Consider the following 55803-nt stretch of genomic DNA (forward strand, 5'->3'; position numbering starts at 1 on the left):
AGCAGATGATGATGCAGTTGTCGTTCTTGTCGCGAACGACTTCCATCTCGTACTCTTTCCAGCCCAGCAGCGACTCTTCGATCAGCAGCTCGTTGGTCGGCGAAGCCTCGAGGCCGCGCTTGCAGATCTGTTCGAATTCTTCTTCGTTGTAGGCGATGCCGCCGCCGCTGCCGCCCATGGTGAACGACGGACGGATGATGGTCGGGAAGCCCAGCTCGCGCTGCACGCTCCACGCTTCTTCCATCGAGTGGGCCACGCCCGAACGCGCCGAGCCCAGGCCGATCTTGGTCATCGCGTCCTTGAACTTCGAACGGTCTTCGGCCTTGTCGATGGCTTCCGGGGTCGCGCCGATCAGCTCGACCTTGTACTTGTCGAGCACGCCGTGGCGGTGCAGGTCGAGCGCGCAGTTCAGCGCGGTCTGGCCGCCCATGGTCGGCAGGATCGCGTCGGGACGCTCTTTCTCGATGATGCGCTCGACGACCTTCCAGGTGATCGGCTCGATATAGGTCACGTCCGCCGTTTCCGGGTCGGTCATGATGGTGGCCGGGTTCGAGTTGACCAGGATGACCTTGTAGCCTTCTTCGCGCAAGGCCTTGCAGGCCTGGGCGCCGGAGTAGTCGAATTCGACTGCCTGGCCGATGACGATCGGGCCGGCGCCGATGATCAGGATGCTTTTGATATCACTACGTTTTGGCATATTATTTTTTCTCCGCTGCTTGCATCAGGCCGATGAAGCGGTCAAACAGGTAGGCGACGTCGGTCGGGCCGGGCGAGGCTTCCGGGTGGCCCTGGAAGCAGAAGGCCGGCTTGTCCGTGCGGGCGAAGCCCTGCAGCGAGCCGTCGAACAGCGAGACGTGGGTCACGCGGCAGTTGTCCGGCAGGGTTTCCGGATCGACCGCGAAGCCGTGGTTCTGCGAGGTGATCAAGACCTTCTTGCTGTCCAGGTCCTGCACCGGGTGGTTGGCGCCATGGTGGCCGAACTTCATCTTCATGGTCTTGGCGCCGGACGCCAGCGCCATGATCTGGTGGCCGAGGCAGATGCCGAAGGTCGGGATGCCCTTCTCGATCAGCTCGCGCGATGCGTTGATCGCGTAGTCGCACGGTTCCGGGTCGCCCGGGCCGTTGGCCAGGAAGATGCCGTCCGGATTCAGGGCCAGGGCGTCGGCGGCGGTCGATTGCGCCGGCAGCACGGTGACCTTGCAACCGCGTTCGGCCAGCATGCGCAGGATGTTGCGCTTGACGCCGTAGTCGAAGGCGACCACGTGGTATTGCGGGTCGGTTTGCTTGCCGAAGCCCTCGCCCAGCTTCCATTCGGTCTCGGTGAACTCGTAGGGTTCGGTCACCGACACAACCTTGGCCAGGTCCATGCCGGCCAGGCCCGGGAACGAGCGCGCCAGTTCCAGCGCCTGGGCTGGCGACGGCTCGACGCCTTGCGCGGCGGTCAGGATCGCGCCGGCCTGGGCGCCTTTTTCGCGCAGGATGCGGGTGAGCTTGCGGGTATCGATGCCGGCGATGGCAACCACGTTCTCTTGCTTGAGGTAGTCGCCCAGCGATTGGGTCGAACGGAAGTTCGAGGCCAGCAGCGGCAGGTCGCGGATGATCAGGCCGGCGGCGTGCACCTTGCCCGCTTCGACGTCGGCGCTGTTCACGCCGTAGTTGCCGATGTGCGGATAGGTCAGGGTGACGATCTGGCGCGAATAGCTCGGGTCGGTCAGGATTTCCTGGTAGCCGGTGATCGCGGTGTTGAACACCACTTCGCCGGTCGTATGACCGACGGCACCAATGGAATATCCTTTGAAGATGGTCCCGTCAGCAAGTGCCAGGATGGCTGGAACGGAGGGGCCAGAAAAAAATGGCGGCAAGGGCAACTCCCGAAAAAGTTGCCGTAGCTTCGCCACGTCAGACCGACATCCAACTGTCCTGGGCGCGGTGAAGCCGCCCGGTGTTGGAGGTCATGTTGAATGAGGGATGGTGGGTATGCGCTACGGCTAAGTTTGAATTAGATAAACTTCCGAATTATAGCGCGAACTCTGATGTTCGGCAATGCGGCGCTGCCACATAACTGCCACCAAATTGTCGGAAGATGACACGTCGTGCCATCTTCCCTGCCCTGCTGAAACTTATGTTGCGGGTGCAATATCGCGCCCGCAACTCGGGCTTAAGCAGCCATCAGGCGGCGTTCAGCGCAGCAATACCGGCCCGGGCGATCTGCACGTCCTGCTCCGACTTGACGCCCGAGACGCCAACCGCGCCGATCACATGGCCGTCGACGATCACCGGCACGCCGCCTTCGAGCATGCCTTCCAGCTTCGGCGCGCTCAGGAAGGACACGCGGCCGTTGTTGACCACGTCTTCATAGATCTTCGACTCACGCCGGCCGAGGGCGGCGGTATTGGCCTTGGCCGGGGCGATATACGAGGACACGGGCGGCGCGCCGTCCAGGCGCTGCTGCCACAGCAGGTGGCCGCCGTCGTCGACGATCGCGATCGACACGGCCCAGCCGTTTTGCACGGCTTCGGCTTCGGCGGCGGCGCCGATCTTCTTCACGTCGGCCAGGGTCAGGTAGGGTTTGGTGTTCATGGTTTTCCTTGTGGTGCAGGTTGCGGTACTTGTTGTTTAAGCTTCAGCTTGGCCTTGATCTGCGGCATGACCGCGGCGGCGGCCTGCTCGCCGGCCAGGATGGCCAGATTGCGTCCGCCGAAATCGCTCGATCCCATATTGCCGAGCGCCGGCGTGATCACGATGTCGGCGTCCTTCAATTCGAAATGGTTCAGGCGCTGGCCCATGATGCTGAAGGTCTGCATCAGGACGTCGAGCGAGCTGGCCGTGGCCGCGCCTTCGGTCGCGCTCGAAATATTGACGGCGATAATGAAATCGGCGCCCATCTCACGCACGAAGCGCACCGGCACCGGCGCCACCAGGCCGCCGTCGACGTATTCCTTGTTGCCGATCTTCACCGGCTGGAACACGCTCGGCACGGCGGACGACGCGCGCACCGCCATGCCGGTATTGCCGCGGTTGAACAGGATCGGCTGGCCGGTTTTCAAATCCGTGGCGACGGCGCCGAAGCGCAATTTCAGCTTTTCCATCGGCACATTGCCGATCGCCTTGTTCACATAATTCTGCAGCGCCTCGCCCTTGAGCAGGCCGCTGGATTTACTCAGCCACGGCATTGCCCAGTCCGAGATGGTCGCCTCGTCCATCGTCAGCGCCGTCTTTTGCAGGGCGAAGCCGTTCAGGCCCGATGCATACAGCGAGCCGACCACCGAACCGGCGCTGGTGCCGACCACGATCTCCGGATAGATGCCCTGGGCCTCGAGGGCCTTGATCACGCCGATATGGGCGAAGCCGCGCGCGGCGCCGCCGCCAAGGGCCAGGCCGATGCGGATTTTCTTGGGAGGAAGCGGCGCCGCCTGGGGCGCGACCGCGGGCGTGGCGACGGGAGCCGGGGTCGGGGTGCTGCCGCAGGCCGCCAGCAGCAGCGCGGCGCAGGCCACGAGGGAAGAACGACGAGAAACCATGGAATGTGGGAGAAAGAACGAGGCGACGATTGTACCTCGGCTCGTTCTCCCCAGCACAGCCAACCCACCCGGCGCGGGTAGGCGACGCGTCTTACAGGCTGCCGCGCAGGCTCACCGACACATTGCGTGGATCGCCGTAGTACCAGGCCAGCCCGGTCGGACCGAAGCGCTTGTAGTAGACCTTGTCGAACAGATTGTTCACGTTGGCCTGCACCGACAGCGTGTCGGTGAAGCGCCAGCCGAGCATCGCATTGGCGATGGCATAGCCGCCCTGGGTCGCGGTCAGGCCGCTGCCGCGCACATACGAATCGCTCTGCATGTTCACGCCGCCGCCGACGGTCCAGCCCGGGCCGGAGCGGTTCGGGCTATAGCTGGTGAACAGGCGCAGCTGGTGTTTCGGATCGATGCTGCGCAGCGGCTGGCCGGTGTTGGCGGCGGCATCCCGCAGGTATTTGGTGCGGGTATTGGTATAGCCCGCCATCAGCTGCCAGCCAGGCAAGAGCTCGCCCGACACTTCGGCCTCCAGGCCTTCGCTGCGTTGCTTGCCGCCGGCGATGCGGCAATAGCCAGTGGTGAAGTACGGCAGGCAGGGATCGATCGACGAGGTGTCTTCGATTGCGCGGCCGACGTTCTCGATCTGGAACAGGCCCAGCGAGGCGTTCAGGCGACCGCCGAAGAACTCGCCTTTCAGGCCGACCTCGATGTCCTCGCCGGTGATCGGCTCGAGCAGGTTGCCGTCGGCGCCGCGCACGTTCTGCGGCGTGAAGATCTCGGTATAGCTGGTGTAGGCGCTGATCTCGTTCGACAGGTCATAGACCAGGCCGACATACGGCGTGGCTTCGCGCGTCACCTTGTAGCCGCTGCCGTTGGCGCGGTTCTCGGTTTCCCACCAGCTCAGGCGCGCGCCCAGCGAAAGGGTCAGCGGGTCGGCCAGCGAGAAACGCGCGGTGGCGAAGGCGCCGTTATTGGTCGTCACCGTCGGCGGATTGCCGCCGGCCGGCATCGTCGTCACCTCGCGCTCCGGATAGCTCGAGTACGGATCGAAGGTGCGAATGTCGACCGTCTGCTTGAACAGGCTGCCCACGCCATAGGTCGCGATCGTCCGGTCGTACACACGCTCGGCGCCCAGCACCAGCGCATGCTTGCGGCCGAACAGCGTGAACGGGCCGTCGGCGACGATGCTCAGCGCCTGCTGGCGGCTGTCGTCGCCGGTGTACTGCGACGTCGTGATGTCCATCAAATACGGATTGGTGGTGCTGGTGCGCGCGATGTACGACTGCTTGAAGCCGTTGGGCTTGATGCGCAGGCCGAGATAGCCGGCACTCGCACGCACGCTCCAGCCATTGTCGAAGCGGTGCTCGATGCCGACCTGGGCCTGGTCGTTGTAGCGGTTCCAGCGGCTCCAGCCGGCGCTCAGGAAGGTGTCGTCCGGCATGTTCAACGACGATCCGTCGAAGTTGGCCGGGATGCCGCCCCAGGCGCCGGTGGCGTCGAGGTCGGTGTGCTGCAGCCAGGCGGTGACCGTGGTGCGCGGCGTCAGGTCAGCCTGGACCACGCCATACAGCACTTCACGGTCTTCTTCGCGCGCCTTCTGGAAGAAGTCCTTCTTGTCCTTGACCGCCACCACCCGGCCGCGCACCGTGCCGCTGTCGTTGAGCGGGGTCGACACGTCCACTTCGACGCGGCGGCGATCCCACGAGCCGACCGTCAGTCCGGCCGTGGCCTGGAACCCGGACGTCGGCAGCTTGCGCACCATATTGACGGTGGCCGACGGGTTGCCCGAACCGCGCAGCATGCCCGACGCGCCGCGCAGCAGTTCGACCCGGTCCAGGACGGCGGTGTCGGGCTGGATGAAGGCCGAGCCGGACTGCTTGTAGCTCAGGCCATCGATCTGCATCGCATCGATGCCGAAGCCGCGCGAGTTGTAGCCGAGGCGCTCGCTGTCGGTGTACTCGACCGTGATGCCGGCGGTACTGGTCAGCACGTCGGTCAGGTCGAGCAGGTTGCGCTCTTCCATCAGCTGGCGGGTGATGACGGTGACCGGCTGCGGCGTGTCGCGGATGTCCTGCTCGCCCTTGAACAGGGTCGAGGAACGGGTGGTGAACGATTTGCTCTTCTCGGTGGTGGCGTCGTGCTTGCCGGTGACGTTGACGGTGGGGATCGCGTCCGCCGCGATCTCGTCCGGCGCCTCGGGGGCCGCCGCCAGCGCGGCCAGCGGTGATAGCAGGGCTGCGGTTGCGCACAGTGCAGTGGCCTGACGCACCAGGCGGGCGACGGGCGTTGGATGGGATACAACGGATGGCACTGGGCGCAACATGATCACTCCTTGAAAGTGTTTTGATAATGAGAATGATTCGCATTATAATTCGTGTTCAATAATTGACGCAATGCACATATTCGACGGCCCTACCAAAAGAGGCATGCTTTATTCGGAGAGTGCATGGGCGTCATCGAATTAAATAAACCTTTAAAGAGAATGACGACCATGAAGACACTGCTGCTCTCCTCGCTCCTCGCCCTCGCCGCCATCGCACCTGGCGCCCAGGCGCACCACGTCTGGCTGGAGCAAGACGGCAAGACGGTGACGCTGCAGTTCGGCGAGTTCGGCCTGAACCAGCGCGAGACCACGCCCGGCCTGCTCGATAAATTCGTCGCGCCGCGCGCGACGCTGCTCAAGGCTTCCGGCGAAACCGGGCTCAAGCTCGAGAAGACCGCCAGGGGCTACGTGGTCGAAGGCGCCAGCCTGGCGGCGGGAGACGCCATCGTGGCGGAGGACAATGCCTATCCGGGCTGGGAAACGACCAAGGATGGCAAGACCAGCCAGCACATCTGGATCCCGGCGGCGCGCCTGGCGACCAGCTTCGCCGCCCAGCAGCCGAAGCTGGCGCTGGACATCGTCCCGACCGGCACGCCCGGCGAATTCAGGGTGTACTACCAGGGCCAGCCGCTGCCGAAGGCGAAGGTGGCGATCACCGTGCCGAGCGGCTGGTCGAAGGAAGCGCTGGCCGACGCCGACGGCGCGGTGAAGTTCGCGCTGCCGTGGAAAGGCATGTATGTGCTGGAGACGGCCCATACCGACAAGAGTGGCGGCGAGCGCGCCGGCGTGCAGTACGCCAGCGCCAGCCATACCTCGTCGCTGACGGTCATCCAGCCGCGAGGCATCGCTCCCCTGCCTGCGGGCCCTGCGCTGGCGCCGGGCGCGGAACACTGATCGCCATCCATTCGCATAGAAAGGCCCGAGCCTCATGACTACCCTCACCTGGCGCTACCGCGGCGGCGTGGCCGCGCGCGCGGTCGCGGCGATCGCCGGCGGCTATGTGCTGACCGCGATCGCCAGCGCCCTGATCGCCATCGCGCTGCCGCTGCCGCGCGCCGACGCCGTCACCCTCGCCACCCTGCTCTCCTTCGTGGTCTATACCTGCGTGATCCTGTGGGTGTTCGCCACCGGCAGCGCGCTGCGCGCCTGGGTCGGGGTGGTCGCAACCAGCAGCGTATTGGGCGCTGTGTTGTGGATTGCCGGGAGGGCGTCATGAAAGAAGGCTTGCGCCAATCGATGGCCTGGGTGCACACCTGGTCGGGCCTGTTGGTGTGCTGGCTGCTGCTGCTGGTGTTCATGGGCGGCACCGCGGCCTATTACAAGCACGAGATCACGTTCTGGATGAAGCCCGAGCTGCACAAGGCGGCCGATGCGCCCTCGCGGGTGACGCCGGCCGAATCGGCCACGCTCGCGGTGCGCGAGCTGCAGCAGCGCGCGCCGAAGGCGAATGCCTGGTTCCTCGACCTGCCGCACGAGCGCAATCCGCTGATCTATGCCAGCTGGACCAACCCGCCCAAAAAGGGCATGACGCGCGAGGAGCGGCGCGCGGCGTTCCGCACCCAGAACTTCACGCTCGATCCGATGACCGGCGAGAACACCGCGGCGCCGCGCGACACCCGCGGCGGCGAGTTCCTGTACCGCCTGCACTTCGACCTGTACTATATGTCCGCCATCTGGGGCCGCTGGATCGTCGGCGTCGCCGCCATGTTCATGCTGGTGGCGATCGTCAGCGGCGTGATCACCCATAAGCGCATCTTCAAGGACTTCTTCACCTTCCGTCCCAAGAAAGGCCAGCGCTCGTGGCTCGATGCGCACAACGCCACCGCGGTGCTGGCGCTGCCGTTCCACCTGATGATCACGTACACCGGCCTGGTCACGCTGATGTTCATGTACATGCCCTCGCCCACCAAGGCGCTGTACGGCGCCGAGCAGAGCGCCATGTTCGCGGACGTGTTCCCGAACGCCGAACGGGTGAAGCCGGCGAAGGAATTCGCGCCGCTGGCCGACATCGCGCCGATGCTGCTGCAGGCCGAGCGCGCCTGGGGCCAGGCGCCGACGCGGATCGTGGTGAGCAATCCGAACGACGCCAACGCCCGGGTCGCGCTGCATCGTCCTTCGGGCCAGCAGTTGTCGAACATCGAGCCGACCATGACCTTCGACGGCGTGAGCGGCGCGCTGCTGAACGAGACCGCGCCGATGAGCACCACGCTCGACACGCGCGCCGCGATCTATGGCCTGCACGTGGCCCACTTCGCCGACCCGCTGCTGCGCGCGCTGTTCTTCGTGTGCGGGCTGGCCGGCACCGCGATGGTCGCCACCGGCGCCTTGCTGTGGGGCGTGAAGGAGCGCCAGAAATACGCCAAGGCGCTGGCCAAGGGCGGCCGGGTCGGCTACGGGGTGCGCCTGGTCGACGCCCTGAACATCGGCGCCATCGCCGGCTTGCCGATCGCCTTCGCCGTCTACTTCTGGGCCAACCGCCTGCTGCCGGTCGAGATGGCGCAGCGCACGAACCTCGAGGCCAATTGCTTCTTCATCGCCTGGGGCCTGGCCGTGCTGCTGGCCCAGATCCGCCCGACGCGCGCGATGTGGCGCTTCCAGCTGACGCTGGGCGCGCTGCTGCTGGCTGGGATTCCGGTGCTGAATGCGCTCACGACCGACACCCACCTGGGGGTGACCCTGTTCGGCGGTCCGGCCCTGCGCGCGGTGGCCGGGTTCGACCTGGTCGTGATGCTGCTGGGCCTGCTGCTCGGCTGGGCCGCCTGGTGGCTGGGCCGCAAGGCGAAGAAGCAGGCTGCCGCGCGGCAGCCGGCCAACCCGGCGCAACCGACGCCACTGGAGACCGCATGAGCGCATTGATCCTGAGCGGCGCCGCCCTCGCCTTCAGCGGCTTCGCCGCGACCAGCATCACGATGGACCGCCACTACGCCGACATCCACGGCCGCGGCAAGGAAGCCTCCGCCACCACCCGCCTGCGCCTGCGCACGCTGGGCTGGATCGGCTTGCTGCTGTCGTTCATGGCCTGCATCGGCGCCAGCGGCTGGCACATCGGCCCGGTGCTGTGGTGCGGCATCCTGTCGCTCGCCGCCTGGACCGTCACCCTGCTCCTGCAATACCACCCGCGCCGGGTGATGCAGAGCGCCTGGATCGGCCTCCCCGCCGCCCTGCTGGCCGCCACCCTCCTCCTGCGCAATTAGGGTCAGAGTCGAATTATTGAGCAATTTCCTATCTTCGCTCACCACGCTTCTCTGGCCATAATTTACCGGCGACAGCTTTCTGAAAAGATAATGAGGGTCAGAGTCGAATTGTTTGACAACTTTTAAAGTTGCTCGATAATTCGACTCTGACCCTCATGCGTTTTGCAACAAAAACGGGCTTCTCAACTGTTTCAAAGCAAGTTTTTCGGTCAGCTTTTCCGGGAGTACCTTTATCACAGCTGAGCAATTTCTCGACGGCGAGTAAATACCCGAAAATTAATTAGGGTCAGAGTCGAATTATTGAGCAATTTCTCAGAATTGCCGTTAATTCGACTCTGACCCTAATTGTCCTGCGAGCAAAATGCATCAAGGCTCGTGAAGCGGAAACAGAGAGCCTCGGTATGTCACAAAGTTGTCAAACAATTCGACGCTGACCCTCATTGAGAGGGGTCAGGCGGGTAGCGAGGTGTTGGGGAGCGAAGCGGAGAAGGTGCTGCCCTTGCCCGGTTGCGAGGTGATCGTCAGCTTGCCGCCGTGGCGCAGCAGGACATGCTTGACGATCGCCAGGCCGAGGCCCGTGCCCTGCGTCTCGCGCGAACGGCTCTTGTCGACGCGGTAGAAGCGCTCGGTCAGGCGCGGGATGTGTTCGGGGTCGATGCCGATGCCGCAGTCGGTCACCGCGAACGATAAAGCGTCGGCGCCGCGGGTCCAGGCCAGGCGGATCGTGCCGCCGTTTGGCGAGTAGCGCACCGCGTTCGAGGCCAGGTTGGCGAAGGCGCTGCGCAGTTCTTCCATGCTGCCCATCACGTCGGGGCCGTCGACCGACACCTCGATCTGATGCCGGCCGCCCGACAGCGCGCGCGCCTCCAGGGCAATCGAGTCGATCATCGTGCGCACGTCCACCCGCTCGCGCTTCATCGGATACTCGTCCGATTCCAGCCGCGACAAGGTCAGCATGTCCTGGATCAGGCGCTGCATGCGGTGCGCCTGCTCCGTCATCAGGTTCAGGTGCGCCATCCGCGTGGCGACGTCGATGCCCGGATCGGACAGCGCGATCTCGAGGAAGCCCACGATCACCGTCAGCGGCGTGCGCAGCTCGTGCGAGGCGTTGGCGATGAAGTCGCGCCGCATCGCCTCGATGCGCTCGGTGTCGGTGGCGTCGTGCGTCACCAGGATCTGGCGCCGGTTCTCGAACGGGATGATGCGGCATTCCAGCTTGCGGCCACGGAACGACAGCGTCAGCGGCTGCTCGTAGCGCCCCAGCACGATATAGTCGATGAAGTCCGGATGGCGCACCAGGTTGGTCACGCGCAGCCCCTTGTCGCGCTCCATCGTCAGGCCCAGGTGCTTCTCGACCGCCGGGTTGCACCACTCCAGGAACAGCACGTCGTCCATGATGGCCACGCCTTCCGGCAGCAGGTGCATCGCCTGGCGGAAGCGCGCCAGCCATTCGGTCAGTTCGGCCTGGTGGCGCTCGTCGTCGCGCCGCAGGCGATACAGGCGGGCGAAGGCATCGGTCCAGGCGCCCCAGCCGTCCGGCAGGCGCGTGCTGTGCGGCTCGTCGAGCCACTCGCCCAGCTTGTACAGGTAAGACAGTTGCGTGAACACGGCGACCGCCATGCCGGCCAGCGCCAGCGACAGCCCGGCTATGGGGCCGAACCACCACCACACCAGGCCGGCCACGGCGAACAACAGGCCCGTGCGCAGCAGCGCCGGCACCCAGAACAGCAGCTTGGGATTCATCGCGTCCTTCGACACCGCGTTATTTCTCGGACAGCATGTAGCCGACGCTGCGCACGGTGCGGATCAAGCCATCGGCGCTTTTCAATGCCTTCCTCAGGCGCAGCACGTGCACGTCGACCGTGCGCTCCTCGATCACCGCGTGGTCGCCCCACACCTTGTCGAGCAGCTGGGCGCGCGAAAACACCCGCTCCCGATGCGCCATCAGGTACTTCAGGAGCTTGTACTCCGCGTTGCCGATGTCGATCTGCTGGCCCTCGACCGTCACCGTGCAGCTGTTCGGATCGAGCGTCACCGCGCCGGCGCGCAGCGGCGCTTCGGCCAGGTGCGGGCTTTTGCGGCGCAGCAGCGCGCGCGAGCGCGCCAGCAGTTCGCGCGGCGAGAACGGCTTGGTGATGTAGTCGTCGGCGCCGTTGTTCAGGCCCGCCAGCTTGTCCTCTTCCATGCTTTTTGCCGTCAGCATGATCACCGGCAGGTCCTGGAAGTCGCGGTCGGCGCGCAGGCGCGACAGCAAACGCAGGCCGCTCTGGTCGGGCAGCATCCAGTCCAGCAGCAGCAGGTCGGGCTTGCCCCGGCTGATGCTTTCCCAGGCGCCGGCGGTGGTGTCGGCGGTGCGAATGTCCCACCCTGCCTCGCGCAGCGAATAGGTCACCAGTTCGACGATCGCCGGCTCGTCTTCGACCACCAGGACGGAGGTATTGTCCGCCATGCTCAGGCCGCCGACTGGTCGTCGAGGATCACCTTGCTGTGGCGGATGTCGCGGCCTTCGACCACGTAGATCACGTATTCCGCGATGTTCTTGGCGTGGTCGCCGATGCGCTCGATCGCCTTCGCCACCCACAGCGTATCCAGCGCCGACGAGATCGTGCGCGGGTCTTCCATCATGTAGGTGACCATGGTGCGCAGGATGGTGCGGAACTCGTGGTCGACCACCTCGTCGCCGGCGATGATCTGCAAGGCCTGCTTGCCGTCCAGGCGCGCGAACGCGTCCAGCGAATCGTGCAGCAGCTCCGAGGTCGCCTTGGCGATGGTGCGGATCATGTCGTAGTGGGCGAAGCCGGCCGTGCCGCGCTCGTGCAGGCTCTTGGCGGTGCGCGCGATCTTGGTCGCCTCGTCGCCGATGCGCTCCAGGTCGGTGATGACCTTGATGGTGGCCATCACGGTGCGCAGGTCGTTGGCGGTCGGCTGGCGCTTGACGATCAGGTGGCTGCAGGCATCGTCGAGCGAGACTTCGAGCTGGTTGACGGCCTGGTCTTCGGCCATCACGCGCTCGGCGCGCGGGATGTCGCCGATGCGGAAGCACTCGAGCGCGTCCTCGAACTGGGTTTCCACCATGCCGCCCATCAGCAAGACCTGGGAACGGATGCCCTCGAGTTCCTGGTCGTACTGCTTGGATGAATGCTCGCCTGTCATAACTTCTCCGTCAAATATTCTTGTGAAGCCGGCCCTGGCCGGCAAAATGAACAACCGGGTAGGATCAGCCGAAGCGGCCGGTAATATAGTCTTGCGTTTCCTTGCGCGCCGGATTCATGAAGATCTGGTCGGTCTCGCCGAATTCGACCAGCTCGCCAAGATACATGTAGGCAGTGTAATCCGAGCAACGCGCGGCTTGTTGCATATTATGGGTCACGATGGTGATCGTGTAATCCTGCTTCAGCTCGCTGATCAGTTCCTCGATCTTGGCGGTCGAGATCGGGTCCAGCGCCGAGGTCGGTTCGTCGAGCAGCAGCACGTCCGGCTTGACCGCCACGCCGCGCGCGATGCACAGGCGCTGCTGCTGGCCGCCCGACAGCGACAGTCCGCTCTTGTTCAATTTGTCCTTGGCTTCTTCCCACAGCGCCGCCTTTTTCAGCGCCCACTCCACGCGCTCGTCCATCTCGCCCTTCGACAGGTTTTCGTACAGGCGCACGCCGAAGGCGATGTTGTCGTAGATCGACATCGGGAACGGCGTCGGCTTCTGGAACACCATGCCGACCTTGGCGCGCAGCATGTTGACGTCGACACCTGGCTCCAGGATATTGCGGCCGCGGTACATGATCGAGCCTTCGGCGCGCTGGCCCGGGTACAGGTCGTACATGCGGTTCAGGGTGCGCAGCAGGGTCGACTTGCCGCAGCCCGACGGGCCGATGAAGGCCGTCACCTGCTTGGCGTGGATGTCGAGCGAGACATCCTTGAGGCTCTGCGTCTTACCGTAAAAAAAGTTCAGGCCTTCGATTTCGATCGTCTTGGCTTTTGCAGCGGCCGGGGTCGGAGTCGTATTGAGCATGGCTTGGTTCATCACTTTGTCTTTTATCAGGTCGATTAACGCGGAGTTTTTTGGCTGAACAGGGTCCGCGACAGGATGTTCAGCAACAGCACGGTAGCAGTCACCAGCAGTGCGCCGGCCCAGGCCAGCGAGCGCCAGTCGTCATACGGGCTCATGGCATAGGTGTAGATCACGACCGGCAGGTTGGCCAGCGGCGCGTTCATGTCGGCGCTGAAGAACTGGTTGTTCAGGGCGGTGAACAGCAGCGGCGCGGTTTCGCCGGTGACGCGGGCAATCGCCAGCAGTACGCCGGTCACGACGCCGGCCTTCACGGCGCGGAGGCGCACCGTGATCGCCACCTTCCAGTGCGGCGCGCCGAGGGCGTAGGCGGCTTCCAGCAGGCTGGCCGGCACCAGGCGCAGCATATTGTCGGTGGTGCGCACGACCACCGGAATCGCGATCAGCGACAGCGCGATCGAGCCGGCGTAGCCCGAGAAGTGCTGCACATTGGCGACGTACAGGGCGTAGACGAACAGGCCGATCACGATCGACGGGGCCGACAGCATGATGTCGGTCACGAAGCGGGTGATTTGCGCGAACTTGTTGTTCTCGCCGTACTCTGCCAGGTAGATACCGGCCAGGATGCCGATCGGGGTGCTCACCAGGGCCGACAGGCCGACCATCATCACGCTGCCGACGATGGCGTTGCGCAAGCCGCCGCCGGGGGTGCCCGGGGCCGGGGTATCGGCCGTGAACAGGGTGGCGCTCAGGCCGCCGAAGCCGTTGTACAGCAGGGTGAACAGGATCCAGGCCAGGAAGGCCAGGCCGATGCCCATGGCGCACACCGACAGCGTGATGCCGATGCGGTGCGCCAGCAGGCGCTTGCGGTAGACGGGGTTCTTGATCGCGGTATTCATATTATTTGGTGCCTTCGCTACGGGACATACCGAGCAACATCAGTTTTGCCGCCGACAGCACGACGAAGGTGATGCCGAACAGGATCAGGGCCAGGGCAAACAGCGACGACGAGTGCAGCGCCGTGGCCGCTTCGGCGAATTCATTCGCCAGGGTCGACGAAATCGAGTTACCGGGCGAGAACAGCGATGCCGACAGCGAGTGCGCATTGCCGATCACGAAGGTGACGGCCATCGTCTCGCCCAGGGCGCGGCCCAGGCCCAGCATCACGCCGCCCACCACGCCGGTGCGGGTATAAGGCAGCACCACCTTGCGCACCACTTCCCACTTGGTGCAGCCCAGGCCATATGCCGATTCCTTCAGCACGGTCGGCACGATCTCGAACACGTCGCGCATCACCGAGGCGATGAACGGGATGATCATGATCGCCAGGATCAGGCCGGCGGTCATGATGCCGATGCCCATCGTCGGGCCCTGGAAGATCACGCCGATCACCGGCAGCTGGCCGATGGTTTCCTTGAGGGCAGGCTGGACGTACTCGGCGAACAGCGGCGCGAACACGAACAGGCCCCACATGCCGTAGATGATCGACGGCACGCCGGCCAGCAGTTCGACCGCCGTGCCCAGCGGGCGGCGCAGCCAGGCCGGGCAGATCTCGGTCAGGAACAGGGCGATGCCGAAGCTGATCGGGAATGCCACCGCCAGCGCGATGATCGAGGTGGCCAGCGTGCCCCAGATCGCGATCATGGCGCCGTACTGGTCGTTGACCGGATCCCACTCCACCCGGGTGATGAAGCCGAGGCCGAATTCCTTGAAGGCCGGCGCCGCGCCGATGGCCAGCGAGATGATGATGCCGATCAGTACCGCCAGTACCGAAGCGGCGAACAGCCAGGTGATCTTGTGGAAGAAGAAGTCCTGCATGCGCTGGTTGCGCATGGTGCTGCGCAGCGCAGCATGCTGGAGGGCGTCGGCTTCGGCCGCTGCTTTCTCGGGCAGCTCGTTCATGGTCGCGGATGGGTGGGCGCTCATATCGTCGTTAATAGCTTTTTTGTCAATATTGCTGGCGAACGGAAGGGCTGGAACGCGCCAGCCCACCTGGTTTCAAGCAATGCGGATTACCAGAGCGCCTTGCCGGTGGTGTCCTTCAGGTTGGCGCGCCAGGCGTCCTGCACCAGCTTGGTGACTTCGGCCGGCATCGGCACGTAGTCCAGTTCGGCGGCCGACGGGGCGCCGTTCTTGTAGGCCCAGTCGAAGAACTTCAACACTTGCTGGCCCTTGGCGGCCGGCTGGTTCTTGTGCACCAGGATGTACGAGGCGCCGGTGACCGGCCAGGCGCCCTTGCCGGCCTGGTTGGTCAGGATCACGGCGAAGCCCGGGGTGCCTTTCCAGTTGGCGCCGGCGGCGGCGGCCTTGAAGGCGTCGTCCGACGGTTGCAGCCAGGCGCCGTCCGCGCCCTGCAGCTGGGTGTGCGCCATCTTGTTCTTCTTGGCATAGGCCCACTCGACGTAGCCGATGCCGCCCTTGATGCGCTGCACGTTGGCGGCCACGCCCTCGTTGCCCTTGCCGCCCACGCCGACCGCCCACTTGACGGTGGTGCCGGCGCCGATGGTCGATTTCCAGGCCGGGCTGACCTTGCTCAGGTAGTCGGTCCACAGGAACGAGGTGCCCGAGCTGTCGGCGCGGCGCACCACGGTGATGTCGCTGGCGGGGAGCTTGACGCCCGGGTTCAGCGCGGCGATCTGCGGCGCGTTCCACTTGGTGATCTTGCCCATGTAGATGTCGGCGATGACGGCGCCGCTCAGCTTCAGCTGGCCCGGAGCGATGCCGTCCAGGTTCACGATCGGCACCACGCCGCCCATCACGGCCGGGAACTGGAACAGGCCCGCGGCGTTCAGCTCGTTCGCCGCCAGCGGCATGTCGGATGCGCCGAAGTCGACGGTCTTGGCCTTGATCTGCTTGATGCCGGCGCCCGAACCGACCGACTGGTAGTTCAGGCCGACGCCGGAAGCCGCCTTGTACAGCTCGGCCCACTTGGCATAGATCGGGTATGGGAAGGTCGCGCCGGCGCCGGTGATGTTGGCGTTCTGGGCGCTGGCGGAGAATGCCGTTGCGGCCAGGGCGATCGAGACGAAGAAGTGCTTCATGCGCATATCGGATCCTTTGGAAGTGACACCACGGGACGATCCCGCTGACGATGCTGCGCAGTCTAACGGGCGAATATGACAGGTTCATGACATATTTGGCGAATGTGACATGAACATGACACGCGCGCAAGGATGTCATCCCTGGGCACAGCGCGGCGCGCGGATGGACATCGGCGTCAGCCGAATAATGTCATGTTCCGCACCATGGAGCTTGTAAATACACTATTGCCTGCTATCCTGAAAGGGTAGTCATGACATGGAGGGGATGCCGAGAGGCGTTTGGTTGTAATGTTAGATCTGATGGTGATGGGGATTCTGAGCGGATTGGCCGCCCTCGTGGCGTTCGAGATCTACCAGGAGATCCGCGGCAGTTCCAGCGATTTGCACGACCGCTATCACGAATAGCGAATGGCCCGCTCAGTGGGCCAATACAGCAGGCGGCGAGGCCGATGGCGCTCGCCGCTTGTCGTATACCAGGCGCTGTCATCGGCCTGGCGCTGCCGCCACCGTTACCGCATGAAGCGCGCCAGCGCCGTCACCGCGGCCAGGTCGGGCTGCAGGAACTGGAAACCGACCTTGAACTCGCCGTTGCTGAAGATGCAGTACGACACCTTGGCCCGGGTATTGATGGTGACGAAGCTGCCCTCGACCAGCAGGTCGAAGGCCAGCTGGCCGGCCTGCCCGACCGCCAGCGGATCGGCGATGCTGATGCTCACGCCGCTGGCGCCGACGTCGGTGGTCTTGCCGCCGATGGGCGGCTGGCCGTCCATGGCGAGCATGGCCTTGGTGCGGTACACCTTGCGTGGAGATTTCCTTTGGTCTTGATACACGTGTTTACCCGAATACAGTGAACAAGACACAATTATAGAATCTTCCAGGAAATCCGACAGGCCATAACGCCGCCGCGTTGACCGTCAGTCGATCTCGCGCAACTTGCTGAACGCCTCCTCGATGCGCTCGACGGCGATGATGTTCATGCCCTCGATCTTGGCCTTCGGCGCATTCGCTTTCGGGATCAGCGCCAGCGAGAAGCCCAGCTTGGCCGCTTCGCGCAAGCGCTCCTGGCCGCGCGGCGCCGGCCGGATCTCGCCGGCCAGGCCGACCTCGCCGAACACCACCAGCCCGCGCGGCAGCGGCTTGTTGCGCATCGACGAGTTGATCGCCAGCAGCACGGCCAGGTCGGCCGCCGGTTCGGTGATCTTGACGCCGCCGACCGCATTGATGAACACGTCCTGGTCGAAGGCCGCGATGCCGGCGTGGCGGTGCAGGACCGCCAGCAGCATCGCCAGGCGGTTCTGTTCCAGGCCGACCGACAGCCGGCGCGCGTTGGGCAGGTGGCTGGTGTCGACCAGCGCCTGGATCTCTACCAGCAGTGGTCTCGTGCCCTCCTGCGTCACCATCACGCAGGAGCCCGGCACCTGGCTGTCGTGCTGCGACAGGAACAGGGCGGACGGATTCGAGACGCCCTTCAAGCCCTTCTCGGTCATCGCGAACACGCCCAGCTCGTTCACCGCGCCGAAGCGGTTCTTGATCGCCCGCACCAGGCGGTAGCTCGATTGGGTGTCGCCCTCGAAGTACAGCACGGTGTCGACGATGTGTTCCAGCACGCGCGGGCCGGCCAGCGCGCCTTCCTTGGTGACGTGGCCGACCAGGATCATGGTCACGCCGGTCTGCTTGGCCACCCGCGTGAGCTGGGCCGCGCATTCGCGCACCTGGGCCACCGAGCCGGGGGCCGAGGTGAGCGCATCCGAATACATGGTCTGGATCGAGTCGATCACCACCACGTCGGGCTTGAGGTCGGCGATGGTGCCGAGGATTTTCTCGAGCTGGATCTCGGCCTGCAGCTTGAGTTCCTTGGCGTCCACCGCCAGGCGGCGCGCGCGCAGCGCGATCTGGGCGCCGGATTCCTCGCCGCTGACGTAGAGCGTGCTGCGGACCAGCGACAGGCTCGACAACGCCTGCAGCAGCAGGGTCGACTTGCCGATGCCGGGATCGCCGCCGATCAGGACCACGCCGCCGGCCACCAGGCCGCCGCCCAGCACGCGGTCGAATTCCTCGATGCCGGTGCCGAAGCGCGGCACGTCGATCGCCTCGATGTCGGCCAGCGACAGCACCGGCGCGGTCTGCGCCAGGCTGCGGTGCGGGGTCTGCGACATGCGGTTGACGCCGGGCGTGTCGACGACCGTCTCGACCATCGTGTTCCAGGCCTTGCAGTCGGCGCACTGGCCGGTCCAGCGGCTGGCGATCGCGCCGCACTCGCTGCAGGTGTAATTGGTTTTTGCTTTTGCCATCGTATCGATATGGGGTTGGTCGGGCCGCTGTTCAACCGTCGGTGCCGAGACGGCCTTCGGTCACGCGCACGCGCGGCGCCAGCGCGCACATCAGCTCGTAGCCGATGGTGCCGGCGGCCTGGGCCACGTCATCGATCGGCAACCCGTCGCCCCACAGGGTGACCTTGCTGCCGATGCGGGCGTTGGGGACAGGTGTGAGATCGACGGTCATCATGTCCATCGAGACCCGGCCGACCAGGGTCGTGCGCACGCCGTCGACGATCACCGGCGTGCCGTGCGGCGCGCTGCGCGGATAGCCGTCGGCATAGCCGCAGGCCACCACGCCGATCGTCATCGGGCCCTCGGCCTCGAAGCGGCTGCCGTAGCCGACCGTGTCGCCCGGCCCGATGTGCTGGATGCCGATCACTTCCGAGCGCAGGGTCATGGTGGGACGCAGGCCGAAATCCTGGGCGCTGCGGCCGCCCGGTGTGCCGCCGTACAGCATGATGCCGGGCCGGACCCAGTCGTTCGACAGCTGGTCGGCCAGTTCGGCCTGGTGCAGCACGCCGCCCGAGTTCGACAGGCTGCGCTCGCCGGCCAGGTCGGCGGCCCCCAGCTGGAACCGCCGCACCTGCTCGGCGATCGTCAGGCGCGGATGTTCGAGTTCGTCGGCATTGGCGAAATGGGTCATGTGGGTGATCGAACGCACGTCGCGGATCGCGCGCAGGCGCTGCCAGGCGGCGGCGTACTCGGCGGGCGGAAATCCCAGGCGGTTCATCCCGGTGTTCATCTTGAGGTAAACGTCGATCGGGCGGTACAGCTGGGTGTACTCGAGCAGCTTGACCTGCTCGATGCTGTGCACGGCGGTGGCGATATTGTGCTCGGCCAGCATGGGCACGTCGGCCGCTTCGAAGAATCCCTCTAATAAAAGAATCGGCTTGATCCAGCCGAGTTCGCGCAGGCGGATCGCGCTTTCCAGCTCGACCAGCGCCAGGCCGTCGGCGGTGGCGAAGCCGCGCAGCGCCCGTTCCAGGCCGTGGCCGTAGGCATCGGCCTTGACGACGGCCCAGATCTTCGCCAGCGGCGCGCAGCTGCGCGCCCGGGCCAGATTGTGTTGCATGGAATCGAGGTGGATGGTGGCGAAGAGCGGACGCGGCATGGCAATCTTTTAAGGAAAACGGAGGGAATCCGGTATAAAACGTCAAGTGCCTATTTTACCGGAGCGGGCCGCGCGCCGCCGCCGTGGCCGCGTTTCCGGTTTCGCCGGTCTATGCATTCATGGTATAAAGCAACCCGGACCAGATTTGTGAATTCTCGAATGAACCGTGGTTTCTATACCATCATGGCGGCGCAGTTCTTCTCGTCGCTGGCGGATAACGCGCTCCTGTTTGTCGCGATCAGCCTGCTCGTCGCAATGGACGCCCCGGCATCGCTGACTCCGTTGCTGAAGCTGTCATTCGTGCTGTTCTACGTCCTGCTCGCCGCTTTCGTGGGCGCCTTCGCCGATTCGCTGCCCAAGGGGCGCGTGATGTTCATCGCGAACATCATCAAGGTCGTCGGCTGCGCCCTGATGTTCTTCACCGTCCATCCCCTGCTCGCCTATGCCGTGGTCGGCTTCGGCGCGGCCGTGTACTCGCCCGCCAAGTACGGCATCCTGACCGAGCTGCTGCCGCCCGAAAAACTCGTGCCCGCCAATGGCTGGATCGAGGGACTGACGGTGATGTCGATCATCCTCGGCACCGTCCTCGGCGGCACGCTGGTGAGCGAGCGCGGCACGGCCTTCCTGCTGTCGTTCGACGCCTTCGCCGGCCTGGGCATCACGAGCGGCGCCGAAGCGGCGATGGCGGTGGTGGTCGGCATCTATATCCTGGCCGCCCTGTTCAACCTGCGCATTCCGGACACCGGCGCCCGCTACGAGCACCAGGAACGCAATCCGGCCAAGCTGATCGCCGATTTCGCGAACTGCTCGGCCACCCTGTGGCGCGACAAGCTGGGCCAGATTTCGCTGGCGGTGACGACCTTGTTCTGGGGCGCCGGCGCGACGCTGCAATTCATCGTGCTGAAATGGGCCGAGCGCTCGCTCGGCATGCCGCTGGACAAGGCGACCAACCTGATCGGCGTGGTCGCGATCGGCGTGGCGCTGGGCGCGGCGATGGCGGCGCGCATGATCCCGCTGCGCAAGTCGCTGACCGTGATCCCGATGGGCATCATCATGGGCCTGGTCGTGACCAGCATGGTGTTCGTGACCTCGGTGACGGTGGCCTACCCGCTGCTGGCCCTGATCGGCTTCCTGTCGGGCTTCTTCGTGGTGCCGATGAACGCGCTACTGCAGCACCGCGGCCACGTCCTGATGAGCGCGGGCCACTCGATCGCGGTGCAGAACTTCAACGAAAACCTGTCGATCCTGGTGATGCTGGCCGCCTACGCGATCATGATCACGCTGAACCTGGACCTGAACATCATCATCGTCATCTTCGGCCTGTCGGTCGCCGGCATCATGCTCCTGATCCAGCGCCGCCACACCCTCAACCAGCGCGAACACGATTCGCTCGGACTGATCGGCGAAGGCAAGCACTGACCCCAAGGCTCAATCAGGGTCAGTGTCGAATTGTTTGACAACGTTTCGCGCCAGCCATTGCTCGGCGCGCGAAGAAGGCGTCTGATTACCATACGCACTTGCTCGGGCAGCGCACTCTGTCCCCGATTGCTCGCTGGCGTGGGGAATTGCTCAATAAATCGACTCTGACCCTAATTATTTTGCAACGCAATTTGGGGCAGACAGGCAGCTCCTCTTCAGCGCATTCCTCTGCTGTTCGGCAGTCTCCGCATTCTTTGCCATACCTCCACTTAAACAGATCCAAATGGCAAAAAAATAATCAGGGTCAGAGTCGATTTATTGGGCAATTCCTCAAAGTTGCCAAACAATTCGACTCCGACCCTCATTGTTTACTGTCGAGTTTGACACCTGAAAAGGAGCGACTCGGGGGCGAATTACTGGGGATTTTGGAAAGTTGTCAAACAATTCGACACTGACCCTCATGGAGAGGGGTGGAGCGATTTCAGCAGGCGCACTTGGGCGGCGCGGGTGCGCCAGTCGTTGGGGACGATGAAGCCGCGTTCGGCTTCTTCGATGAGATCGCCCTGGCGGCGCAAGATCGCTACCAGTACCGGCGCGCTGGATGTGTCGAAGGCTTGCGCCAGCGTGGCGCCGAGTTGGGGGCGGGTCAGGAGCCGGTCGGACGACCGCGCAGGTGCTTGCGCCAGATACGGCGCAAGCCACTCCAGCTTGGGCAGGATCAGGAACTCCTCGCCGGGGATGGCGTCCAGTTCCTCGAGCGCGCACCAGAAGCCGCGGCAGTGGCCGGCCGTGATGCCCTGCATTGCCGGCCAGCTGCCGGACGGGTAGAACAGCCAGCCCTTGATCAGGGCTTGCGCCTGGGTCACGGGAAGCGGCAGCAGCGCCTGCGCCGCCGGGTGATCGCCCAGTGCGAGCTGGCGCTCGAATACCTTGCGCATCTTGCGGCCCAGGCTGTCGGCCAGGTTGGGGCCCACGAGGGCGTCGAATTCATTAGAAGCGCCGCCATCGAGCAGGTAGAACTTGGTGGCGAACTCGATATGCGTCAGCGCATCCGGCCCGCGCTCGAGCAGGAAGTCGAACTCGCCCACCGTGTCGTTGCGGGCGGCGCGCACCTGCAGGCCGTGGCGCACCAGGCGGCCCTGCTCGGCGAAATAGAAGGCCATCAGCTTTTCGGCGTACAGCCCGAGGCGGGTGTAGGTCTTGTCGCCCAGCGCCGCCTCCAGCCTGGACGGATCCCGGTCGAGTTGCGCCAGCCAGTCGGCCACGCCAGGTGTCACCGGACCGAGCGTGGCGATGCGGCCAAGCCACTCGGGCGCAGCGACGTCCAGCAGGTCGGGTGAATCGAGCAGCCAGGCCAGCGCGCGCACCGGGGCCCGCCGCAGGTGGCCCCAGCGGCGGTGGAAGGTTGCCTGGTAGGTGCTAGTCGCGTGGTCCAAGGGAGCGTGCCCGGCACAGGTCGGCCCAGGCCAGCGCCTTGTTTTCGCCGCGCAGCAGCAGTTCGCCAGGATACAGGGTCGCCACCAGCGGCGCCTCGCCCAGGCGATGGACCTCGCCGCGGGCGCCGGCCAGCGGCTCCTGCAGCGCGCGGCCCAGCAGGCCGTTGGTCGCGACCTGGCCCAGGGTCAGCACGGTCGTGGCCCCGGTGAGCGCCAGTTCGCGTTCGACGAAGGGACGGCAGGCGGCAATCTCGGGGGGGGTCGGCGCGCGGTCGCCGCCTTTCGCGTTCAGCGGCCGGCACTTGACCAGCGGCGTGACGTAGGCATCGCGCTCGCGCGACAGCCCGACCGCGTGCAGCATATTGTCGAGCAGCTTGCCGGGCTCGCCCGTGAGCGGCTGGCCGGCCTCTTCGTCGAGCGCGCTCGGGGTGCCGGCGGCGATCAGCCAGCGCGCCTGGCGCGGACCGGCGCCGTGCACCGGCTTGCGGCCTGCGCCGCAGGCGCAATCCTTGCAGGCGGCGATCGCCTGGCGCAGCCCGGCCCAATCCATCGTGGCGACATCGGGCGCCGCCGGCTCGGGCGCGGCGCTGTCGTCCCAGGCCGATTCATCCACCACCGACGGCGGATTGCGGTAAGGCGGCGCGGACAGCGGCGTATGCTCGCGCGCGGCCGGCGCTGGCGTTGGCGCGGGCGCTGGCGCAGGAATTGACGCAGATACGGGCGCCGGCGCGGGCTCCGCGGCTTCCGGCGCCGCCTCGACGACGGCCGCCTCGGCCACCGGATCCGCCGCGGCCGCCGGCGCATTGCGCGGCTGCCACAGCGGGCCGATGCCCATCTCGGCCAGGAACAGCGCGTCGCGCTGGCTCACGTTCTTCATAATTCCAGCCTCATCACGATCGCGTCCTCGCGGCCCGCCGCGCCGGCCGGATAATAGCCCTTGCGGCGGCCGATCTCGACATAGCCATGCCGCCGATAGACTTCCAGCGCCCGTTCGTTCGACGGCCGCACCTCGAGCAGGATCGATGCCATGCCGTGACCGAGCGCGCGCGCCGCGATCTGGTAGAGCAGGCGCCGGCCCAGGCCCTGGCGCTGGCGCTTGCCGGCCACCGCGACGTCGAGCAGGTGCGCCTCGTCGAGCGCGTACATCAACAGATAATACCCGGCCAGCTCGCCGTCGGCTTCTCCGCCGACCTCGCGCACGGTCCAGCAATCGTAACCGCTGGCCACGGCGTCGACGAAGTTACCGCGGCTCCAGGGATAGGGAAAGACACTGCATTCCAGCGCCCACACCTCGTCCACGTCGGCCGCCGTCATCGGGGCCAGGCTCAAGCCGGTATCCTGCAACTGCGTCATGCGCCGGCCTTGGCCTGGTTGATCGCCTGGCGCTCGGCGCTGGTGTAGGCGACCTTGTTGCGCAGGTAGAGCGGCTGGGCCTGGGCCGCGGGCACGCCCTGCCCGGCCGCCAGCGCGCCGCGCGCCAGCAGCGCCAGCTCGCGCGCATGCGGCATGATGTCGGTCAGCGCGTCTTGCGCGAACGGCTGGCCGGCGAAGGCGTCGGCATACTCGGCGAAGCCGTTGCCGCAGGCCCGCAGGCCTTCTGCCGCAAGCGGCGCCACGTCCTGCGGCGCCGACAGCGCCGGCGCTGCCACCTCGCCCCACTTGCCGCCGTCGAAGCGGTACTGGGCCCAGTACACCTCGCCCATGCGCGCGTCGAGCACCGCCAGCACCTCGTCGGCGCCGGTGGCGGCGCGGCAGGCCTCGGCCATCGCTTCCAGGGTCACCAGCGGCAGCACCGGCAGTCTGGCGCCATACGCCAGGCCCTGGGCCACGCCGCAGGCGGTGCGCACGCCGGTGAAGGAACCGGGGCCGGCGCCGAAGGCGATGGCGTCGCAGTCGGCCAGGGCGATGCCGGCCTCGTTCAAGAGTTCCTGCACCATGGGCAGGACCGATTGCGAGTGGCTGCGCACGCCGGGCGTCGAACGTTCAATGACTTTTTCCCCGACCAGAAGCGCGCAGGACGCCAGCTCGGCCGAGGTTTCGATAGCAAGGATGTTAGGCATTCCGCTATTTTACCTTCTCGGCCCGAGGGCTTCCATGGCGCGACGGCAGATCGCCGCCGCAATGCGCCACCGCAGTGCGCCACCGCAGTGCAACATCGTCCGCAACTCGCTGTACAATGCCGCACATGCAGAGCCTGACCCTCGACTCCACCACCCGCGACGCCGTCGCCGCCGCCGTCCATGGCGATGGCTGGACCGTCGCCTGCCTGTGCGCCGCCTGGTGCGGCACCTGCGCGACCTACCGCGCCACCTTCGACGAGCTGGCGCTGCGCCATCCCGACAAGCAGTTCGTCTGGATCGACATCGAAGACCAGGCCGACCTGGTGGGCGACCTCGACGTCGACAACTTTCCGACCCTGCTGCTGCAGCGCGGCGACACCGTCGCTTTCTTCGGCACCATGGTGCCGGACGGCGGCGTGGCCGACCGGCTGATCCAGGCCCAGGCCGAGCAGAACGACGACGAGCTGGCGCGCCTGGCGCAGTCGAGCGCAGAGCGCCGCGACTGGCAAGAGGAATGCAATCTACGCGTGCTGCTCGGCGCGCCGGACTGATCCCGCTCCCAACCCGTCAACCGTCACAGCCGTCCCTGCGCCAGCAGTTCGCGCGTGCGCCCCAGCGTCGACAGCAAGGCGCTGCGGTAGCCGTTCTCGCCATCCATCCAGGCCTGCTCGGCCTGTTCTTCCGCGCCGCCCGGCGCCTTGCCGCGCAGGCCCAGGTAGCAGTAGAAGCGCAGCTGCAGCGCGCCGTCGGCATCCTCGAACAGCTCGTTGACGATGACGCCTTCGCGCGGGCCCGAGGCCTGGAAGAAGGACACCTTGTGTTCCGGTTCGAAGCCGATGATCTCGCGCAGGTCCTGGCCGGCGATCGTGGCCTCGCGCACGATGTGCGTCGCGCTCTCTTCCACCACGTCGCAGCGGGTGCACAGGCCAGGGGGCAGGAACAGGCGCGCGTCGCGCGCCTTGCGCACCAGGCCGGCCCAGGCCTGGACGCGGGTCAACGGGGTGGCGCCTTGCGGGTTCACGGGGACGGTGGCGGTCGAATAGATCATGGGGTTCTCCTTGATGAGATTGTGTCGGCTGACACTTCACATGCTACGCATCCCACAGGCGGCCCGAAAGCCGTTATATTTGAACACTCTGTCTCACCGGTGGAACACATGGACCTGCTTGCGCTTGCCGATTTCAATCTCGTCGCTCGCCATGGCGGCTTCGGCCGCGCCGCCCGCGCCAGTGGCCGGCCGAAGGCGACGCTGTCGCGCCGGGTGGCCGAACTCGAGGCCAGCCTCGGCCTGCGCCTGCTCGAACGGGGCGCGCGTACGCTGAAGCTGACCCAGGAAGGGCTGGCGCTGCACGAGCGCACCCGCGTCTTGCTGGCCGAGATCGACGAGACGGCCGAGGCGATCGCCTCGGGCGCCGACCGCCCGCGCGGCCGCCTGCGCATCAGCGCGCCGCTGCTGTTCTCGCAGCTCGCGATGGGCAGGCTGGCCGCCGGCTTCGCCCTGCGGCATCCCGCCGTCAAGCTCGAGATCACGGCCGAAGACCGCAGCGTCGACATGGTCGAGGAAGGCTATGACCTGGCGATCCGGGTCGATCCGGATCCGGACGAACGGCTCGTCGGGCGCATCTTCCTGCGCGACCGGCTGGTGGTCGTGGCCGCCCCTTCCGTGGCGCGCCCGAGCGAAGGAAAAGCGGCGCCGGCCGTCGTGCGCGGCGTGGGCGACGCTTCCTGGAAGCTGAGAACCGAGACCGGCGCCGGCACGAGCAGCATCGCGATCGATCCCGTCCTGTCCCTGTCGTCGCTCATCATGGTGCGCGATGCGGTGCGCGCCGGGGTCGGCGCCGGGCGCCTGCCGCTGTCGCTGGTCAGCCGCGACCTGGCCGCCGGCGCCCTCGTGCATTGGGGCGACGTGGATGCGCCGGAGGTCGCCCTGTGGGCGCTGTACCCCTCCCGGCGCCTGCTCGGCGCCAGGGTGTCGGCCTTCCTCGACTACCTCAGGGAAGCGTTCCCGAAAGGGACGCCGGACGAACTGGCGGCCTGCATCGCCGGCAACTGCCAGGCGCTCAATTCAGTGTCAACGGCAGGCTGCGCAGACGCTGCCCGGTCAGCCTGAACACCGCCGCCGCCACCGCCGGCGCCACCGGCGGCACGGCCGGCTCGCCCACGCCTTCGGGGTGCGCGCTGCTCGGCATGACGATGGTCTCCACCCGCGGCGCCTGGCCGATGCGCAGCAGCGGATAGTCGCCAAAGTTCGACTGCCGCACCTTGCCTTGTTCGATCGTGATCTCGCCGGCCAGCGCCGCCGACAGGCCGAACACCACGCTGGATTCGACCTGCTGGGCCACGATATTCGGATTGACCACCAGACCGCAATCGATCGCGCACACCACGCGGTGCACGCGGATCTCTCTACCGTCGACCGAGACCTCGGCCACCTGGGCCACCGTGCTGCCGAACGAGCGGTGCAGCGCCACGCCATGGGCCCGCCCTGGCGGCGGCTGGCCGGCGGCGTCGACCGCCGCGTCCAGCACCGCCAGCGCGCGCGGATGGCGCGCCAGGAGCTTGCGCCGCAAGGCCACCGGATCCTGGCCGCCGGCGTGCGCCACCTCGTCCAGGAACGACTCCTTGAAGAAGGCATTGTGCGAGTGCCCGACCGAGCGCCAGTAGCCGATCGGCACGGCGCTGTCGACCGTCACGTGCGCCACGCGCTGGTTCGGGATCGCATATTGATGGTCGTACTCGCCCTCGGCGGTGGTCTTGTCCGGCCCCACGCCCGGCAGGCCCAGGCTGCGTTCAAAGTACTGGTGGCCGATGGCGCCGCTCGCCGACTTGTTGTCCCAGGCCAGGATGTTCCCGCCTTCGTCCAGCTGCGCCGTGAAGCGCGCCAGCGCCGCCGGCCGGTAGACGTCGTGCATCGTGTCCTGCTCGCGGCTCCAGATCAGCTGCACCGGCTGGCCATCGAGCGCCTTGGCGATGGCCACCGCCTGCGCCACCATGTCGACCTCGAGCCGGCGTCCGAAGCCGCCGCCCAGCAACATGACCTCGATCGCCACGTCCTCGCGCGCCACCCCGGCCACGCGCGCGGCGCAGTCGACCGCGATGCTCGGCACCTGGGTCGAGGCCCACAGCCGCACCTTGCCGCGCGCGACCTGGGCGGTGCAGTTGAGCGGTTCCAGCGCCGCATGCGCCAGGAACGGCGCGCGGTATTCGGCGCGCAGCGTGCGCACGGTGCCCTCGACCTCTTGCGCCCCGGTCTCGTGGTACACATAGCCACGCTCCTCATCGAGCGCGCGCGCCAGGCCTGCCAGGATCCCTGCGCTCGACAGCGCCGCACCCTCGCCCGGCTGCCAGGTGACGGGCAAGGCCTGGGCCGCCTGGCGCGCCTGCCACCAGGTGGACGCTACCACCGCCACGCCGGCCCCGGCGCCGGTGCGCCCCGCGAGCGCGGACGAGACGTCGACCACGGCCAGCACGCCCGGCATCCGGCGCACGGCGTCGGCGTCGAAGGCGGCGACCGTGGCGCCGATCGTCGGCGCCATCGCCAGGGCCGCATACACCATCCCGGCCGGCCGCGCATCGATGCCGAAGCGCGCGCTGCCGTCGGCCTTGGCGCGGCTGTCCAGGCGCGGCTGCGGCCGGCCGATCAGGCGAAACGCCGACGGCGGCTTGAGGCGCACGTCCCGCGCGGTGAGGCCCGCGCCGGCCTGCGCCGCCAGGGCGGCCAGCGCGCCATAGCCGGCGCTGCGGCCATCAAGGTGGATCACGAAGCCGTCTTCGGTGCGGCAATCCTCCACACGCGCGCCCCACTCCTGCGCAGCCGCCTTCACCAGCATCGCGCGCGCCACCGCGCCCGCTTCGCGCATCGGCAGCCAGGCGTCGCGCACGCTGCTCGAACCGCCGGTGAACATGATGCCCAGCTCGCGGCCGACCTTGGCCATCAGCCACTGGGCGCCCTGGGCCGTGCGGCCGGCGTCGTCCGGGTGGAACGGCAGGTTCTCGCGCAGCACCGTGACGTTGGCGTAGATCTTGTCGATCGGCGGCTGGATGACGCGCACCGCGTCCAGGCCGACGTCGAGTTCCTCGGCCACCAGCATCGGCAGCGCCGTGTGCACGCCCTGCCCCATCTCGCTGCGCGGCACCACCACCGACACCGTGCCGTCGGGCGCGAGCGCGACCCAGCCATTAAGCGCGACCTCGTCGCCGGCGAGCGCCAGCGGCCGCGCAGGATGCAGGCGCTGGCGCGGCGGCTGCGCGCCCCAGCCGATCAGCAGCGCGCCGCCGGCGGCCAGGCCGGCCAGCAGGAAGCTGCGGCGAGTGGGCTTACGCATCCTCTCATGCATCCTGCGTCACTCCCCAGCGCGCCAGGATCTCGTCGTTCCCGAGCGGCTTGCCATACAAATAGCCCTGGGCGAGCCTGCAGCCGTGGCGCAGCAGGAAAGCCGCCTGGTCCTCGCGCTCGACGCCTTCCGCGATCACCGACAGGTTCATGCTCTTGCCGAGCTGGATGATGGCGATCGCGATCGCCTCGTCGTCCGGATCCTGCGGGATGTCCTTGATGAAGCTGCGGTCGATCTTGAGGGTCTGCACCGGCAACTGCTTCAGGTAGGCCAGCGACGAGTAGCCGGTGCCGAAGTCGTCGATCGCGAGGCAGACGCCGATCGCATGCAGGTCGTTCACGTACTGCAGCGCGTCGCCCGTGTTCATGATCGCCGATTCCGTCACCTCGAGCTGCAGGCGCTGCGGCGCCAGGCCGGTGTCGCCCAGCACCGCGGCCACGGCGGCGGCCATGCCGCCGCGCTCGAACTGGCGCACCGACAGGTTGACGGCGATCTTCGGCACCGCCAGGCCCTGCGCTTCCCACGCCACCATCTGGCGACAGGCTTCCTGCAGCACCCACTGGCCCAGCTGGCCGATGAAGCCGGTGTCCTCGGCCAGCGGGATGAAGCGGCTTGGCGCCACCTGCCCCAGTTCGGGACTGTTCCAGCGCAGCAGGGCCTCGACGCCGACCAAGCGGCCGCTGTCGATCTCGACCTGCGGCTGGTAGGCCAGATGGATCTCATGCTTCTCGATCGCGCGCCGCAGCAGCGCCTCCATGCGCAGGCGCAGCGCGCCGTCGCCACTCATCGCCGGGGCGTAGAAGCGGTAGCCGTTGCGGCCGCGCGCCTTGGCCTGGTACATCGCGACGTCGGCATTGCGGATCAGGATGTGCATATCGTGCCCGTCCTGCGGATACAGGCTGATGCCGACGCTGCCGGTGACGAACAGCTCGTGGCCCGAGACCTCGAAAGGCTGCTCGAACATCGCCATCAGCTTGTCGGCCACCCGCGTGGCGCCACGCACGCCGTCGACGTCTTCCAGCAGCACGATGAATTCGTCGCCGCCCAGGCGCGCCAGGGTGTCGCCTTCGCGCAGGCAGCGCGACAAAGACTGCGCCGCCTGCTTGAGCAACTCGTCGCCCACGTGGTGGCCGAGCGTGTCGTTGACGTTCTTGAAGCGGTCGAGGTCGATGAACAGCACCGCCAGCTGCTCGCCGTCGCGTTCGGCGCGCGCCATCGCGTGACGCAAGCGGTCGTGGTACAGCAGGCGGTTGGGCAGCGCGGTCAGCGCATCGTGGTGGGCCAGGTGGTCGAGCTGGATCTGCGATTCGCGCGCGCGCGTGATGTCGCTGAACACGCACACATAGTGGGTGGTGGCGCCGTCGTCGTCGCGCACCGCCGACACCGTGAGCGCTTCCAGGTAGGCGTCGCCGCCCTTGCGCGTGTCCCAGATCTCGCCGCGCCAGAAGCCGGATGCGCCGAGCTCGCGCCACAGTTCCTGGTACAGGGCGGGATCGTTGCGGCTGCCCGCCGCGTCGTGGGACGACAGGCTCGACGAACGCCCCAATGCCTCGTGCTCGGCATAACCGGTGATGCGGGTGAAGGCGGGATTGGTGGCCACGATCCGGCCATGCACGTCGAGCACCATCACGCCGTCGGCGATGTGCTCCAGGACGTTGGCCGACAGGCGCAGCTTTTCCTCGGCCAGCTTGCGTTCGGTGATGTCGGCGAACACCCAGATGCTGCCCTCGTCGGCGCGGTTCGGCTCCAGCGCGCAGCCGCTCATCAGGCACCAGAACAGGCTGCCGTCGCGGTGGCGCAGCTGGCGCTCCTCGCCCAGGTCCATGCCTTTCTCGAGCAGCGGATACTGTTCGACGCCGATGCGTGCGTAGTCGTCGTGGTTCGGATACAGGATCGCGGTCGACTGCCCCACCATGTCGCCTTCGCCGTAGCCGAACAGCTCCTCGCAGCGGCGGTTGCTGGAGACGATGCGGCGCTGGCGCACGAACAGCACGCCGAACATGACGTTGTCCAGGATCGCGCCCTGCTCGGCCAGCAAGGCCTCGATGCGCATCTCGTCGTGGCGGCGCTCGCTGATGTCCGAGATGATGCCGTCCATCCGCACGCCGTCCGGCCCATGCAGCGCCGGATCCCAGGCGGCCTGCGGCTGGCCGCGCTCCTGCACCCAGCGCTCGATGCCGTAGGCGTCGATGATCCGGTACTCCATCTCGTAGGCGTTTCCCGACAGGGCCGCGTCGCGGACGGCGCGGTGGTAGACGCGCCGGTCTTCCGGATGGACGATGTCCGCCCAGTCTTCGGTCGTGGCGCACATGAAGCGCGCCGACGGGTAGCCGGTGATCTTCTCGATCTCGTCGCTGACGAATTCGATCGCCCCGCCCGCGCGCACGCGGTAGACGGCGCCCGGGACCTGGGTCACGATGGTGCGGAACTGTTCCTCGCGGCGCGCGACGTCGGCGAACAGGTCGCGGATCGCCAGGCGCATGCGCTCCATCTGCTCGCCCAGCTGCCCCAGCTCGTCGTGGGCCGACAGCGCCAACGGCGTCTCGAAGTCGCCGCGCGCCAGGCGGTCCGAAAAGCCCATCAGCTTGCGCAGCGGCGACAGCAGGCGCCGCCGCAGCAGCAGCGCGATCAGCAGCAGCGACACGGCCAGCTGCAGCGCCAGCACCAGCGCGTAATTGCCCTGCAGCGTGTCGTTCGGGCTGGCGCCCGCGCGCTGCTGCAGGCCGACCAGCAGGTAGCTGCCGACCACGGCGGGGGCCAGCAGGCCGGCGAACACCACCAGCAGCAGCGCACCGTACAACGAACGGCCATACAGCGAACGCAGGCGGGACGGGGTGCGGGCGGCGGGACTCGACATGGATGCGGGACTGGGCCTGCTAAGCCCGATGCATAAAGGATGGCCAGATTATGCACAGTTGCTTGCCGGGAGTCACTAATTATGCGGTCGGGTGCGTCAACGGCGCGCGACAAGACTTGCTATGATCGCGATGCTATTGGACTAACCAGAATAGGAGAACCAGATGAGCCATTCCCTGTACGGCGCCTCGGTGCCGGTATTCCGTCAGCTGCTGGGCAGCCTCGCCGCAGTGCTTGAAAAAGCCGAGGCCCACGCCCAGGAGCGCCGCATCGAGCCGGACGCCCTGCTGCAGGCGCGCCTCTATCCCGACATGTTCCCGCTGGCCAGGCAGGTCCAGATCGCCACCGACTTCGCCAAGGGCGCGAGCGCGCGCCTGGCCGGGGTCGAGCCGCCGCGCTACGAGGATGGCGAGCACACCTTCGCCGAGCTGCAGCAGCGCATCAGCAAGACGCTGGGCTTCATCGACAGCCTGAAAGCGGCGGATGTGGAAGCCGGCGCCACCCGTCCTATCACCCATGGCAGCGGCGAGCGGGCGCGCCATTTCGACGACGGCGCGCGCTACCTGACGCACTTCGCGCTGCCGCAGTTCTTCTTCCACGTGACGACGGCGTACGCGATCCTGCGCCACAACGGCGTCCCGATCGGCAAGAAGGATTTCATCGGGGCCTATTGAGCCCCGCGCTTAACTGTTCCGGCGCGGATAACCCTGCGCCAGGATGCGCTGCCACACGACTTCCTTCGCGGCGGCGTCCATCGACACCCAGTTGGCGACTTCGGCGACCGTGCGGCCGCAGCCGCGGCACACCTCGTCGAAGGTGGTCGAGCACACCGCCACGCACGGGGTGTCGGGACGTTCGGGCAAGGGCGCCGCGGGGGCGCCGTCTTCAGGCCGGGCCGACATCGAGCTTGTCCCAGCCTTCATGGCCGAGCTTTTCCATGGTGGCGATGTTCTTCTCGAAGATCGCTTCCGCTTCCGGGAAGGCGTCGACCGCGCGCGCGATGCTGTCCTCGCGCAGCAGGTGCAGGATCGGATACGGGGCGCGGTTGGTGTAGTTGGCGATATCGTTGGCGTCGGTGTCCGCGAACTGGTAGTCCGGGTGGAAGGACGCCACCTGCAGCTCGCCGTCGAGCTGCATGTCCTCGACCGCGACATCGGCCACGTCGAGGAATTCGTTGTAGTCCTCGAAATCGGTCAGCACGAAAGGATGGATCAGCAAGGTCGTATCGACCTGCTCCGGGCTGGTGTCGGACAGGCGCTGCAACTCGTCCATCAGGGTTTCGAGCAATTGCTCGGGCGTGGTGGCGTTCGAGACGACGTAGCGCACCTGCTCCTTGACATAGACCGACTTGGCGAAGGGACAGAGATTGAGGCCGATGACGGCGCGCTCCAGCCACTTGCGGGTGGCGACGACGATGGCATCATCGTCGGCGTTCAGATTGGGGGTGCTCATGGTGAAACTTTCGAAAGCAAGGCGAACAGCAAAGCCTGGATTGTACGCACTCTTTGCGCCCACTCATAGTTCGACCCCGCCACGGCGCTAAGGTTTGCCAGACGCGACCGTTATTCGAGGTGGGTCGGGCAAAAAGCGTCCTGCTCGACAATATCCATGATATGTGCGGCATCTTCCGTTTTCATGATGCCAACGGATGACATTTTTCCTTCGGCCTGAATTGTAACGACAGCGACTTAATTCTTGACTGACTCGACAATTGATACGTACACTGCCCTCTTGTCCTGTCCGCTCGTTCCTGGACGCAACACTGGAAACGCCTCATGAAGCCCATGCACGACACGAAACGCTCCATCTTCACCCTGGCTGCGCTGGCCCTCCTGGCAGCGGCGCCGCTGAGTCAGGCGATGGACGCGGCTCCGGCTTCAGGCGCCTACGCCGCGCCCAGCATCGAACGTCCGGCGCTGTCGCCGATGAAGCTGGACGCCGACGACTACCGTGAGACCGATGTCTGGGGCCGCATCCGCAGCGGCTATGCGATTCCCGACCTGAACAATGCCCTGGTGACGCGCCACACCCAGGCCTACGCGGCCCACCCGGGCAACCTGTCCCGCATTTCCGGGCGCGCCTCGCCCTACCTGTACCACGTGGTGTCGGAACTCGAAAAGCGCGGCATGCCGACCGAGCTGGCGCTGCTGCCGGTGATCGAATCGGCCTTCAATCCGCAAGCCATGTCGAGCGCCAACGCCGCCGGCCTGTGGCAGTTCGTGCCGGGCACCGGCAAGGACTTCGACCTGCGCCAGAACATGTTCAAGGACGAGCGGCGCGGCGTGATCGCCTCGACCGACGCCGCCCTGTCCTACTTGCAACGCCTGTACACGATGTTCGGCGACTGGCCGCTGGCCCTTGCGGCATATAACTGGGGCGAAGGCAATGTTCAGCGCGCCATCAAGAAAAACCAGGAGCTGGGCAAACCGACCGACTTCGACAGCCTGGCCGAGCTGATGCCGGCCGAGACCCGCAACTACGTGCCGAAACTGCAGGCGGTCAAGAACGTGGTGGCCAATCCTTCCCAGTATGGCGTCACCCTGCCGGCGATCGACAACCAGCCCTATTTCACCACGGTCGACAAGACCAGCGACATCGACCTGGCCATCGCGGCCCAGCTGGCCGAAATGTCGCTCGACGAATTCAAGGCGCTCAATCCGCAATTCAAGAAGCCGGTCATCATCGGCGGCGAGCGTACCAAGATCCTGCTGCCGAAGGAAAACGCCGAGAAGTTCCACATGAACCTGGCGCAATGGGGCCATGCCCTGTCCACCTGGACCACGCACAAGATCACCAGCGCCCGCGTGACGATTTCCCAACTGGCCTCGAAATTCGGCACCACGCCCGAGGTCATCCGCCAGGCCAACAACATCCCGCCGCAGATGCGCCTGAAGGCCGGCTCGACGATCCTGGTGCCGAAGACCTCGGCCTCGAACCAGGGCGACATCGCCGAGAACATCATCGAGAACGCCGTGCTGGCCTTCGAGAGCGACCGCAGCAAGGCCAAGCGCAATGCCTCGCGCTTCAAGGCCAAGGTGGGCACCAGCAAGAGCGGCAAGCGCATCGCCCGCAATACCTCGTCCAAGCGCAAGCAGCGCTGATATATTGCCGTGCAGCATTAACTGCACGGTTTAATGCGGTGTCGTGCAAAGAACCGGAAAAACCTGTATAGTTCCGTTTGTGCGCTGCGACATCGCGCCCGCATCATGAACCTCATGAGCCGGTGACAGCAGCGTCAGCAGTACAACAAGCAGCTACGCAAACCCCAGGCAGCTCGATCAGAGCGCCTTTCCAAAGCCTCCCGCCTTGCGTGTCGTTTCCAGACACCGTCCCGGCGCAAAGCTTTTGTGCCGAAATTTCTTTCATTACTGAGTCATTTCGTTTGTCGGTTCGCGTTGCATTTTTACGTTCGCGCCACATGTGCGAACGTGCATGATTTATTCCGAAAGTAAAGAACACATGAGTTTTGAAGCACTAGGCCTGCACGCGTCCATCGTCCAGGCAGTGGCCGACACCGGCTATACCACCCCGACCCCGGTCCAGGCGCAAGCCATCCCCGCGGCCATCGCCCGCCGTGACCTGCTGGTCTCGTCGCAAACCGGTTCGGGCAAGACCGCGGCCTTCATGCTGCCGGCCCTGCACCACCTGGCGAACGCCGAGCCTGCTCCTGCCGGCAAGACGCCTGCGCAAGAAGCGCAGGCTGCCCGCGCACGCGGCGAACGCGTCCGTTTCAAGCCGGCCCAGCCGAAGATGCTGGTCCTGACCCCGACCCGCGAGCTGGCCCTGCAAGTGACCAGCAACACCGACAAGTACACGGCCCATATGCGCCGCGTGCGCTGCGTCTCGATCCTGGGCGGCATGCCCTACCCGAAGCAGATGCAACTGCTGGCCAAGAATCCTGAAATCCTGGTGGCGACGCCGGGCCGCCTGATCGACCACATGGAATCGGGCAAGATCGACTTCTCGCAGCTCGAGATCCTGGTGCTGGACGAAGCCGACCGCATGCTCGACATGGGCTTCATCGACGACATCGAGAAGATCGTCGCCGCCACGCCGTCGACCCGCCAGACCATGCTGTTCTCGGCGACCCTGGACGGCGTCGTGGGCAATATGGCGCGCCGCATCACCAGCGACCCGCTGACGATCCAGATCGCCAGCGCCACCAACCGCCACGAGAACATCGTGCAGCGCGTGCACTTTGTCGACGACCTGTCGCACAAGAACCGCCTGCTCGACCATCTGCTGCGCGACGAGACGCTGGACCAGGCCGTGGTGTTCACCGCCACCAAGCGCGACGCCGACATGATCGCCGACCGCCTGAACATCGCCGGCTTCGCCGCCGCCGCGCTGCATGGCGACATGCACCAGGGCGCCCGCAACCGCACGCTGGACAGCCTGCGCCGCGGCAGCGTCAAGGTGCTGGTCGCAACCGACGTCGCCGCGCGCGGCATCGACGTGCCGAACATTACCCACGTGGTGAACTACGACCTGCCGAAGTTCCCCGAGGACTACGTGCACCGCATCGGCCGCACCGGCCGCGCCGGCCGCAACGGCACCGCGATCTCGCTGGTCAACCACGCCGAGAACATGAACATCCGCCGCATCGAGCGCTTCACGCGCCAGCCGATCCCGGTCAACGTGATCGAAGGCTTCGAACCGAAGCGCGCGGCGGCGCCGCGTTCGGCCGCGCGTCCGGGCTGGAAGCCGGGCGACGGCCGCAACGGCAAGCCGGCCCAGCGCGGCTTCGGCAAGCCGTCGGGTCCGCGTGAGGGTGGCTACGAGCGCGGCTACGCCGATCGCGCGCCACGCGAAGGCTATGCGGCGCGTCCGCACGGCGACCGCCCAGCCGGCGAGAGCCGTTACGCCGATCGTGGCCCGCGCGAGGGTTACGCCCCGCGCCCACAAGGCGACCGTCCGGCCGCCGACCGTGCGCCACGCGACGGCAACCGCTTCGGCGGCCCGCGCGAAGGCCAGGGCCAGCGCCGCGAAGGCGGCTACAAGGGCGCCCACCCGCGCTCGATGGACGGCGCACGCCGTTCGTTCGGCGAATAAGCATGTCCCCGCGCAGGCGGGGATCCTGACTTGGCGTCAGTGAAAAACGGCTGCTTCGGCAGCCGTTTTTTTTATGGCGGATGCCCGGCCAAGCGCCGGCGTCCGACTTGCGCGATAATTCCACGATCAACGACAACCGGACATCCCATGAGCACCACCGACCAACCCATCAAACTCACCTCGTTCTCGCACGGCGGCGGCTGCGGCTGCAAGATCGCGCCCGGCGTGCTGGCCGAGATCCTCAAGTCGTCCGGCGGCTTCCCGCTGCCGAAGGAGCTGATGGTCGGGATCGAGACCTCGGACGACGCCGCGGTCTACCAGCTCAACGACGAGCAGGCGCTGGTCGCCACCACCGATTTCTTCATGCCGATCGTCGACGACCCGTTCGACTTCGGCCGCATCGCCGCCACCAATGCGATCTCGGACGTGTACGCGATGGGCGGCACCCCGATCATGGCGCTGGCGCTGGTCGGCATGCCGATCAACAAGCTGCCGCTCGAGACCATCGGCCGGATCCTGGAAGGCGGCGCGTCGATCTGCCGCGAAGCCGGCATCCCGATCGCCGGCGGCCACACGATCGATTCCGTCGAGCCGATCTATGGCCTGGTGGTGATGGGCCTGGTGCACCCTTCGAAGGTCAAGAAGAACAGCGCCGCCCGCGCCGGCGACGTGCTGGTGCTGGGCAAGCCCCTGGGCGTGGGCGTGCTGTCGGCCGCGCTCAAGAAGGGCGTGCTGGGCGAGGAAGGCTATGCGGCCATGATCGCCAACACCACCAAGCTGAACAAGCCGGGCCGCCTGCTGGCCGACATGCCGGGCGTGCACGCCATGACCGACGTCACCGGCTTTGGCCTCTTGGGCCACCTGCTCGAGATCGCGCGCGGCGCCCAGGTGCATGCGCAATTGGATATGCCGGCGATCCCGCTGCTGCCCGGCGTGCTGCAACTGGCGCACGACGGCTTCTTCACCGGCGCGTCAAACCGCAACTGGGAGGCCTATGGCAAGGACGTGCGGCTCGACGAGGCCTTGAGTCCGGCCCAGCGCGCGCTGCTGACCGATCCGCAAACCTCGGGCGGGCTGCTGGTGGCCTGCGATCCGGCCGCGGTCGACGACGTGCTGGCCCTGTTCGCGCGCGAAGGGTTCGCGGACGCGGCGGTGGTCGGCCGCGTCGACGCCGGCGCCGCCGGCGTCAGCGTTCGCGCCTGAACGCAGCGCTGAGGGCCGCGCCAGGCCCGGCCAGCTGGAACAGGCCGGGGTCCCTCCCCGGCTGCCCCAGCACGGGCGACAGGCGCAGCTCGGCGCCGTCGAGCACCAGGCGCGCGGACGGCCATTGCAGCAGGTTGTGGCGCGGCGCCACCCCACCGGCCGGCATCGAGACCAGCCAGCTCAATGCGCCCAGCCCGCGGTCGACCAGTCCGGCGCACCAGGCATGGCTGCCGTGCACCCCGACGCGGTAGCCCGCGGCGCCGCCCAGCGCGCTGCGCACCCCGGCCAGATAGTGCTTCAGGACGCCATCGATGTCGGCCGGCGTCGTGTCCTCGCCCAGGGCGAAATAGATCGCGCTGCCGGGCGGCTGTCCGGCCGCGCGGGCCAGGTGCAGGGCCTCGGCGCCATCGCGCAAGCCCTGCTGGCGCGTGAGCCGGTCGCGCGCCCCGCGTCCCTCCCATAGCGCGCCGATGCGCAGCCCGGCGCCGCACAGCCGCTGCGCCTCGCCGGAGTCGAGGTTGGTCGATGGATCGCGGCTGTAGCGCCGCATCACGAAGTCGATGCCGCGCCGGCGCAGCGACGCGGCGTGGGCCGCGATGGTAAACGGCGAATCGCAGCCGCGCAGCAGTCCCATGGTGCATCTCCCGAACAGTTTTTGCGTCCGATTGGTTTTGGGCAAGAACTTACTGTGCCATTCGGGGCGTGACCTCGGATTGACTGAGCGCAACGGCATGCTCAGCTTCCGCCATCGCTGCGACCGTCGCCACGCGCAAACAGCTTGTCGCGCGCCAGCCTGCTGATCGCCACCGTGGCCGGATGGCTCATGCGGCGCTCGGTCGTGATCGCATACACCTGCTCGACCACCGACTCGACCTGGCCCAGCGCGACCAGTCCATACTGGCTGGCGACCTGGGCCGCGATCACGCTCGGCGCGAAGAACACGCCGGCGCCCGAGCGGCCGAAGGCCTGGATCATCGCGCTGTCGTCGAACTCCCCCACCACGCGCGGATGCACGTCGCAGCGCTCGAGCCAGCGCAACAGGCGCTGGTGGATCGCGAAATCCTCGCCCGGCAACAGCAGCGGCGCATTGTGCAGGCAGGCCGGGAACGGCTGGTCGAAGCTGGCCGCCAGGGCCTCGGTGCAAAAGGCCGTCATCGGGCTCTCGCCCAGCAAGTGGTTATAGGCGCGCACGCTGAAGTGGCCCGGGATCGGACGGTCGGCGATGACCAGGTCGAGCCGGTGCACCGCCAGGTCGGCGATCAGGCTGTCGAGGCGCCCTTCGCGGCAGATCAGCTTGACGGGCTCTTTCAGCTTGAGCGCCGGTTCCACCAGGTCGAAGGCGATCAGCTTGGAGACCGAGTCGGCGCAGCCGACGCGGTAGGTGGTGGTGGCGAAGGCGTGGTCGCGCACCAGCTCGAGCAGCTCGTCGCCGGTATTGAAAATCTCTTCGGCATAGCTCACGATGCGGCGCCCGGTGTCGGTCAGTTCGAGCTTGCGCCCGACCCGGCGAAACAGCTCGACGCCCAGGCTGTCGGCGAATTCGGACAGCTGGCCCGAGATCGAGTGCGGGGTCAGGTGCAGCTGCTCGGCCGCCCTGGCGATGCTGCCGGTCTTCGCCACCATCCAGAAGTAGCGCAGGTGCTTGTAGTTGAGTGTCGACATGGCGCGCTCTCGTAAACATCGAAAAAACCGATGTTACATCAAATAAGATTCGATTTGTGCGATGTATCGGGGCGCTCTATAGTGGGGTTTTTATCATCAACCGGAGGACTGTCATGCCCCCTCGTCTCACTGCAAGTACAAGGAGTTACCGATGAACGGATTGGAAACCATCGCAAGCCCCATGATGTGGGCCGGCTTCGTCGGCTTCGTGCTCGTCATGCTGGCGCTCGACCTGTTCGTCTTCGGCGGCAACAAGGCGCACAAGGTCAGCGTCAAGGAAGCCGGCATCTGGTCGCTGGTCTGGGTCAGCCTGGCGCTGATCTTCAATGCCGCCCTGTACTTCTACCTGAAGGACACCGCCGGCCCCGAGATCGCGAGCCAGAAATCGCTCGAATTCTTCTCGGGCTACCTGATCGAGAAAGCGCTGTCGGTCGACAACGTGTTCGTGTTCCTGCTGATCTTCACCGCCTTCCAGGTGCCGCAGCAATACCAGCGCCGCGTCCTGATCTATGGCGTGCTGGGTGCGATCATCATGCGCGCCATCATGATCAGCGCCGGCGCCTGGGTCGTGAGCGAATTTTCCTGGGTGCTGTACCTGTTCGGCGCCTTCCTGCTGTTCACCGGTATCCGCATGCTGGTGGCGGTCGACGAAGAACCCGACGTGGCCAATAACCCGATCCTGAAGCTGGCGCGCAAGCACCTGCGCGTGGCCGAAGGCGACCATGGCGAGAAGTTCTTCGTGCGCAAGGACGGCCTGCGTTACGTGACGCCGCTGTTCCTGGTGCTGATCCTGATCGAGGTGACCGACCTGATCTTCGCGGTGGACTCGATCCCGGCGATCTTCGCGATCACGACCGACCCGTTCATCGTGTTCACGTCGAACATGTTCGCGATCCTGGGCCTGCGTGCGCTGTACTTCCTGCTGGTCGACGTGGCTGACCGCTTCCACCTGCTCAAGTATGGCCTGGCGATGGTCCTGACCTTCATCGGCGTCAAGATGCTGATCATGCCGTGGTACCACGTGCCGGTGCAGGCTTCGCTGACCGTCGTCGCAGTCTTGATCGCTGGTAGCTGCATCGCCAGCCTGATGATCAAGCCGAAGGACGAAGCGAAGTAAGAAGCAAGGAACGCCGCTAGCGCGAGGTCGACGATGTCAACCACGCGCCAGCGGCGGAATATCGCAAGTCGGCTGCGCCGGCGGCTCCCCGCCGCCGGCCTGCCCCACCCGCTCGTATTCGGCGATCACCTGGGCTCCCAGCAGCAGCAAGGTGGCGGCGATCTCCAGCGAGAACATCACCACGATCGCGGTCGTCATCGAGCCATACACCAGGTTCACCTGCGACAGCGTCGAGAAATACCAGACCAGCACGTGGCGCGCGATTTCCCACAGCAGCGCCGCCGTCGCGCCGCCGATGAAGGCATGCCAGATCGACAGCCGGCCCACCGGCATCACCAGGTAGATCGAGGTCAGCACCAGGATCTCGCCCGCCAGTCCCAGCAGGTACAGCAATATTCCCGACACCCCGCCCAGCGACCACTTGTAGTTGAACAGCCAGACGCTCTCGGACCCCATCACCTGCAGCGCGCCGGCGACCAGCGTTACCACCATGATGCCGATGCCCAGCGCCAGGATATAGCAATAAGGCAGCACGGCCGAGACCAGAAAATGGCGCCGCCGCACCGCGACCCGGTGCACGAAGATCACGCTCATCGCATTTTCCAGCACGGTAAACGCGAGCGAGCTGAAAAACAGCATGGTGAGCGCCAGCACCCAGGTCAGCAGCTGGCGGTCCTGCAGGAAGTTGGCGACCTCGGTCACGATCGGACGCGACTGGCCCGGCACCAGCAGCTCGAGATAGCGGCGCAAGGTGTCGAGCAGCTCCACCGGGTCGATGAAATGCGACAGCGCCACCACCACCAGCATCAGGAAGGGCACGATCGACAGCAGCGCGTAATAGGCGACGGCGCCGGCCAGCAGCAGGCCCTGGTTGGCGCGAAAGCCCCGCAGCACCTGCAGGGTGAACCTGAGGGGATGCGACAGGATGTAGATATTGGCGCGCTGGTCCTTCAGGCGCGCGCGCCAGTCACGCCGGCGGCTCATCTCGCCAGCCGGATGCCGGTGAACTGCCAGCGTGCGCCGGACGGGAAGAAGTTGCGGTAGCTGGCGCGCGCATGGCCCTCGGGCGTGGCGCAGGACGAGCCGCGCAGCACGTACTGGTTGACCATGAACTTGCCGTTGTATTCGCCGATGGCGCCCGGCGCCGGCGCATAGCCGGGATACGGCGCATAGCTGCTGCCCGTCCACTGCCAGCAGGCGCCGAACATCTGCTGCAGGCCGGCGCCGCTGGCCGCCGCCGGATGATGCACGGGCACTCCGCCCAGGCTCGACTGGCGCGCCGCGAATTCCCATTCCGCCTCGGTAGGCAAGCGTGCGCCGCACCAGCGCGCATAGGCGTCGGCCTCGTACAGCGAGACGTGGGTGACGGGACGCTCGGGGTCGAGCGGCTGCACGCCGTGCAGGGTGAACTCGTGCCAGCCATCCTCGTGCTCGATCCAGTACAAGGGCCGCGTGATCTCGCCCGAGCAGACGCGGTCCCACCCTTCCGCCAGCCACAGGCTCGGGTCGCGGTAGCCGCCGGCCTCGATGAAGGCGCGGTATTCGCCGTTGGTGACGAGGCGCGAGGCCAGCGCGAACGGCGCCACATAGGTGCGATGGCGCGGCAGCTCGTTGTCGAAGCAAAAGCCCGTGCCCTTGTGGCCGATCTCGGCCAGGCCGCCTTCGAAAGCCAGCCAGTCGAGCCGCGGCGCCGGCTCGGATGCCGCCAGCGGATCGGCCGCATAGGCCGGATACAGGGGATTTTGCGCCAGCAGGTGCTTGACGTCGGTGAGCATCAGCTCCTGGTGCTGCTGCTCGTGCTGCAGGCCTAGTTCCACCAGCGCCGCCAGCGCGTCGTCGATGCCGCGCGCCAGCAAGGTGTCCATGCGGCGGTCGACGTCGTGGCGGTAGGCTTTCACTTCGCCCAGCGACGGCCGCGTGAGCAGGCCGCGCTGCGGGCGCGGATGCTTGTCGCCGACGCCGTTGTAATAGGAGTTGAAAATGACCCGGAACGCCGGGTGGAACGGGGCGAAGCCCGGCTCGCGCGGTTCGAGGATGAAGGTCTCGAAGAACCAGGTGGTGTGCGCCAGGTGCCATTTGATCGGGCTGGCGTCGGGCATCGACTGCGCGCAGCAATCCTCGTCGGACAGCCTGTCCGCAAGGTGCAGCGAACGGCCGCGCACCCGGGCGAAGGTGCGCGGCAGGCCCTCGTCGCGCAGCATGTTCATGGGGAGATGGCCTGTGCGTGGATTACCGCGAACCAGCGCTGGGGATCGGTCCAGACGCGGGTCGCCTCGAAGCCCGAACGCTCCAGCAGCTTGATGGCGTCGGCCTGCTGGTATTTATAGCTGTTCTCGGTGTGGATGCAGTCGCCCGCCTCGAAGCGGCGCGCGCCGCCGCGCCAATGCACCTCTTGCGGCGTGCGCGCCTCGAGGTGCATCTCGATGCGTCCGCGCGCGGTGTTGTAGAAACCGTGGTGGCGCCACTGGCGGATGTCGAAGTCGGCGTCGACCAGCCGGTTCACATGGCGCAGGATGTTCAGGTTGAAGGCGGCGGTCACGCCGAGCGCGTCGTCGTAGGCGGCGTCGAGCGTGGCTTTATCCTTGGCCAGGTCGATGCCGATCAGGATGCCGCCGTCGGGCCCGCACTGCGCGCGCAGGCGCGCCAGGAAGGCCTGCGCATCCTCGGGCGTGAAATTGCCGAGCGACGAGCCGGGATAGAAGAACAGGCGGCGCTCGGCCCGCACCAGGTCGGGCAATTCGAAACGGTTCGAGAAATCCATGCCCAGCGCTTCCATCGCGATCTGCGGGAACCGCTGGCGCAGGCGCGCCAGGGCGTCATGCGTGAATTCGCTGGAGATGTCGACCGCCACGTATTGCGCCGGCTGCAGGAGCGGAAACAGCTTGGCCGCCTTGGCGCAGTTGCCGGCGCCGAGGTCGATCAGGGTGGTCCCAAGGCCGGCGACGCGCGCGATCTCGGCGCCGTGGCGCTCGAAGATCTCGGCCTCGGTGCGGGTCGGGTAATATTCGGGCAGTTCGCAGATGGCCTCGAACAGCTTGGAGCCGAGCGCGTCGTACAGGAATTTGGGCGAGATGCAGGCATCATCGGCGCGCAGGCCGGCGTGCAGCTCTTGCGCGTCGTGGGCGTTGGCAATGGCGGCCTGGCGCTCGTCGGATGTGCAGGTTGTCAGCATAAGGTTTATCATTCGTGCCGCCACGCCGCACCATGCGAGATGGCATATGAGGATGTCTTCTATCGTTGCTGTTTTTACCATCATAGCGGATTCCCCCGATTCGCTGTGCGCGCGACAATTCAAGCGTGCAGGGTTTGCCCTGCGACATTTCTAAGTTGAAATATGGATCAGCGACTTCATTGGGAGACCGTCTACCGCACCAAGGCGCCGGATGCGGTGAGCTGGTACGCCCCGCACCTGGACACCTCGCTCGCCCTGATCGAGCGCAGCGCCGGCGCGCCCTCGGCCGCCATCATCGACGTCGGCGGCGGCGAAGCCACGCTGGTCGACGACCTGCTGGCGCGCGGCTACACCGACGTGTCGGTGCTGGACATCTCGGCCGAGGCGATCCGCGTCGCCCGCGCGCGCCTGGGCGCCCAGGCCGCCCGGGCCCAGTGGCTGGTGGGAGACATCACGAAGGCCGAGCTGCCGGAACGGCGCTACGACGTCTGGCACGACCGCGCCGTGTTCCACTTCCTGCTCGAACCCGCGCACAGGGCGGCCTACGTGCGCCAGGTGGCGCGCGCCATGCGCCCGGGCGGCAGCGTGATCGTCGCCACCTTCGGCCCCGAGGGACCCACCAAATGCAGCGGCCTGGACATCGTGCGCTATGACGCCGAAGGCTTGCACGACGAGTTCGGCCCGGCCTTCCGCCTGGTCGAAAGCCGCACCGAACTGCACCGGACGCCGTTCGGCACGACCCAGCAATTCGTCTATTGTTTTTGCCGGGTGGAATGATCGGCCTTTATAATTCGTATTCCATCCCGATTAACCATCAATAAACAACACCATGACCATGTCCCTTCGCCGTCACGTCCTGAAAACCCTGTGCGCAGCTGTTGCCGGCACGATGCTGATCGCAGGCGCCGCAAGCGCCCAGAGCAATGGCGTGCTGCGCGTCTCGGCCATCCCCGACGAAGCGCCGACCGAACTGCAGCGCAAGTTCAAGCCGCTGGGCGAATACCTGGCCAAGGCCACCGGCCTGAAGGTCGAGTTCACCCCGGTGACCGATTACGCCGCCTCGGTCGAAGGCCTGATCAACCGCAAGATCGACATGGTCTGGTTCGGCGGCTTCACCTTCGTGCAAGCCAATGTGCGCAGCAAGGGCCAGGTGACCCCGCTGGTGCAGCGCGAGGAAGACGAGAAATTCCGCTCGGTCTTCATCACCACCGTGCCTGGCATCACCAAGCTGGAAGACCTGAAGGGCAAGACCCTGGCCTTCGGTTCGGAATCGTCGACCTCGGGCCACCTGATGCCGCGTTCCTTCCTGTTGCAAGCCAAGATCAACCCGGACACCGACCTGAAGCGCATCGCCTTCTCGGGCGCGCATGACGCGACCGTGGCGGCCGTGGCCGGCGGCAAGGTCGATGCCGGCGCGCTGAACATCTCGGTCTGGGAAAAGCTGGTCGAGAGCAAGAAGGTCGATCCGAAGCAGGTGCGCGTGTTCTACACCACCCCGGGCTACTTCGACTACAACTGGACCGTGCGCACCGACATGGACCCGGCGCTCAAGAAAAAAATCCTTGATGCCTTCCTGGCGCTGGACGGCTCGACCGCCGAAGGCAAGCAGATCCTCGACCTGCAGCGCGCGACGAAATTCGTGCCGACCAGGACCGCCAACTATGGCGCGATCGAAGCCGCCGCACGCAATGCGGGCCTGCTGAAGTAATCCGGGAAAGCGATTCACCATGGCGACCTACCGCCTGCGCGGCCTGACCGTGCGCCACCTGGCCGGCAGCCGCGCGCCGGCCCTGCACGCGCTCGACCTCACGATCCGCGCCGGCGAGCAGGTCGCCCTGATCGGCCCTTCCGGGGCCGGCAAGACCACCCTGCTGTCCACCCTCGCCTGCGCCCACCGGCCGGCCGAGGGCGCCCTGGAGATCTTCGGCCAGGATCCCTGGCGGCTGAACGGGGCCGAGCGCCACCACCTGCGCTCGCGCCTGTTCCTGGCGCCGCAGGCGCCGCCCCTGCCGCCGCGCCAGCGCGTGGTGGCGGCGGTGCTGGCCGCGCGCCTGCCGCACTGGTCGCTGTGGCAGGCCCTGGCCTCGCTGGTGCGTCCGCAGGATCCCGACGCCGCGCATGCCGCGCTGGCGCGTTTTTCGCTGGGCGACAAGCTGTATGCGCGGGTCGACCGCCTGTCGGGCGGCGAACGCCAGCGCTGCGGCCTGGCGCGCCTGCTGCTCTCGAACGCCGAAGCGCTGCTGGTCGACGAGCCGATCTCCGCGCTCGACCCGGCGCTGGCGCGCCACACCCTGGCCACGCTGCGCCAGGAAGCGCAGGCGCGCAACGCCACCCTGGTGTGCAGCCTGCACCAGGTCGACCTGGCGCGCGAGCAGTTCGCGCGCCTGGTCGGCCTGCGCGACGGCCGCATCGTGTTCGACGCGGCGCGCGAAGACGTCAGCGACGCCATGATCGCCGAGCTGTATGCCAACGAGCAGGTCGAGCCGGCGCCCGCCGCCGTCCACGACACACCTGGCCAGATCGCCGTCGGCGCCTGCTTCTGATGAACGACAGTGCAGTTCTTCACCGCGATCCCGCGTGGCGCACGCGCGTCACCTGGGCCGCGATCTTCGTCGTCCTGCTGTACCCGCTGCTGGCCGGCGCCGAATTCAAGCCCTGGCTGCTGTTCGACGCGCAAAGCCTGCGCGCGGCCGGGATGTTCCTGTCCGATTTCCTCGTCCCCGCCGTCGAGCCGGAATTCCTGGCGATGGTGCTGCGCGAGACCTGGCAGACGGTGGCGATCGCCACCGCCGGCCTCACGCTGGCCTTGCTGGTGGCGGTTCCCGCCACCTTCGTCATCACCGAGCGGCTGTCGATCTCGCGCCTGGGCACCGGCCGCGTGCATCCGTTCGCGGCGCTGGTGCGCCAGGGCCTGCGCTGGATCCTGATGGTGTTGCGCTCGGTGCCCGAACTCGTGTGGGCGCTGCTGTTCGTGCGCATCGTCGGCCTGGGGCCGACCGCCGGCGTGCTGGCGATCGCCCTGTCGTACAGCGGCATGCTGGCCAAGGTGTATGCCGAGATCCTCGAGTCGAGCGACGCCCATGCCACCGACGCCCTGCTCGCAAATGGCAGTGCGCGCCTGCCGGCGCTCTTGTATGGCGCCCTGCCCGATTCGAGCGCCGAACTTGTGTCGTATACCGTGTACCGCTGGGAGTGCGCGATCCGCGGCTCGGCGGTGATGGGCTTCGTCGGCGCCGGCGGCCTGGGCCAGCGCCTGGACGAATCGACCAAGATGATGGCCGGCGCCGAAGTCGCCACCATGCTGATCGTGTTCGTGCTGCTGGTGGCGGCGGCCGACCTGGTGTCGAAGATGCTGCGCCGGAGGCTGGGATGAAGCAATCGACCTTGCCTCCAGCGCCGCCACGCGACCTCACGACCTGGCTGATCCTGCTTGGCCTGCTGGCCCTGGTCGTGGCCAGCTTCGCCTCGCTGCCGCTGCAATGGAGCGCCTTCTTCACCGCCGAGGCGATCGATTCAGCCCGCGAATTCCTGGCCGGCTTCGCGCCACCCGAGACCGGCACGCCCTTCCTGCTCAAGACCCTGGGCGCGTTGTGGGAGACGCTGGCCATGTCGGCCATCGGCACCCTGCTCGCCGCCGCCGTCGGCCTGCCGCTGGCGCTGGCCGGCGCCGGACGCCTGGGCCGCGCGGCGCGGCTCGTGACGCGCCTGGTGCTCAATGTGCTGCGCTCGATTCCCGAACTGGTGTGGGCCGCGGTGCTGCTGGTGCTGGCCGGCCTGGGGCCGATGGCCGGCACCCTGGCGCTGGCTGCGCACACGGCCGGGGTGCTGGGACGGCTGTTCGCCGACGCCCTGGAAAACGTCGAGCCGCATGCCGAGCAGACCCTGCGCACCAACGGCGCGCGCCCGCTGGCGGCCTTCCTGTACGCTACGCTGCCCCAGGCGCTGCCGCAGATGCTGTCGTACACGCTGTACCGCTGGGAGAACAATATTCGCGCGGCGGCGGTGCTGGGCGTGGTCGGGGCCGGCGGCCTGGGCCAGATGCTCAAGTACCACCTGTCGCTGTTCCAGATGCCCAGCGCGGCCACCGTGGTGATCGCGATGCTGGTGCTGGTGGCCCTGGTCGATGCGGCCAGCTACCTGCTCCGGCGTGCCCTCACCCGCTAGACCCTCGCTAGATCCATATCGTCCACATGCTCGAACTCGACCAGCTCACCAAATCCTACGGCGGCCGCACGGTGCTCGCCCAGCTGTCGCATGTGTTCCAGGCTGGCGAGTTCGTGGCGATCATGGGCGAATCGGGCGTCGGCAAGTCCACCCTGCTCAACCTCATCGCCGGCCTCGACGCGCCGGACGCCGGCCAGGTGATCGTGGACGGCGCGCCGATGTCCAGCCTCGACGACGACGCCGCCACCCGCCTGCGGCGCACCCGCATGGGCTTCATCTTCCAGGCTTTCCACGTGCTGCCGCACCTGACCCTGCGCCAGAACGTGGCGCTGCCGCTGCTGCTCAACAAGGAGTCCGGCGCGCGCGCGGAGGAACGCGTCACCGCGATGCTGGAAGCCGTCGGGCTAGGAGGACGGGGCGACGATTTCCCGCGCCAGCTGTCGGGCGGCGAACTGCAGCGGGTGGCGATCGCGCGCGCCCTGGTGCACCGCCCGGCCCTGCTGCTGGCGGACGAGCCGACCGGCAATCTTGACCCGGAAACGGCCGACGTGATCCTCCAGCTCTTGCGCCATGAGACCCGCGCCCACGGCGCCGGCGCCATCATGGTCACCCACTCCCACGCCGCGGCCGCCATGGCCGACAAGGTCTTGCTGCTCACCCATTCCGGCCTGAAATTAGCATAAGTTCCTGGAAGAAACGCACAATTGCGCCATTTTTAGTTAAATTTCGCGAATCGTGCGCAACATAATCGTAGTAATATCACAACGACCCGCCGCGATAAAGCGAATACAACAGGCGAGGCTATTTTTCCAGAACGGTCGATCTGTCTTGAATCATGTTTTCATATTGGAGAATCGACATGAGCGTACGACAGAAAAAACAGGAAATGCTCGAGGCCATGCATCGAGCGCGGGCGCTCGAGCCCTCGAGTTTCGTGCCCAACAAATTGCTCGACACCCTGATCGAGCGCCTGCAGCTGAAGAACGACGCGGAGCTGTGCCGCGTGCTCGAAGTGCAGCCGCCGATCATCAGCAAGATCCGCCACCGCAAACTCAACGTCGGCGCAACCATCCTGCTGCGCATGCACGAGAAGTCGAACATCCCGATCCGCGAACTCAAGGAATTGACGAGCGCGTCGGCGATCCACTAGCGCTCAGTCCTGGGCCGGCGGACGCCCGGTCTTGAGCTGTGGCAGCGCGCCCAGCACGCTCTGCAGGGTGGCCACGTCGAGCTGCCCCAGCAGGGCCACACCAATGCGCAGCAGTTCGCTCTTCTTGACGTCGATGCCTGCCCGCAAGCAGGCCTGCTTGACTTCGAGCAGCACCGCGTATTCGCGCTCGGGCATGGTGAAGCTGTCGCGCACCAGCACCGGACGCGCATCCTGGACCGGCGCGCGCAGCGCCAACTTGGGCGCCGGCACGGGCGCCTTGGCGGCCGGCCTCCTGGCCGGCGGGTTCGCGAGCGCCCTGGCGGCCGACTTGACCGCCGTCCTGAGCCCGCCCTTTGCCGTTGCGGCCTTGGCGGCAGGCTTGGCGGCAGGCTTGACCACGGGCTTGGCCGCGGTCTTGGCGCTGGTCTTGGCCGCCGTTGTTGGACTGGCGCTCTTCGCCCTGGGGCGCTGCGCGCGCGCTGCCGCTGGTTCGGGCGCGGCGGCCGGCTTGCGTGGCATGGGTGCTGCTCCATCGTTGAAAGGGCAAATAGTATAAACGATTTAGCCGCTTCCCGCAGGATGCCGTACATACCGCGCGCTTGCTGCCGCCGGCGCCGATCGGTGTCACAATACGGTCTCCACAGGAGCGGCCTTCTATTTTTCAGAAGTATTCATTCTGTAAACTCCGCTTTTATGGGAATGCATCCTGTATTATTCTTTCGAGCGGACAACTCTGCTGTAAACTCCGCGCGACGTAGAAATTTTTTGAGGAAAACGTGATTCAACCCGGGCCAGTATGCGCAACAAAGCTCATTTGATCCTGCCGGTGCTGTTCGCCATCGCCCTGGCCTTCTTGTTGCAACATTTTCTCGGCTCGATCGCCTGGGCCGGCCTGCTGGCGGTGATCACCTGGCCGTTGCACCAGCGCCTGCTGCGACGCGGCTGGGCGCCGCTGGCCAGCGCCAGCTTCATGCTGCTGCTCCTGGTGGTCAGCTTCGTCGGGCCGTCGGTGCTGCTGTTCCACACCCTCACCTACGAGCTGGCCAGCCTGCAGCGCATGCTCATCAGCTTCAACCAGACCGGGGTGCCGGTGCCGAGCTGGCTGGCCAACCTGCCGCTGGTGGCCGAACCCGCCGTCAAGTGGTGGCTCGAGCACCTCGCCGTGCCAGGCGGGCTGAACGCCCTGGTGCGCACCACGGTGGGCGACTTCATGCCGCACCTGACCGATACCGCGCGCGTCTGGGGTTCCACGATCCTGGCCAACGCCCTGTACCTGTTCCTCACCCTGCTCACGCTGTTCGTGCTGTACGTGCACGGCTCCAGCGTCATGCACTACATCGACCGCGCCGGCGCGCGCCTGTTGCCCGACCAGTACACCAAGCTGCGGCGCGTGCTGCCGCTGTCGGTGCGCGGCACCGCGCTGGGACTGGGTTCGATCGCGATCCTGGAAGGTATCGTGCTGGGCGTGGCCTACTGGGTGGCGGGCGCCCCGGCCCCGGTGCTGCTGGGCGTGATTACCGGCTACCTGGCCCTGATCCCGGGCGGCGCGCCGCTGTCGTTCACGATGGTCTCGCTGCTGCTGTTCGGCCAGGGCCATTCGGCCGAGGCGCTGGGCCTGTTCACCTGGGGCGCGGTCGAGCTGTTCCTGGTCGATAAATTCATCCGCCCGAAACTGATCGGGCAGCGCGTCAACCTGCCCTTCCTGGCGGTGCTGTTCGGCCTCCTGGGCGGCGTCTCGACCCTGGGCGTGATCGGCCTGTTCGTCGGCCCGCTGATGATGGCGATCCTGTTCGGCTGGCTGCGCGACGAGCCGCCGGGCACGGCGCACCTGGTGGCGCCACCCGCGCCCCCGGCTGCAGCCGGGTCAGGCGACGCCGAGCGGGTGGGTTAGCGAATTCATCGCCGCGGCGCGCAGGTGCAGGTCCCACAGCGCGCCCACGCGCAGGCCGGCCTGCACCGCGACCAGCTCGGCGATGTCGAGTTCTTCCATCAATCCGATCAGGATCGCCAGCCCGCCCGGCAAGTGCGAGACGCGTTCGGCCGGCGCATAGGCCAGGCGCACCCGCGCCACGTGGCCAAGTTCGATGAAATCGGCGCGCAGGCGCTCGAGGCCGGACCGGGACAGCATGCCTTGCGGCTCGCCCCTCGATTGGGCGATCTCGGCCAGCGCGCGCACGGCGCCGCAGGCGCCATAGGCCCGCTCCCAGCGCTGGGCGCCCAGCCTGGCCTCGGCGAAGCGGCTGCAGCTCGAACGCACCGCGGCGTCGAAGGCGGCGCTGTCGAGCCGGCCGTCGGCAAAGAAGGTCAGGCTCTGGCGCACGGCGCCGATGGCGAAGGTTTCGATGCGCCGGATGGCGGCGCCCTGGCCCAGCACCAGCTCGGTCGCGCCACTGCCGACATCGACCACCAGGCGCGCAGCGTCCTGCCCCCCGAGCGTGGTCGCCACGCCCAGGTACACCAGGCGGCCGACCTCGTCGCCGGCGATCAGCTCGACCGGCCGGCCCAGCGCCTTGCCGGCCGCAGGCAGGAACAAAGCCGCATTGCGCGCCATGCGCAGGGCCGAGGTCGCCACCACGCGCACCGCCTGCGGATGCCAGGCGTCGAGCACGCCGCGAAAACCCTCCAGGCATGCCAGTGCGCGGCGCATGGCGGACGTGCAGAGCATGCCGTCCTCGTCGAGCGTCGCGGCCAGCCGGACCGGCTCGGCCATGGTGGCGACCAGGCGCAGCGCGCCGTCCTCCACATGCCCGACATGCAGGCGGAAGCTGTCCGAGCCCAGCTCGACGGCGGCGTAGATGGGTGATTCGATCGTTGAGGCTTGCATGGCGCGTCCTTTGAACAGGCCGCAGCATAAGCCTCGCGCGTGACATGCGCGTGACGGCGCGCCGCATCGCGGCGCGCGCGTACTTACTTTAGGCGGCTCACACCTCGGCCAGCGTCTCGCTGGCCAGCTCCACCCGGTTGCGTCCCGCTACCCTGGCCCGCTGCAGGGCCTCGTCGGCGCGCTGGAACAGGGTCGTGGTGCTGTCCTCGGGGCGGATGATGGTCACGCCGAAGCTGGCGGTCAGCTTGATCATCGCGCGCTCGCCCTTGAACGGGGTCGACTCGATCGCGGCGCGGATGCGCTCGGCCACCAGCGCCGCCTCCGTGAGGTTGGTGCGCGGCAGCAGGAGCGCGAACTCGACGCCGACCACCCTGCCCAGCTGGTCGCTGTCGCGCAACTGGCGCCGGCACAGCTCGACCATCTGGCGCAGCACGACGTCGCCGGCCGGGTGGCCGTAGCTGTCGTTGACGCGCTTGAAACCGTCCGGATCGAACACCACCAGCGCGGTCGGCAGGCCGGGACGGCGCGCCAGCGCCATCCACGGCGCCAACAGCTGGAAGAAGCCGCGCCGGTTCGGGGCATCGGTCAGCGGATCGATCACCTCGGCGCGCTCGAGCGCGTCCTGCAGGCGCTCGCGCGTCAGCAGCAGCACGCCGAAGGCATTGCCGAGCATGAGCAGGTACAGGGCGCCGCTGGACAGCTGGCCCAGCAGCTCGCTCGTCAGCCAGCCCCAGCCGCCCGGCAACAACAGCACCGACAGGCCGCGCGCGGCCACCACCAGGGCCAGCGCCATGCTGGCCAGCGCCAGGAAGCGCTGCAGCAGGCTGACGTCGCGCCAGCGCCAGCTCAATGCCAGCGCGCCCGAGAAATAGAAGCCGCCCAGCAGCAGCGAGGCCGCCACGGCGCGCAAGGCTTCCTCGTCGATCAGGTAGCACAGGAAGAAAGCCAGGATCGCGAGGCCGCCGGCGATCATGGTCGGGGTGCGCCAGGCACGCCGCCGCGCCGCCTCCCACGAGGCGCCGCCCTCGACCGCCACGCCGGCGAACAGCAAGGCGTAGCCGCCCGGCACCGCGATCGCAGCCGGCACCACGCCGGCGTCGCCCAGGGCCAGCAGCAGCCAGGCGCCGCCCTGGATCTGTTTCGACAGGCTCCACAGCACCAGCGCCGGCGAGCGGTTCGGACCGTGATTGAAAAAGGTCAGCAGCGCGCACAGGGTCAGATTGCCCAATGCCAGTACCAGGACCATGGTCGACGCGTCCAGCATCATTGTGTCAGTACTCATGTTCGACGTTCAGGGTGCCGTCGCCGACCTTGCTGGCCCAGGCGCGGGTGAAATAGTCCCGCTCCGCTTCCAGGGGCGGTTCGTGCCAGAACACGATCAGGGTGCCCTTGTGATCGTGCAGCTGCGTGACTTTATCGACGAAGCCGCCATTGCCCGATCCCTCGGCCAGCGCCGTCGCGTAGCCATACACGCGCTGCAGCCGTTCGAGCCGGTCCGGCTCGGCCACGGCATTGGTCGCGGTCATGGTGGGATGGTCCAGGAACATGGGCTCTCCATCGAAGCGGCCAGCTTATCAGAAGAAGATGCTTTGCAACAAGCCAACTCTTCCGCCTCGACGTTGCTCCTGGACATCAACGCGTTTGCCGGCGTCAGCCGGCGAAGCGGCTGAACACCTCGCGGATGGCCAGGCCGCCGCCGCCGATCAGGACGGCGAAATACAGGATCGTCAGGACATTGCTGACGTGGCCCAGCAGGATGCACAGGCCGTCGCGCTGCAGCAGGCCGATGGCGAGGAACAGGATGGCCACCGCCGGGAAGGTATTGCTGAAAGGAATCAGACCGAACGGCATCATCAGCAGCACGGCGCCCAGGATCAGGGCCGCATTATTGAAGAAGGCGACCGGGCCGGCCGCCACCAGCCACTGGATGCGGTTTGGACGGCTGACGCGCTCGAGCTTCTTGAGCCAGGACAGCGCCTTGCGCAGCAGCGGGCGCAGCTTGCGGGTGCCGATCACGCGGTGCGACAGTTTCGACGGGATCCACAGGTCGCGCCCGAACAGGCGGCTGACGCTGATGAGCAGGATGGCGGCGCCGAACACGGTGCTCACGCCGGGAATCGAGATCGGGATCAGGAACACCAGGGTCAGCAGGGTTACCAGGATCAGCAAGCCGTCGTTGCCGACGCGGTGGATCAATTCGCTGAGCGTGATGCCGGTGCGCGGCATGTCGCGCACCAGGGAGCGCAGGCGCTGGGAAACCGGTTCACTATACATTGTGTTCATGTCGTCCTGAAATCTTGGGTTGTGCGGAACGACGCCTGGGCCGGGCCAGCGCGTCGGTGCGACAGTATAGCCGGGCCCGACCCAGGCGGCTAACGCTCGCGCAAGAGCTTGAACTGCCGCGCCTGGCGGTGATGGCCGGCGACCGACTGCTTGATGTACCGCGTCAGCGCGTCGCCGGTGAGCGAGAACGGATACAGGCCGGCGCGCGCCCGTTTTTCGGCGAACTCCGGGCTGGCCTCCATATTGTCGAACGCCTTCACCCAGCGCCGGTAGTCGGCCTCGCGCACGTCCGGCCCCATCCACACGCCGCGGATCACGGGCCAGACCACGTCATAACCCTGCTCGCGCGCGGTCTTCACGCCGGACAGCGCGCCCGGCAGGCGCCGCTCGGACAGCACCGCCAGCACCCTCACACGGCCGTCGCCGGTATAGAGCAAGGCCTCGGAGGTGTCGCCCGACACCGCCTGCACGTGGTTTTCCTGCATCGCGATGAACTGCTCGCCGCCGCCCTCGAGCGCGACGAAGCGCATCTTGCGCGGATCGATGCCGGCCATCTGTGCCAGCAGCGCCATCTTGATCCAGTCCTGGCTCCCGACCGTGCCGGACATGCCGATCAAGACTTTTTTAGGATCGCGCTTCAGGGCGTGCAACAGGTCGTCGAGCGACTGCCAGGGCGAATCGGCGCGCACCGCGATCATGCCGTAGTCGGCGCCGAACGCCGCCACCCAGCGCACGTCGTCGACGTCGGCGTCGCCGAACTTGCCCAGCGCGAGGTTGAGCACCGAACCGCCGGAAAAGGTGACCAGGGTGTTCGCTTCGGCGCGGCGCTGCGACACCATCGTGTGCCAGGCCACGGCGCCGACGCCGCCCGGCAGGTAGCTCAGCTGCAGCTCGGGCGCGCCGCTCTGACCGTGCAGGGCCTTCTGGGCCAGCTTGCAGGTCAGGTCCATCCCGCCGCCGGGCTTGGACGGGATCAGGCATTCGGCCTCGCGCGGCTGGGCGCCGCCGGGCGCGGCCAGCGCCAGGCCCAGGATGACGAGGAAGGTGTGCACGAATCTCATGGGACGCATGATAGCGCCATGCCGGCGGCGGTGGCGGACCGGCTCAGAAACGGTGCTGCATGCCGGCCGTGATGCCGGTCTGGGTCGTGCCGAAACCGGGGTCGTCGCGCGACAGGCCGACCAGTTGGCCGTGGTCGGCTTTCGCGTGCGCGGCCGACAGGTAGAGCGTGGTGCGCTTGGACAGCGCCAGCATGCCGCGCACGACGAACATCGTCGGGTCGGCGTCCTCGACGGCCGGCACGTCCTTCGTGTTGACGTGGTAGACGGCGCCGGTCAGGGTCACGTTATCGATCGTGCGCGAGATCCCGCCCCAATAGGTGTCGGCGCGCAGGTCGGCGCCCGCCCTTCCCGCGTCGAGCTCGAAACCGCGCATGCCGGCCGTGTAGCGCCATTTGCCCGTCTGGTAATCCGCCGCCAGGTGGTAGGCGGTGGTCTCGTCGCGCGCGGGCACGCCGGCGACGGCGTTGCCGTTGATCTGCTCATAGGCGGCCATCAAGCCAAGGCC

Annotated in this window: 56 protein-coding genes (2 of these 56 only partly in view); 20 read left to right on the plus strand and 36 right to left on the minus strand. The window is 66.8% G+C overall.

The annotated features are described in order from the left end of the window. From carB to LO55_RS22990, 5 genes are all read right to left on the minus strand, one after another. A protein-coding gene (gene carB / locus LO55_RS22970; RefSeq protein WP_071363245.1) for a carbamoyl-phosphate synthase large subunit crosses the window boundary here: on the minus strand, window positions 1-697 show its 5' portion. It extends 2534 nt beyond the left edge of the window; 697 of the gene's 3231 nt are visible here — the first part of the coding sequence; it begins with the start codon at window positions 695-697; its stop codon lies off the left edge, out of view. 1 nt (window position 698) lies between these two features. After that, window positions 699-1862 carry a glutamine-hydrolyzing carbamoyl-phosphate synthase small subunit gene (carA, locus tag LO55_RS22975; protein ID WP_005669751.1) on the minus strand — a complete coding sequence of 388 codons (1164 nt, stop codon included), beginning with the start codon at window positions 1860-1862 and terminating at the stop codon, window positions 699-701. A 307-nt stretch (window positions 1863-2169) separates the two neighbouring features. Next, on the minus strand, window positions 2170-2580 hold the full coding sequence (locus LO55_RS22980) for a GlcG/HbpS family heme-binding protein (protein WP_005669749.1): 411 nt from the start codon (window positions 2578-2580) through the stop codon (window positions 2170-2172). Continuing rightward, window positions 2577-3521, minus strand: coding sequence for a patatin-like phospholipase family protein (locus LO55_RS22985; protein ID WP_071363246.1), 945 nt, complete (start codon window positions 3519-3521; stop codon window positions 2577-2579). Before LO55_RS22985 ends, LO55_RS22980 begins: the two co-directional genes overlap by 4 nt. A gap of 91 nt (window positions 3522-3612) precedes the next feature. Continuing rightward, a complete protein-coding gene (locus LO55_RS22990; RefSeq protein ID WP_071363247.1) occupies window positions 3613-5838 on the minus strand; it encodes a TonB-dependent siderophore receptor in 2226 nt (741 codons plus the stop codon). Between the two features lie 168 nt (window positions 5839-6006). Between LO55_RS22990 and LO55_RS22995 the strand changes: the two genes are divergently transcribed. Genes LO55_RS22995 through LO55_RS23010 form a run of 4 tightly spaced genes read left to right on the plus strand, consistent with a single transcriptional unit; the run spans window position 6007 to window position 9032 of the window. Continuing rightward, entirely contained in the window at window positions 6007-6732 is a 726-nt protein-coding gene (locus LO55_RS22995) for a DUF4198 domain-containing protein (RefSeq protein WP_071363941.1), read from the plus strand. Window positions 6733-6766: 34 nt separating this feature from the next. Then, on the plus strand, window positions 6767-7054 hold the full coding sequence (locus LO55_RS23000) for a hypothetical protein (protein ID WP_005669741.1): 288 nt from the start codon (window positions 6767-6769) through the stop codon (window positions 7052-7054). Continuing rightward, window positions 7051-8685 carry a PepSY-associated TM helix domain-containing protein gene (locus LO55_RS23005; protein WP_071363248.1) on the plus strand — a complete coding sequence of 545 codons (1635 nt, stop codon included), beginning with the start codon at window positions 7051-7053 and terminating at the stop codon, window positions 8683-8685. The genes LO55_RS23000 and LO55_RS23005 overlap by 4 nt, the downstream gene beginning before the upstream one ends. After that, window positions 8682-9032, plus strand: coding sequence for a DUF3325 domain-containing protein (locus LO55_RS23010; RefSeq protein WP_083415523.1), 351 nt, complete (start codon window positions 8682-8684; stop codon window positions 9030-9032). Before LO55_RS23005 ends, LO55_RS23010 begins: the two co-directional genes overlap by 4 nt. A 450-nt stretch (window positions 9033-9482) precedes the next feature. On the opposite strand, the gene phoR is transcribed toward LO55_RS23010, so the two are convergent. The 10 genes from phoR to alr form a co-directional block, all read right to left on the minus strand. Then, window positions 9483-10775: a phosphate regulon sensor histidine kinase PhoR gene (gene phoR, locus LO55_RS23015; protein ID WP_005669735.1), complete on the minus strand. Its 1293-nt coding sequence runs from the start codon at window positions 10773-10775 to the stop codon at window positions 9483-9485. A 19-nt stretch (window positions 10776-10794) separates the two neighbouring features. Further along, window positions 10795-11481 carry a response regulator gene (locus LO55_RS23020; protein WP_005669733.1) on the minus strand — a complete coding sequence of 229 codons (687 nt, stop codon included), beginning with the start codon at window positions 11479-11481 and terminating at the stop codon, window positions 10795-10797. Window positions 11482-11483: 2 nt separating this feature from the next. After that, window positions 11484-12185 (minus strand): phosphate signaling complex protein PhoU, encoded by a 702-nt coding sequence (phoU, locus tag LO55_RS23025; RefSeq protein ID WP_005669730.1) that lies wholly within the window; start codon window positions 12183-12185, stop codon window positions 11484-11486. A gap of 64 nt (window positions 12186-12249) precedes the next feature. Next, window positions 12250-13038, minus strand: a complete 789-nt coding sequence (pstB, locus tag LO55_RS23030) for a phosphate ABC transporter ATP-binding protein PstB (protein ID WP_174348361.1) — start codon at window positions 13036-13038, stop codon at window positions 12250-12252. A gap of 35 nt (window positions 13039-13073) precedes the next feature. Next, window positions 13074-13934 carry a phosphate ABC transporter permease PstA gene (gene pstA / locus LO55_RS23035; RefSeq protein WP_005669726.1) on the minus strand — a complete coding sequence of 287 codons (861 nt, stop codon included), beginning with the start codon at window positions 13932-13934 and terminating at the stop codon, window positions 13074-13076. Window position 13935: 1 nt separating this feature from the next. Beyond that, window positions 13936-14937, minus strand: a complete 1002-nt coding sequence (gene pstC, locus LO55_RS23040) for a phosphate ABC transporter permease subunit PstC (protein WP_040777679.1) — start codon at window positions 14935-14937, stop codon at window positions 13936-13938. A 110-nt stretch (window positions 14938-15047) separates the two neighbouring features. Then, the gene (gene pstS, locus LO55_RS23045) at window positions 15048-16082 is read right to left on the minus strand and encodes a phosphate ABC transporter substrate-binding protein PstS (RefSeq protein ID WP_071363249.1); all 1035 of its coding nucleotides are present in this window, start codon (window positions 16080-16082) and stop codon (window positions 15048-15050) included. Window positions 16083-16585: 503 nt separating this feature from the next. Further along, the gene (locus tag LO55_RS23050; protein ID WP_307188258.1) at window positions 16586-16936 is read right to left on the minus strand and encodes a PilZ domain-containing protein; all 351 of its coding nucleotides are present in this window, start codon (window positions 16934-16936) and stop codon (window positions 16586-16588) included. Window positions 16937-16990: 54 nt separating this feature from the next. Beyond that, window positions 16991-18367 carry a DNA repair protein RadA gene (gene radA / locus LO55_RS23055; RefSeq protein ID WP_005669717.1) on the minus strand — a complete coding sequence of 459 codons (1377 nt, stop codon included), beginning with the start codon at window positions 18365-18367 and terminating at the stop codon, window positions 16991-16993. Window positions 18368-18398: 31 nt separating this feature from the next. After that, on the minus strand, window positions 18399-19505 hold the full coding sequence (gene alr, locus LO55_RS23060) for an alanine racemase (RefSeq protein WP_071363250.1): 1107 nt from the start codon (window positions 19503-19505) through the stop codon (window positions 18399-18401). Between the two features lie 159 nt (window positions 19506-19664). On the opposite strand from alr, the gene lplT reads away from it, so the two are divergent. Continuing rightward, window positions 19665-20924, plus strand: coding sequence for a lysophospholipid transporter LplT (gene lplT, locus LO55_RS23065; protein ID WP_071363251.1), 1260 nt, complete (start codon window positions 19665-19667; stop codon window positions 20922-20924). 458 nt (window positions 20925-21382) lie between these two features. On the opposite strand, the gene LO55_RS23070 is transcribed toward lplT, so the two are convergent. The 4 genes from LO55_RS23070 to tsaB are packed head-to-tail and all read right to left on the minus strand — an operon-like array spanning window position 21383 to window position 24420. Continuing rightward, complete coding sequence (locus tag LO55_RS23070; RefSeq protein WP_071363252.1) at window positions 21383-22360, minus strand: DUF1853 family protein; 978 nt, start codon at window positions 22358-22360, stop codon at window positions 21383-21385. Further along, window positions 22344-23237, minus strand: a complete 894-nt coding sequence (locus LO55_RS23075) for a uracil-DNA glycosylase (RefSeq protein WP_071363253.1) — start codon at window positions 23235-23237, stop codon at window positions 22344-22346. The genes LO55_RS23070 and LO55_RS23075 overlap by 17 nt, the downstream gene beginning before the upstream one ends. Further along, the gene (gene rimI, locus LO55_RS23080; RefSeq protein ID WP_071363254.1) at window positions 23234-23713 is read right to left on the minus strand and encodes a ribosomal protein S18-alanine N-acetyltransferase; all 480 of its coding nucleotides are present in this window, start codon (window positions 23711-23713) and stop codon (window positions 23234-23236) included. The genes LO55_RS23075 and rimI overlap by 4 nt, the downstream gene beginning before the upstream one ends. After that, window positions 23710-24420 carry a tRNA (adenosine(37)-N6)-threonylcarbamoyltransferase complex dimerization subunit type 1 TsaB gene (tsaB, locus tag LO55_RS23085; RefSeq protein ID WP_071363255.1) on the minus strand — a complete coding sequence of 237 codons (711 nt, stop codon included), beginning with the start codon at window positions 24418-24420 and terminating at the stop codon, window positions 23710-23712. Before tsaB ends, rimI begins: the two co-directional genes overlap by 4 nt. 125 nt (window positions 24421-24545) lie before the next feature. Between tsaB and LO55_RS23090 the strand changes: the two genes are divergently transcribed. Further along, window positions 24546-24971, plus strand: coding sequence for a thioredoxin family protein (locus LO55_RS23090; RefSeq protein WP_071363256.1), 426 nt, complete (start codon window positions 24546-24548; stop codon window positions 24969-24971). A gap of 23 nt (window positions 24972-24994) precedes the next feature. On the opposite strand, the gene LO55_RS23095 is transcribed toward LO55_RS23090, so the two are convergent. Further along, complete coding sequence (locus tag LO55_RS23095; protein WP_071363257.1) at window positions 24995-25468, minus strand: AtaL-like protein; 474 nt, start codon at window positions 25466-25468, stop codon at window positions 24995-24997. Window positions 25469-25576: 108 nt separating this feature from the next. Here LO55_RS23095 and LO55_RS23100 point away from each other — a divergent pair, with 108 nt between their 5' ends. After that, window positions 25577-26530, plus strand: coding sequence for a LysR family transcriptional regulator (locus LO55_RS23100; RefSeq protein ID WP_083415525.1), 954 nt, complete (start codon window positions 25577-25579; stop codon window positions 26528-26530). On the opposite strand, the gene LO55_RS23105 is transcribed toward LO55_RS23100, so the two are convergent. After that, window positions 26481-28745: a xanthine dehydrogenase family protein molybdopterin-binding subunit gene (locus LO55_RS23105; RefSeq protein ID WP_071363258.1), complete on the minus strand. Its 2265-nt coding sequence runs from the start codon at window positions 28743-28745 to the stop codon at window positions 26481-26483. The two genes, LO55_RS23100 and LO55_RS23105, sit on opposite strands and share 50 nt — an antisense overlap. Window positions 28746-28749: 4 nt before the next feature. Further along, window positions 28750-31611: a bifunctional diguanylate cyclase/phosphodiesterase gene (locus LO55_RS23110; protein ID WP_071363259.1), complete on the minus strand. Its 2862-nt coding sequence runs from the start codon at window positions 31609-31611 to the stop codon at window positions 28750-28752. A gap of 163 nt (window positions 31612-31774) precedes the next feature. On the opposite strand from LO55_RS23110, the gene LO55_RS23115 reads away from it, so the two are divergent. Further along, window positions 31775-32284 carry a DUF1993 domain-containing protein gene (locus tag LO55_RS23115; RefSeq protein WP_071363260.1) on the plus strand — a complete coding sequence of 170 codons (510 nt, stop codon included), beginning with the start codon at window positions 31775-31777 and terminating at the stop codon, window positions 32282-32284. A 9-nt stretch (window positions 32285-32293) separates the two neighbouring features. On the opposite strand, the gene LO55_RS23120 is transcribed toward LO55_RS23115, so the two are convergent. Further along, window positions 32294-32512, minus strand: a complete 219-nt coding sequence (locus tag LO55_RS23120) for a DUF1289 domain-containing protein (protein WP_071363261.1) — start codon at window positions 32510-32512, stop codon at window positions 32294-32296. Next, window positions 32496-33062: a DUF1415 domain-containing protein gene (locus LO55_RS23125; RefSeq protein ID WP_071363262.1), complete on the minus strand. Its 567-nt coding sequence runs from the start codon at window positions 33060-33062 to the stop codon at window positions 32496-32498. The genes LO55_RS23120 and LO55_RS23125 overlap by 17 nt, the downstream gene beginning before the upstream one ends. Window positions 33063-33385: 323 nt before the next feature. Between LO55_RS23125 and LO55_RS23130 the strand changes: the two genes are divergently transcribed. The 3 genes from LO55_RS23130 to selD all read left to right on the plus strand — a co-directional run bounded on the left by LO55_RS23130 (window position 33386) and on the right by selD (window position 37865). Beyond that, the gene (locus LO55_RS23130) at window positions 33386-34711 is read left to right on the plus strand and encodes a transglycosylase SLT domain-containing protein (protein WP_071363263.1); all 1326 of its coding nucleotides are present in this window, start codon (window positions 33386-33388) and stop codon (window positions 34709-34711) included. A gap of 358 nt (window positions 34712-35069) precedes the next feature. After that, window positions 35070-36662 carry a DEAD/DEAH box helicase gene (locus LO55_RS23135; RefSeq protein WP_071363264.1) on the plus strand — a complete coding sequence of 531 codons (1593 nt, stop codon included), beginning with the start codon at window positions 35070-35072 and terminating at the stop codon, window positions 36660-36662. Between the two features lie 147 nt (window positions 36663-36809). Next, window positions 36810-37865, plus strand: coding sequence for a selenide, water dikinase SelD (gene selD / locus LO55_RS23140; protein ID WP_071363265.1), 1056 nt, complete (start codon window positions 36810-36812; stop codon window positions 37863-37865). Here the strand turns inward: selD and LO55_RS23145 are convergent. Together LO55_RS23145 and nhaR are read right to left on the minus strand one after the other, a co-directional pair. Continuing rightward, on the minus strand, window positions 37849-38499 hold the full coding sequence (locus LO55_RS23145) for a glycoside hydrolase domain-containing protein (RefSeq protein ID WP_071363266.1): 651 nt from the start codon (window positions 38497-38499) through the stop codon (window positions 37849-37851). The genes selD and LO55_RS23145 overlap by 17 nt on opposite strands. Before the next feature lie 101 nt (window positions 38500-38600). After that, complete coding sequence (gene nhaR, locus LO55_RS23150; RefSeq protein WP_071363267.1) at window positions 38601-39527, minus strand: transcriptional activator NhaR; 927 nt, start codon at window positions 39525-39527, stop codon at window positions 38601-38603. A 151-nt stretch (window positions 39528-39678) separates the two neighbouring features. Between nhaR and LO55_RS23155 the strand changes: the two genes are divergently transcribed. Beyond that, a complete protein-coding gene (locus LO55_RS23155) occupies window positions 39679-40644 on the plus strand; it encodes a TerC family protein (protein ID WP_071363268.1) in 966 nt (321 codons plus the stop codon). A gap of 36 nt (window positions 40645-40680) precedes the next feature. Here the strand turns inward: LO55_RS23155 and LO55_RS23160 are convergent, their stop codons facing one another. From LO55_RS23160 to egtD, 3 genes are read right to left on the minus strand one after another with little or no spacing between them, the layout of a single operon-like run. Continuing rightward, a complete protein-coding gene (locus LO55_RS23160; RefSeq protein ID WP_071363269.1) occupies window positions 40681-41628 on the minus strand; it encodes a YihY/virulence factor BrkB family protein in 948 nt (315 codons plus the stop codon). Beyond that, on the minus strand, window positions 41625-42851 hold the full coding sequence (gene egtB, locus LO55_RS23165; protein ID WP_071363270.1) for an ergothioneine biosynthesis protein EgtB: 1227 nt from the start codon (window positions 42849-42851) through the stop codon (window positions 41625-41627). Before egtB ends, LO55_RS23160 begins: the two co-directional genes overlap by 4 nt. Further along, window positions 42848-43816 (minus strand): L-histidine N(alpha)-methyltransferase, encoded by a 969-nt coding sequence (gene egtD / locus LO55_RS23170; protein WP_229410219.1) that lies wholly within the window; start codon window positions 43814-43816, stop codon window positions 42848-42850. The genes egtB and egtD overlap by 4 nt, the downstream gene beginning before the upstream one ends. A gap of 162 nt (window positions 43817-43978) precedes the next feature. On the opposite strand from egtD, the gene LO55_RS23175 reads away from it, so the two are divergent. The 7 genes from LO55_RS23175 (at window position 43979) to LO55_RS23205 (ending at window position 49130) form a co-directional block, all read left to right on the plus strand. Then, a complete protein-coding gene (locus tag LO55_RS23175; protein ID WP_071363271.1) occupies window positions 43979-44593 on the plus strand; it encodes a class I SAM-dependent methyltransferase in 615 nt (204 codons plus the stop codon). A 52-nt stretch (window positions 44594-44645) separates the two neighbouring features. Next, entirely contained in the window at window positions 44646-45524 is an 879-nt protein-coding gene (locus LO55_RS23180) for a putative selenate ABC transporter substrate-binding protein (RefSeq protein ID WP_071363272.1), read from the plus strand. Window positions 45525-45543: 19 nt separating this feature from the next. Continuing rightward, on the plus strand, window positions 45544-46359 hold the full coding sequence (locus tag LO55_RS23185) for a phosphonate ABC transporter ATP-binding protein (RefSeq protein WP_071363273.1): 816 nt from the start codon (window positions 45544-45546) through the stop codon (window positions 46357-46359). Next, window positions 46359-47189, plus strand: coding sequence for a PhnE/PtxC family ABC transporter permease (locus LO55_RS23190; RefSeq protein WP_071363274.1), 831 nt, complete (start codon window positions 46359-46361; stop codon window positions 47187-47189). Before LO55_RS23185 ends, LO55_RS23190 begins: the two co-directional genes overlap by 1 nt. Next, a complete protein-coding gene (phnE, locus tag LO55_RS23195) occupies window positions 47186-47980 on the plus strand; it encodes a phosphonate ABC transporter, permease protein PhnE (protein WP_071363275.1) in 795 nt (264 codons plus the stop codon). The genes LO55_RS23190 and phnE overlap by 4 nt, the downstream gene beginning before the upstream one ends. Before the next feature lie 26 nt (window positions 47981-48006). After that, the gene (locus tag LO55_RS23200) at window positions 48007-48663 is read left to right on the plus strand and encodes an ABC transporter ATP-binding protein (RefSeq protein WP_005669663.1); all 657 of its coding nucleotides are present in this window, start codon (window positions 48007-48009) and stop codon (window positions 48661-48663) included. 176 nt (window positions 48664-48839) lie between these two features. Beyond that, window positions 48840-49130 (plus strand): hypothetical protein, encoded by a 291-nt coding sequence (locus LO55_RS23205; RefSeq protein ID WP_005669661.1) that lies wholly within the window; start codon window positions 48840-48842, stop codon window positions 49128-49130. A 3-nt stretch (window positions 49131-49133) separates the two neighbouring features. Here LO55_RS23205 and LO55_RS23210 read toward each other — a convergent pair whose 3' ends face one another. Continuing rightward, entirely contained in the window at window positions 49134-49649 is a 516-nt protein-coding gene (locus tag LO55_RS23210) for a hypothetical protein (protein WP_071363276.1), read from the minus strand. A 277-nt stretch (window positions 49650-49926) separates the two neighbouring features. On the opposite strand from LO55_RS23210, the gene LO55_RS23215 reads away from it, so the two are divergent. After that, the gene (locus LO55_RS23215) at window positions 49927-51021 is read left to right on the plus strand and encodes an AI-2E family transporter (RefSeq protein WP_005669658.1); all 1095 of its coding nucleotides are present in this window, start codon (window positions 49927-49929) and stop codon (window positions 51019-51021) included. On the opposite strand, the gene LO55_RS23220 is transcribed toward LO55_RS23215, so the two are convergent. The 6 genes from LO55_RS23220 to LO55_RS23245 all read right to left on the minus strand — a co-directional run. Beyond that, complete coding sequence (locus LO55_RS23220; RefSeq protein ID WP_071363277.1) at window positions 50995-51954, minus strand: Ppx/GppA phosphatase family protein; 960 nt, start codon at window positions 51952-51954, stop codon at window positions 50995-50997. The genes LO55_RS23215 and LO55_RS23220 overlap by 27 nt on opposite strands. A gap of 97 nt (window positions 51955-52051) precedes the next feature. Then, window positions 52052-53236: a GGDEF domain-containing protein gene (locus LO55_RS23225; protein ID WP_229410220.1), complete on the minus strand. Its 1185-nt coding sequence runs from the start codon at window positions 53234-53236 to the stop codon at window positions 52052-52054. Continuing rightward, complete coding sequence (locus LO55_RS23230) at window positions 53226-53501, minus strand: hypothetical protein (RefSeq protein ID WP_005669652.1); 276 nt, start codon at window positions 53499-53501, stop codon at window positions 53226-53228. The genes LO55_RS23225 and LO55_RS23230 overlap by 11 nt, the downstream gene beginning before the upstream one ends. 103 nt (window positions 53502-53604) lie before the next feature. Beyond that, the gene (locus LO55_RS23235; RefSeq protein WP_071363279.1) at window positions 53605-54237 is read right to left on the minus strand and encodes an exopolysaccharide biosynthesis protein; all 633 of its coding nucleotides are present in this window, start codon (window positions 54235-54237) and stop codon (window positions 53605-53607) included. Window positions 54238-54326: 89 nt separating this feature from the next. Beyond that, window positions 54327-55307: a Bug family tripartite tricarboxylate transporter substrate binding protein gene (locus tag LO55_RS23240; RefSeq protein WP_071363280.1), complete on the minus strand. Its 981-nt coding sequence runs from the start codon at window positions 55305-55307 to the stop codon at window positions 54327-54329. Between the two features lie 34 nt (window positions 55308-55341). Next, window positions 55342-55803, minus strand: the 3' portion of a protein-coding gene (locus LO55_RS23245) for a porin (protein ID WP_071363281.1). It continues 600 nt past the right edge of the window; only the last 462 of its 1062 coding nucleotides appear in the window; its start codon lies beyond the right edge, outside the window; its stop codon occupies window positions 55342-55344.

Origin of the sequence: Massilia timonae (genome assembly GCF_001866515.1) — a bacterium.
Lineage (GTDB): Bacteria > Pseudomonadota > Gammaproteobacteria > Burkholderiales > Burkholderiaceae_D > Telluria > Telluria timonae.

Coding starts and splice junctions, on each gene's coding strand:
- LO55_RS22980 (WP_005669749.1), bottom strand. CDS start 2,580: ATGAACACCAAACCCTACCTGACCCTGGCCGACGTGAAGAAGATCGGC.
- LO55_RS22985 (WP_071363246.1), bottom strand. CDS start 3,521: ATGGTTTCTCGTCGTTCTTCCCTCGTGGCCTGCGCCGCGCTGCTGCTG.
- LO55_RS22990 (WP_071363247.1), bottom strand. CDS start 5,838: ATGTTGCGCCCAGTGCCATCCGTTGTATCCCATCCAACGCCCGTCGCC.
- LO55_RS22995 (WP_071363941.1), top strand. CDS start 6,007: ATGAAGACACTGCTGCTCTCCTCGCTCCTCGCCCTCGCCGCCATCGCA.
- LO55_RS23000 (WP_005669741.1), top strand. CDS start 6,767: ATGACTACCCTCACCTGGCGCTACCGCGGCGGCGTGGCCGCGCGCGCG.
- LO55_RS23005 (WP_071363248.1), top strand. CDS start 7,051: ATGAAAGAAGGCTTGCGCCAATCGATGGCCTGGGTGCACACCTGGTCG.
- LO55_RS23010 (WP_083415523.1), top strand. CDS start 8,682: ATGAGCGCATTGATCCTGAGCGGCGCCGCCCTCGCCTTCAGCGGCTTC.
- phoR (WP_005669735.1), bottom strand. CDS start 10,775: ATGAATCCCAAGCTGCTGTTCTGGGTGCCGGCGCTGCTGCGCACGGGC.
- LO55_RS23020 (WP_005669733.1), bottom strand. CDS start 11,481: ATGGCGGACAATACCTCCGTCCTGGTGGTCGAAGACGAGCCGGCGATC.
- phoU (WP_005669730.1), bottom strand. CDS start 12,185: ATGACAGGCGAGCATTCATCCAAGCAGTACGACCAGGAACTCGAGGGC.
- pstB (WP_174348361.1), bottom strand. CDS start 13,038: ATGCTCAATACGACTCCGACCCCGGCCGCTGCAAAAGCCAAGACGATC.
- pstA (WP_005669726.1), bottom strand. CDS start 13,934: ATGAATACCGCGATCAAGAACCCCGTCTACCGCAAGCGCCTGCTGGCG.
- pstC (WP_040777679.1), bottom strand. CDS start 14,937: ATGAACGAGCTGCCCGAGAAAGCAGCGGCCGAAGCCGACGCCCTCCAG.
- pstS (WP_071363249.1), bottom strand. CDS start 16,082: ATGCGCATGAAGCACTTCTTCGTCTCGATCGCCCTGGCCGCAACGGCA.
- radA (WP_005669717.1), bottom strand. CDS start 18,367: ATGGCAAAAGCAAAAACCAATTACACCTGCAGCGAGTGCGGCGCGATC.
- alr (WP_071363250.1), bottom strand. CDS start 19,505: ATGCCGCGTCCGCTCTTCGCCACCATCCACCTCGATTCCATGCAACAC.
- lplT (WP_071363251.1), top strand. CDS start 19,665: ATGAACCGTGGTTTCTATACCATCATGGCGGCGCAGTTCTTCTCGTCG.
- LO55_RS23075 (WP_071363253.1), bottom strand. CDS start 23,237: ATGAAGAACGTGAGCCAGCGCGACGCGCTGTTCCTGGCCGAGATGGGC.
- rimI (WP_071363254.1), bottom strand. CDS start 23,713: ATGACGCAGTTGCAGGATACCGGCTTGAGCCTGGCCCCGATGACGGCG.
- tsaB (WP_071363255.1), bottom strand. CDS start 24,420: ATGCCTAACATCCTTGCTATCGAAACCTCGGCCGAGCTGGCGTCCTGC.
- LO55_RS23090 (WP_071363256.1), top strand. CDS start 24,546: ATGCAGAGCCTGACCCTCGACTCCACCACCCGCGACGCCGTCGCCGCC.
- LO55_RS23095 (WP_071363257.1), bottom strand. CDS start 25,468: ATGATCTATTCGACCGCCACCGTCCCCGTGAACCCGCAAGGCGCCACC.
- LO55_RS23100 (WP_083415525.1), top strand. CDS start 25,577: ATGGACCTGCTTGCGCTTGCCGATTTCAATCTCGTCGCTCGCCATGGC.
- LO55_RS23105 (WP_071363258.1), bottom strand. CDS start 28,745: ATGCGTAAGCCCACTCGCCGCAGCTTCCTGCTGGCCGGCCTGGCCGCC.
- LO55_RS23110 (WP_071363259.1), bottom strand. CDS start 31,611: ATGTCGAGTCCCGCCGCCCGCACCCCGTCCCGCCTGCGTTCGCTGTAT.
- LO55_RS23115 (WP_071363260.1), top strand. CDS start 31,775: ATGAGCCATTCCCTGTACGGCGCCTCGGTGCCGGTATTCCGTCAGCTG.
- LO55_RS23120 (WP_071363261.1), bottom strand. CDS start 32,512: ATGTCGGCCCGGCCTGAAGACGGCGCCCCCGCGGCGCCCTTGCCCGAA.
- LO55_RS23125 (WP_071363262.1), bottom strand. CDS start 33,062: ATGAGCACCCCCAATCTGAACGCCGACGATGATGCCATCGTCGTCGCC.
- LO55_RS23130 (WP_071363263.1), top strand. CDS start 33,386: ATGAAGCCCATGCACGACACGAAACGCTCCATCTTCACCCTGGCTGCG.
- LO55_RS23135 (WP_071363264.1), top strand. CDS start 35,070: ATGAGTTTTGAAGCACTAGGCCTGCACGCGTCCATCGTCCAGGCAGTG.
- selD (WP_071363265.1), top strand. CDS start 36,810: ATGAGCACCACCGACCAACCCATCAAACTCACCTCGTTCTCGCACGGC.
- LO55_RS23145 (WP_071363266.1), bottom strand. CDS start 38,499: ATGGGACTGCTGCGCGGCTGCGATTCGCCGTTTACCATCGCGGCCCAC.
- nhaR (WP_071363267.1), bottom strand. CDS start 39,527: ATGTCGACACTCAACTACAAGCACCTGCGCTACTTCTGGATGGTGGCG.
- LO55_RS23155 (WP_071363268.1), top strand. CDS start 39,679: ATGAACGGATTGGAAACCATCGCAAGCCCCATGATGTGGGCCGGCTTC.
- LO55_RS23160 (WP_071363269.1), bottom strand. CDS start 41,628: ATGAGCCGCCGGCGTGACTGGCGCGCGCGCCTGAAGGACCAGCGCGCC.
- egtB (WP_071363270.1), bottom strand. CDS start 42,851: ATGAACATGCTGCGCGACGAGGGCCTGCCGCGCACCTTCGCCCGGGTG.
- egtD (WP_229410219.1), bottom strand. CDS start 43,816: ATGCTGACAACCTGCACATCCGACGAGCGCCAGGCCGCCATTGCCAAC.
- LO55_RS23175 (WP_071363271.1), top strand. CDS start 43,979: ATGGATCAGCGACTTCATTGGGAGACCGTCTACCGCACCAAGGCGCCG.
- LO55_RS23180 (WP_071363272.1), top strand. CDS start 44,646: ATGACCATGTCCCTTCGCCGTCACGTCCTGAAAACCCTGTGCGCAGCT.
- LO55_RS23185 (WP_071363273.1), top strand. CDS start 45,544: ATGGCGACCTACCGCCTGCGCGGCCTGACCGTGCGCCACCTGGCCGGC.
- LO55_RS23190 (WP_071363274.1), top strand. CDS start 46,359: ATGAACGACAGTGCAGTTCTTCACCGCGATCCCGCGTGGCGCACGCGC.
- phnE (WP_071363275.1), top strand. CDS start 47,186: ATGAAGCAATCGACCTTGCCTCCAGCGCCGCCACGCGACCTCACGACC.
- LO55_RS23200 (WP_005669663.1), top strand. CDS start 48,007: ATGCTCGAACTCGACCAGCTCACCAAATCCTACGGCGGCCGCACGGTG.
- LO55_RS23205 (WP_005669661.1), top strand. CDS start 48,840: ATGAGCGTACGACAGAAAAAACAGGAAATGCTCGAGGCCATGCATCGA.
- LO55_RS23210 (WP_071363276.1), bottom strand. CDS start 49,649: ATGCCACGCAAGCCGGCCGCCGCGCCCGAACCAGCGGCAGCGCGCGCG.
- LO55_RS23215 (WP_005669658.1), top strand. CDS start 49,927: ATGCGCAACAAAGCTCATTTGATCCTGCCGGTGCTGTTCGCCATCGCC.
- LO55_RS23220 (WP_071363277.1), bottom strand. CDS start 51,954: ATGCAAGCCTCAACGATCGAATCACCCATCTACGCCGCCGTCGAGCTG.
- LO55_RS23225 (WP_229410220.1), bottom strand. CDS start 53,236: ATGAGTACTGACACAATGATGCTGGACGCGTCGACCATGGTCCTGGTA.
- LO55_RS23230 (WP_005669652.1), bottom strand. CDS start 53,501: ATGTTCCTGGACCATCCCACCATGACCGCGACCAATGCCGTGGCCGAG.
- LO55_RS23235 (WP_071363279.1), bottom strand. CDS start 54,237: ATGAACACAATGTATAGTGAACCGGTTTCCCAGCGCCTGCGCTCCCTG.
- LO55_RS23240 (WP_071363280.1), bottom strand. CDS start 55,307: ATGCGTCCCATGAGATTCGTGCACACCTTCCTCGTCATCCTGGGCCTG.